Source organism: Thalassospira lucentensis (assembly GCF_001613805.1).
GTDB classification, from domain to species: domain Bacteria; phylum Pseudomonadota; class Alphaproteobacteria; order Rhodospirillales; family Thalassospiraceae; genus Thalassospira; species Thalassospira lucentensis_A.
On record NZ_LPVY01000005.1, the window covers coordinates 403,700 to 461,370 of the forward strand.

General features: G+C 54.9%; 53 protein-coding genes (2 of these 53 running past the window's edge). 25 read left to right on the forward strand and 28 right to left on the reverse strand.

Features of this window, described 5'->3' with window-relative positions; translation table 11 throughout:
• From AUP42_RS07175 to AUP42_RS07230, 12 genes are all read right to left on the reverse strand, one after another.
• On the reverse strand, window positions 1-550 hold the beginning of the coding sequence (locus tag AUP42_RS07175; RefSeq protein WP_062950262.1) for a tripartite tricarboxylate transporter permease. It extends 965 nt beyond the left edge of the window; only the first 550 of its 1,515 coding nucleotides appear in the window; its start codon is at window positions 548-550; its stop codon lies off the left edge, out of view.
• Window positions 547-1,050, reverse strand: coding sequence for a tripartite tricarboxylate transporter TctB family protein (locus AUP42_RS07180; RefSeq protein ID WP_062950264.1), 504 nt, complete (start codon window positions 1,048-1,050; stop codon window positions 547-549). The genes AUP42_RS07175 and AUP42_RS07180 overlap by 4 nt, the downstream gene beginning before the upstream one ends.
• Window positions 1,051-1,135: 85 nt before the next feature.
• A complete protein-coding gene (locus AUP42_RS07185) occupies window positions 1,136-2,116 on the reverse strand; it encodes a Bug family tripartite tricarboxylate transporter substrate binding protein (RefSeq protein ID WP_062950266.1) in 981 nt (326 codons plus the stop codon).
• Between the two features lie 480 nt (window positions 2,117-2,596).
• On the reverse strand, window positions 2,597-3,118 hold the full coding sequence (locus AUP42_RS07190) for a polysaccharide biosynthesis/export family protein (RefSeq protein WP_062950268.1): 522 nt from the start codon (window positions 3,116-3,118) through the stop codon (window positions 2,597-2,599).
• A 4-nt stretch (window positions 3,119-3,122) separates the two neighbouring features.
• Window positions 3,123-4,289 (reverse strand): outer membrane beta-barrel protein, encoded by a 1,167-nt coding sequence (locus AUP42_RS07195; RefSeq protein WP_062950270.1) that lies wholly within the window; start codon window positions 4,287-4,289, stop codon window positions 3,123-3,125.
• A 65-nt stretch (window positions 4,290-4,354) separates the two neighbouring features.
• Complete coding sequence (locus tag AUP42_RS21175; RefSeq protein WP_082824690.1) at window positions 4,355-5,020, reverse strand: sugar transferase; 666 nt, start codon at window positions 5,018-5,020, stop codon at window positions 4,355-4,357.
• 70 nt (window positions 5,021-5,090) lie between these two features.
• Window positions 5,091-6,209 (reverse strand): AbrB family transcriptional regulator, encoded by a 1,119-nt coding sequence (locus AUP42_RS07205; protein WP_062950274.1) that lies wholly within the window; start codon window positions 6,207-6,209, stop codon window positions 5,091-5,093.
• Window positions 6,209-7,891, reverse strand: a complete 1,683-nt coding sequence (locus tag AUP42_RS07210; protein ID WP_062950276.1) for a methyl-accepting chemotaxis protein — start codon at window positions 7,889-7,891, stop codon at window positions 6,209-6,211. Before AUP42_RS07210 ends, AUP42_RS07205 begins: the two co-directional genes overlap by 1 nt.
• A 35-nt stretch (window positions 7,892-7,926) precedes the next feature.
• Complete coding sequence (locus AUP42_RS07215; RefSeq protein WP_062950279.1) at window positions 7,927-9,462, reverse strand: tripartite tricarboxylate transporter permease; 1,536 nt, start codon at window positions 9,460-9,462, stop codon at window positions 7,927-7,929.
• A gap of 10 nt (window positions 9,463-9,472) precedes the next feature.
• Window positions 9,473-9,946, reverse strand: coding sequence for a tripartite tricarboxylate transporter TctB family protein (locus tag AUP42_RS07220; protein WP_062950281.1), 474 nt, complete (start codon window positions 9,944-9,946; stop codon window positions 9,473-9,475).
• A gap of 46 nt (window positions 9,947-9,992) precedes the next feature.
• A complete protein-coding gene (locus AUP42_RS07225) occupies window positions 9,993-10,991 on the reverse strand; it encodes a tripartite tricarboxylate transporter substrate binding protein (protein WP_062950283.1) in 999 nt (332 codons plus the stop codon).
• A 326-nt stretch (window positions 10,992-11,317) separates the two neighbouring features.
• Window positions 11,318-11,998, reverse strand: a complete 681-nt coding sequence (locus AUP42_RS07230; protein WP_062950285.1) for an IclR family transcriptional regulator — start codon at window positions 11,996-11,998, stop codon at window positions 11,318-11,320.
• A 119-nt stretch (window positions 11,999-12,117) separates the two neighbouring features.
• On the opposite strand from AUP42_RS07230, the gene AUP42_RS07235 reads away from it, so the two are divergent.
• Together AUP42_RS07235 and AUP42_RS07240 are read left to right on the forward strand one after the other, a co-directional pair.
• Window positions 12,118-13,335, forward strand: a complete 1,218-nt coding sequence (locus AUP42_RS07235; protein WP_062950287.1) for a CaiB/BaiF CoA transferase family protein — start codon at window positions 12,118-12,120, stop codon at window positions 13,333-13,335.
• The gene (locus AUP42_RS07240; RefSeq protein WP_062950289.1) at window positions 13,332-14,180 is read left to right on the forward strand and encodes a citryl-CoA lyase; all 849 of its coding nucleotides are present in this window, start codon (window positions 13,332-13,334) and stop codon (window positions 14,178-14,180) included. The genes AUP42_RS07235 and AUP42_RS07240 overlap by 4 nt, the downstream gene beginning before the upstream one ends.
• Here AUP42_RS07240 and AUP42_RS07245 read toward each other — a convergent pair.
• Window positions 14,167-15,288, reverse strand: coding sequence for an ABC transporter substrate-binding protein (locus AUP42_RS07245; RefSeq protein WP_062950291.1), 1,122 nt, complete (start codon window positions 15,286-15,288; stop codon window positions 14,167-14,169). The two genes, AUP42_RS07240 and AUP42_RS07245, sit on opposite strands and share 14 nt — an antisense overlap.
• A 154-nt stretch (window positions 15,289-15,442) precedes the next feature.
• Here AUP42_RS07245 and AUP42_RS07250 point away from each other — a divergent pair, with 154 nt between their 5' ends.
• The gene (locus AUP42_RS07250) at window positions 15,443-16,108 is read left to right on the forward strand and encodes a response regulator transcription factor (protein ID WP_062950293.1); all 666 of its coding nucleotides are present in this window, start codon (window positions 15,443-15,445) and stop codon (window positions 16,106-16,108) included.
• Entirely contained in the window at window positions 16,105-17,523 is a 1,419-nt protein-coding gene (locus AUP42_RS07255; protein WP_062950294.1) for a sensor histidine kinase, read from the forward strand. Before AUP42_RS07250 ends, AUP42_RS07255 begins: the two co-directional genes overlap by 4 nt.
• Here the strand turns inward: AUP42_RS07255 and AUP42_RS07260 are convergent.
• Window positions 17,520-18,497, reverse strand: coding sequence for a DNA-binding response regulator (locus tag AUP42_RS07260; protein WP_231858188.1), 978 nt, complete (start codon window positions 18,495-18,497; stop codon window positions 17,520-17,522). The genes AUP42_RS07255 and AUP42_RS07260 overlap by 4 nt on opposite strands.
• A 134-nt stretch (window positions 18,498-18,631) precedes the next feature.
• Between AUP42_RS07260 and AUP42_RS07265 the strand changes: the two genes are divergently transcribed.
• The 3 genes from AUP42_RS07265 to AUP42_RS07275 all read left to right on the forward strand — a co-directional run bounded on the left by AUP42_RS07265 (window position 18,632) and on the right by AUP42_RS07275 (window position 21,889).
• Window positions 18,632-19,798 carry an EAL domain-containing protein gene (locus AUP42_RS07265; RefSeq protein WP_062950295.1) on the forward strand — a complete coding sequence of 389 codons (1,167 nt, stop codon included), beginning with the start codon at window positions 18,632-18,634 and terminating at the stop codon, window positions 19,796-19,798.
• Between the two features lie 104 nt (window positions 19,799-19,902).
• Window positions 19,903-20,382: a hypothetical protein gene (locus tag AUP42_RS07270; RefSeq protein WP_062950296.1), complete on the forward strand. Its 480-nt coding sequence runs from the start codon at window positions 19,903-19,905 to the stop codon at window positions 20,380-20,382.
• On the forward strand, window positions 20,369-21,889 hold the full coding sequence (locus tag AUP42_RS07275; RefSeq protein WP_062950297.1) for a sensor histidine kinase: 1,521 nt from the start codon (window positions 20,369-20,371) through the stop codon (window positions 21,887-21,889). Before AUP42_RS07270 ends, AUP42_RS07275 begins: the two co-directional genes overlap by 14 nt.
• A gap of 77 nt (window positions 21,890-21,966) precedes the next feature.
• Here the strand turns inward: AUP42_RS07275 and AUP42_RS07280 are convergent, their stop codons facing one another.
• The 3 genes from AUP42_RS07280 to AUP42_RS07290 form a co-directional block, all read right to left on the reverse strand.
• Window positions 21,967-23,190, reverse strand: a complete 1,224-nt coding sequence (locus AUP42_RS07280) for a response regulator (RefSeq protein ID WP_062950298.1) — start codon at window positions 23,188-23,190, stop codon at window positions 21,967-21,969.
• Window positions 23,191-23,441: 251 nt separating this feature from the next.
• A complete protein-coding gene (locus AUP42_RS07285; protein ID WP_062950300.1) occupies window positions 23,442-23,912 on the reverse strand; it encodes a DoxX family protein in 471 nt (156 codons plus the stop codon).
• A 38-nt stretch (window positions 23,913-23,950) separates the two neighbouring features.
• Window positions 23,951-24,652, reverse strand: a complete 702-nt coding sequence (locus AUP42_RS07290) for a pirin family protein (protein WP_062950302.1) — start codon at window positions 24,650-24,652, stop codon at window positions 23,951-23,953.
• A gap of 138 nt (window positions 24,653-24,790) precedes the next feature.
• On the opposite strand from AUP42_RS07290, the gene AUP42_RS07295 reads away from it, so the two are divergent.
• Complete coding sequence (locus AUP42_RS07295; protein ID WP_062950304.1) at window positions 24,791-25,702, forward strand: LysR family transcriptional regulator; 912 nt, start codon at window positions 24,791-24,793, stop codon at window positions 25,700-25,702.
• 79 nt (window positions 25,703-25,781) lie between these two features.
• Window positions 25,782-26,582 (forward strand): CbiX/SirB N-terminal domain-containing protein, encoded by an 801-nt coding sequence (locus tag AUP42_RS07300; protein WP_082824700.1) that lies wholly within the window; start codon window positions 25,782-25,784, stop codon window positions 26,580-26,582.
• 15 nt (window positions 26,583-26,597) lie between these two features.
• Here the strand turns inward: AUP42_RS07300 and AUP42_RS07305 are convergent, their stop codons facing one another.
• Window positions 26,598-27,530: a LysR family transcriptional regulator gene (locus tag AUP42_RS07305; RefSeq protein ID WP_062950306.1), complete on the reverse strand. Its 933-nt coding sequence runs from the start codon at window positions 27,528-27,530 to the stop codon at window positions 26,598-26,600.
• 100 nt (window positions 27,531-27,630) lie between these two features.
• Entirely contained in the window at window positions 27,631-27,807 is a 177-nt protein-coding gene (locus tag AUP42_RS21350) for a hypothetical protein (protein ID WP_156484574.1), read from the reverse strand.
• Between the two features lie 232 nt (window positions 27,808-28,039).
• Here AUP42_RS21350 and AUP42_RS07310 point away from each other — a divergent pair, with 232 nt between their 5' ends.
• From AUP42_RS07310 to chrA, 3 genes are all read left to right on the forward strand, one after another.
• Window positions 28,040-28,489, forward strand: coding sequence for a PaaI family thioesterase (locus tag AUP42_RS07310; RefSeq protein ID WP_062950308.1), 450 nt, complete (start codon window positions 28,040-28,042; stop codon window positions 28,487-28,489).
• Between the two features lie 716 nt (window positions 28,490-29,205).
• Window positions 29,206-30,024 (forward strand): chromate resistance protein ChrB domain-containing protein, encoded by an 819-nt coding sequence (locus AUP42_RS07320; RefSeq protein WP_062950312.1) that lies wholly within the window; start codon window positions 29,206-29,208, stop codon window positions 30,022-30,024.
• A 1-nt stretch (window position 30,025) separates the two neighbouring features.
• Window positions 30,026-31,393, forward strand: coding sequence for a chromate efflux transporter (chrA, locus tag AUP42_RS07325; protein ID WP_062950314.1), 1,368 nt, complete (start codon window positions 30,026-30,028; stop codon window positions 31,391-31,393).
• A 101-nt stretch (window positions 31,394-31,494) separates the two neighbouring features.
• Here the strand turns inward: chrA and AUP42_RS07330 are convergent, their stop codons facing one another.
• Window positions 31,495-33,072, reverse strand: coding sequence for an aldehyde dehydrogenase (NADP(+)) (locus AUP42_RS07330; protein WP_062950316.1), 1,578 nt, complete (start codon window positions 33,070-33,072; stop codon window positions 31,495-31,497).
• Window positions 33,073-33,632: 560 nt separating this feature from the next.
• Window positions 33,633-34,364, reverse strand: coding sequence for a GntR family transcriptional regulator (locus tag AUP42_RS07335; RefSeq protein WP_062950318.1), 732 nt, complete (start codon window positions 34,362-34,364; stop codon window positions 33,633-33,635).
• A 315-nt stretch (window positions 34,365-34,679) separates the two neighbouring features.
• Between AUP42_RS07335 and AUP42_RS07345 the strand changes: the two genes are divergently transcribed.
• The 5 genes from AUP42_RS07345 (at window position 34,680) to AUP42_RS07365 (ending at window position 39,633) form a co-directional block, all read left to right on the forward strand.
• A complete protein-coding gene (locus AUP42_RS07345) occupies window positions 34,680-35,765 on the forward strand; it encodes an ABC transporter ATP-binding protein (protein WP_037988293.1) in 1,086 nt (361 codons plus the stop codon).
• 27 nt (window positions 35,766-35,792) lie between these two features.
• Window positions 35,793-37,109 (forward strand): ABC transporter substrate-binding protein, encoded by a 1,317-nt coding sequence (locus AUP42_RS07350; RefSeq protein WP_062950322.1) that lies wholly within the window; start codon window positions 35,793-35,795, stop codon window positions 37,107-37,109.
• A 97-nt stretch (window positions 37,110-37,206) separates the two neighbouring features.
• Window positions 37,207-38,052, forward strand: a complete 846-nt coding sequence (locus AUP42_RS07355; protein ID WP_223304904.1) for an ABC transporter permease — start codon at window positions 37,207-37,209, stop codon at window positions 38,050-38,052.
• 1 nt (window position 38,053) lies between these two features.
• Complete coding sequence (locus AUP42_RS07360; RefSeq protein WP_062950324.1) at window positions 38,054-38,881, forward strand: ABC transporter permease; 828 nt, start codon at window positions 38,054-38,056, stop codon at window positions 38,879-38,881.
• On the forward strand, window positions 38,878-39,633 hold the full coding sequence (locus AUP42_RS07365) for an aspartate/glutamate racemase family protein (protein ID WP_062950326.1): 756 nt from the start codon (window positions 38,878-38,880) through the stop codon (window positions 39,631-39,633). Before AUP42_RS07360 ends, AUP42_RS07365 begins: the two co-directional genes overlap by 4 nt.
• Before the next feature lie 34 nt (window positions 39,634-39,667).
• Here the strand turns inward: AUP42_RS07365 and AUP42_RS07370 are convergent, their stop codons facing one another.
• Window positions 39,668-40,339 carry a FadR/GntR family transcriptional regulator gene (locus AUP42_RS07370; protein WP_062950332.1) on the reverse strand — a complete coding sequence of 224 codons (672 nt, stop codon included), beginning with the start codon at window positions 40,337-40,339 and terminating at the stop codon, window positions 39,668-39,670.
• Between the two features lie 113 nt (window positions 40,340-40,452).
• Window positions 40,453-41,286, reverse strand: coding sequence for a sulfite exporter TauE/SafE family protein (locus AUP42_RS07375; RefSeq protein ID WP_062950334.1), 834 nt, complete (start codon window positions 41,284-41,286; stop codon window positions 40,453-40,455).
• A gap of 238 nt (window positions 41,287-41,524) precedes the next feature.
• On the opposite strand from AUP42_RS07375, the gene AUP42_RS07380 reads away from it, so the two are divergent.
• The 8 genes from AUP42_RS07380 to AUP42_RS07410 all read left to right on the forward strand — a co-directional run bounded on the left by AUP42_RS07380 (window position 41,525) and on the right by AUP42_RS07410 (window position 51,179).
• The gene (locus tag AUP42_RS07380; protein ID WP_062950336.1) at window positions 41,525-42,469 is read left to right on the forward strand and encodes a tripartite tricarboxylate transporter substrate binding protein; all 945 of its coding nucleotides are present in this window, start codon (window positions 41,525-41,527) and stop codon (window positions 42,467-42,469) included.
• On the forward strand, window positions 42,466-43,017 hold the full coding sequence (locus tag AUP42_RS07385) for a tripartite tricarboxylate transporter TctB family protein (protein WP_062950338.1): 552 nt from the start codon (window positions 42,466-42,468) through the stop codon (window positions 43,015-43,017). The genes AUP42_RS07380 and AUP42_RS07385 overlap by 4 nt, the downstream gene beginning before the upstream one ends.
• A 17-nt stretch (window positions 43,018-43,034) precedes the next feature.
• Window positions 43,035-44,555: a tripartite tricarboxylate transporter permease gene (locus AUP42_RS07390; RefSeq protein WP_062950340.1), complete on the forward strand. Its 1,521-nt coding sequence runs from the start codon at window positions 43,035-43,037 to the stop codon at window positions 44,553-44,555.
• 18 nt (window positions 44,556-44,573) lie between these two features.
• Window positions 44,574-46,172: a gamma-glutamyltransferase family protein gene (locus tag AUP42_RS07395; RefSeq protein WP_062950342.1), complete on the forward strand. Its 1,599-nt coding sequence runs from the start codon at window positions 44,574-44,576 to the stop codon at window positions 46,170-46,172.
• Between the two features lie 129 nt (window positions 46,173-46,301).
• Window positions 46,302-46,544, forward strand: a complete 243-nt coding sequence (locus tag AUP42_RS21355) for a hypothetical protein (RefSeq protein WP_156484575.1) — start codon at window positions 46,302-46,304, stop codon at window positions 46,542-46,544.
• Window positions 46,545-46,605: 61 nt separating this feature from the next.
• A complete protein-coding gene (locus tag AUP42_RS07400; RefSeq protein WP_231858189.1) occupies window positions 46,606-48,351 on the forward strand; it encodes a glucan biosynthesis protein in 1,746 nt (581 codons plus the stop codon).
• A gap of 112 nt (window positions 48,352-48,463) precedes the next feature.
• The gene (gene mdoH, locus AUP42_RS07405) at window positions 48,464-50,557 is read left to right on the forward strand and encodes a glucans biosynthesis glucosyltransferase MdoH (protein ID WP_231858190.1); all 2,094 of its coding nucleotides are present in this window, start codon (window positions 48,464-48,466) and stop codon (window positions 50,555-50,557) included.
• A gap of 139 nt (window positions 50,558-50,696) precedes the next feature.
• Window positions 50,697-51,179 (forward strand): hypothetical protein, encoded by a 483-nt coding sequence (locus AUP42_RS07410; RefSeq protein ID WP_062950347.1) that lies wholly within the window; start codon window positions 50,697-50,699, stop codon window positions 51,177-51,179.
• A gap of 226 nt (window positions 51,180-51,405) precedes the next feature.
• Here the strand turns inward: AUP42_RS07410 and AUP42_RS07415 are convergent, their stop codons facing one another.
• The 5 genes in view from AUP42_RS07415 to AUP42_RS07435 are tightly spaced (at most 55 nt apart) and all read right to left on the reverse strand, a layout consistent with a single transcriptional unit that may run on beyond the window.
• Window positions 51,406-52,299, reverse strand: a complete 894-nt coding sequence (locus AUP42_RS07415) for an SDR family oxidoreductase (protein WP_062950351.1) — start codon at window positions 52,297-52,299, stop codon at window positions 51,406-51,408.
• A 25-nt stretch (window positions 52,300-52,324) separates the two neighbouring features.
• The gene (locus AUP42_RS07420; protein ID WP_062950354.1) at window positions 52,325-53,131 is read right to left on the reverse strand and encodes an enoyl-CoA hydratase; all 807 of its coding nucleotides are present in this window, start codon (window positions 53,129-53,131) and stop codon (window positions 52,325-52,327) included.
• Between the two features lie 38 nt (window positions 53,132-53,169).
• Window positions 53,170-53,700 carry a thioesterase family protein gene (locus tag AUP42_RS07425; RefSeq protein ID WP_062950356.1) on the reverse strand — a complete coding sequence of 177 codons (531 nt, stop codon included), beginning with the start codon at window positions 53,698-53,700 and terminating at the stop codon, window positions 53,170-53,172.
• A gap of 55 nt (window positions 53,701-53,755) precedes the next feature.
• Window positions 53,756-55,540, reverse strand: a complete 1,785-nt coding sequence (locus AUP42_RS07430; RefSeq protein ID WP_062950359.1) for an acyl-CoA dehydrogenase C-terminal domain-containing protein — start codon at window positions 55,538-55,540, stop codon at window positions 53,756-53,758.
• 18 nt (window positions 55,541-55,558) lie between these two features.
• Window positions 55,559-57,671: the 3' portion of a 3-hydroxyacyl-CoA dehydrogenase/enoyl-CoA hydratase family protein gene (locus AUP42_RS07435; protein WP_062950361.1), read on the reverse strand. 212 nt of this gene lie beyond the right edge of the window; only the last 2,113 of its 2,325 coding nucleotides appear in the window; its start codon lies off the right edge, out of view — the gene reads right to left on this strand; it ends in the stop codon at window positions 55,559-55,561.

Genomic DNA, 57,671 nt, shown 5'->3' on the forward strand with positions numbered 1-57,671 from the left:
TGCCGATCGTGGCGATCATAATGCCCAGCAGGGTGGCAATCGTTCCTTTGGCAATTGCATCGCGCTGGGAAATCACGATCACAACCAAGGCAAACAGGATAAGAGAAAACTTGCCCGGGGTTTGGATCAGAAGCGAAACCTTGGCAGCAACCGGTGTCAGCGCAATCAAAAGCAATGCACCAACAACACCGCCGATCATTGATCCAAGAGCGGCATGACCAAGTGCATTTGCACCTTGGCCCTTTTTCATCAAGGCATAACCCTCGATCGAGGTCATCATCGATGATGGTGCGCCAGGGATGTTGATCGTCGTTGCCGTGATCGAGCCTGCATACATGCCCGACATGAAGATCGACGCGCACATGACAAGTGCGGGAACAACATCAAGGCTGTAGGTGATCGGTAATAGCAGGGCGATGGCAAGAACCGATGTCAGACCGGGTACAGCGCCAAAGAACGTCCCGATCAAAAAGCCGATGACCATATAGGCCAATACTTCGGGCGAGGCGAGGGCGCTAAATCCGCCCAGAATTTCCAGAATGAAATTCATGGCAATAGGCCCTCCAGCATGGGCAATCGTACCTGGAAAATCACGGCAAACAGAACATAGAACACAGCAGTGATGATTGCCGAATATGCGATACGGCGGATTTGGCCGGTATTCTCTAGCTTGAAGAAAAACAGCAACGCATAGACGTAAAGAAAGGTCGACAGCGGGTAGCCCAGCGTTTTGAAAACCGCGATATAGATCGCGGTGGCAAGGACGATTTTGATGGCGGCCGCAAGGGATGGTTTGTCTTCTTCTGTCACTTCATCGCCTGCTGCGTCATCGGTTGGGGCTGGTGCGCGCAGGATGTCGCGAAAAACAAAGCCAAGTGCAACATACATCAGGATCGATGCAAGAACCGGAACGAACGACGGACCGACAAGCCCCTCATCAAATTGAGGGGTGATTTGTAGTGCCGTTGCAAGATAGACGGTCGTGATGATCAGAAGGAAAAGAGGCAGAACAAGGTTGCCTTTTTTCGCAGCAAAACTGGAAGATGACATTCAGGTGATCTCCGTTCCGGCGGTGGGCGACCAAAAATGACCGGGTGGCACCGGTTATTGGATGCCACTCGGCCGGTTTTGGGAGTTACTTCTTGATGACGCCTTGGTCGACCAGTGCCTGCATCTGATCAAACAGGGTTTTCTGGGTTTCCTCGGCCCATGCGGTTACTTCGTCTGTACCCAACCAGTTCGGTGAAACGCCGACTTTTGAAACCCATTCCTGGAATTCGTCACTTTCAAGGGCGGCCTTGTAGTTCGCTTCGACCTTTGCAATGACGTCATCCGGCGTATCTGCCGGTGCTGCCAGAACAATGAAGCTGCCGATCTGAAGATCGACACCCTCTTCCTTGGCAGTCGGCACATCCGGGAAGGTCGGGTTGCGGTTGTCCGAGAATTCAACAAGCCCGCGAACATCGCCACCTTCGATCAAGGCCGAAAAGTCACCCATGCTGGTCGCGACAACGTCGACTTCATCAGATAGAATGGCTTCTTTCTGGGGGGCGGCACCACCCGGATAGGCGATCAGTTTGAATTCCGTACCGGTCAGCTGCTGGAATTGCAGCATCGCCAGATGCAGTCGCGATCCCGTATTCTGGATGCCGATTTTGATCTGTCCCGGATTTTCCTTCGCCGCGGCAACAAGGTCATCAACGGATTTATAGGGCGAGTCCGCATCGACGATGATCGCATCAGGTTCGCTGGTGACGCGCGCAATCAGCTTCAGCTTATCAAGTTTGTAGGTCGGCAGAAGTCCCTGCCAGGGAACGGTGACGACGCTGTCATAGGTCAGTGCACCAAGGGTGTAGCCGTCCGGGCGCGCTTTCATGACCTGCATGATGCCGGTTGCACTGATGCCGCCTTCTATATTTTCGGCATAGATTGATTGACCGATATCCTTCTCGGCAATTGTGCCAAGTTTGCGGACAATGCCATCCGTTCCTCCGCCGGCACCCCATGGGATGATCATCCGGATATCCTTGGTGGGGTAATCAGCGGCGAATGACTGGCTTGCAAAGCCGATGGACAGAGCAAGAGTCGCACCGGCGACTTTAAGAAATGATTTCATGTGTTTCCTCCGTGATCGTTTTTTGCCCTTACAGAAGGGCAATTGATTTGTGTCGGGCGGCGGCGGTTATTGCTTCTTCTTGCCGGCGTGATGGCGATTTTTAATTCGTCATATTTATTATTATTTTTAAATCAATCATCATATATATGGTTGTCAGACAAATATAAGGTTGTGGTAACTTTTATTTTGATGAGATGCCTTGTTTAGGGCGATTTTATCTAGATTTTATCGAGCGCAAAAAAACATGTGCTCGATGATTGAACTCTAGAAAATAGGAGCTGTAATGTAAATAACATAATATGAATTTTTAGGGTCGGTGATTTTTGAGGTCTTTCGCTGTCTCTGATAGTCAATCCGTCACGAACTCATCATATGAAATCTGGAAGGTGTTTTCAGGTATTGAAAAGCCCGAGCGCGAAAATGTCTGCCACGGCTCCATGCCTGCTGATCACACATCACAAAGGCCGGACGAGCCTTCCGCTAAAAATACCGTTCAGTGATGTGAATAATATCACCAGGCAATACAATGCTTTGCTCGCTGGCCTGAATCTCGACACGATTATCGTCGCGGCCACGCATGATAATGATGTCATCCTGATCGGCGCGATAAGTGTAACCGCCACCAAGCGCGACGGCATTCAATACGTTCATTCCTGAAGCATATCCGTACTCACCGGGCTCATTGACTTCGCCAATAATATAGACTGGGCGGAAATGAATAACATCAATAGATACAACGGGATGGCGTAGATAATCGTCTGCTAGGGCATTGGCGATGGTTTTCTGTGCGGCTTGTGGCGTGAGGTCGCGCAACTTAACTGTCCCGATCAAGGGCAGCGTGACAGATCCGTCCGCACCAACCGAGAAATCACCTGAAAGAGATTCCTCGTCGAAAACCGTGATGCGCAGCTTATCGCCGCTATCAATCGTGTAGATGGTCTGGGCATGAACGCCACTTGAAGCCGCGAAAAAAAGGATTGCAGTCAGAATTATGCTTTTCATGACATCACATTTTCAGCCGAAGCGTCAGCAAAGCACGATTACGGCGGTAATCGTGGCCCGTTTCGTTTGATCGGCGCTGGTCATATCGCCAAGAACCATCAATATCCGTAGAACGGTTCAGTTCATAACGCACCCCCGCGCCAAACCGCGTTATTCTGTCAGTACGTCCTGCACCCTCAAACCGATCCCGCTGATAACCGCCGTTAACCCGGAAATGTAACCATCGGCGCAGTTCGTGTTCGATACCAGCATCGAAGCTTTCGCCGATAATCCCGCTGGCACCGGTAACGGTGGTTTCATCAATTTCGCGTTTGGCGCGGAAATCCAACGCAGTCATGCGTGTAATATTCCATGTTGCTGCAGCCCGAAGTGAAAATCCCTCGTTGTTTTGTAAACGGTAATCCTCATAAATTTGCGACATCCATCCAGCCCCGATATCAGCTTTAATCAGGTCGGTCAGGTCAAATGTCATGCCACCCAGCAACCGGTAACCGTTTGAATTGCGAAAAATACCCTGATCGTCGGGGGTACTTTCATATTCTCGTTGGTTCAAGGTGGTTTCGCCATAAGCTTCGCGGCCTAGTCCCAGTTGATACGAAGCCCGCATGACCAGCCGCAATTCAAGCCGATCCCGATCATCATTATTGGCAATGTCACCATTGGTGAGTGGTATATCGTCAAAATCAAGCTGTCGAACGGCCATAGCGGCACGGTAGTGGACATCGCCGGCAAAATAGCGAACGGCAATCTCGGTATTTTTCTCGTCATAGGTGACGGGTTCGCTGGCACCGGTCGGAATATCGTCACCGCCGCGATCTTCGTGACCCTTGGCGATACGGAAATCGCCATCAACGGCAAATGCCGGGCCGATATCAAATCCGGCGGAAACACCAACTTCCCCATCCAGATAATCATCTTCGTCTGATTTGGTATAAAATCCCGCATTACCAAGAGCTTCAAGTCGCAAGCGGGCCCGTTGCCAATTTGACTGCAAGGTTAAAGCAGGTGCGACACGGCTGATGGTGTCGGACTTCTGGTAGCTATCGGACAGAAAAATATTATCGTTGAATTCCTCGGTCACCGATAGCGCCGGCATCAAATCAAAAAGGCCAAGCTGAATTGCCGCATCACGTCTGCCCTTTTGTGCCGGTTCGGACTTGGCGAAAGCCATAGGACTGAAACTGCTGACTAACAGAAGGCTGCAACACAGTGAAACAGTCTTAAAGCCGACTTTTTTCATCCGGCACGACATGAAGACAGCGTTTCAATGGACGTACGCTTAGGGCCATTCACCCAGCACCATGGACGCGAGACTGTGTAGATCAGAATAACTATGTCGGATGCCACAGATTGTTGGCTGATATAGAGCAGATCACAGTCAAGGCGACTTTTCAGATCAGAACTGGAGCGGATTGGGCCACGCCAACCATTAATCTGCGCGAGACCTGTGATGCCGGGTTGCACCTGATGGCGTGCATCATAAAGCGTAAAGTGACTGGCGAAATTTTGATTGTCAGCCGGTGTGTGCGGGCGCGGGCCGACAAGCGACATATCACCGCGGATGATGTTGAAAAGTTGTGGTAGCTCGTCCAGGCCCCAGCGCCGAAGGAAATTTCGAAATTTTGTTGGTGGCAAAGGTGTGTCGTCAGGGGACACCGAGCCGCAAAGAGTGCAGAACTTATATATGTTAAATGGCCTGCCCATATGGCCGGTGCGGACCTGCTTGAAAAATATGGGGCCGCGGTGATCCCATTTCAGGGCGATGGAAATCACAAGTAGTACAGGCAAAGCTGCGATCAGCAAAGTTGCGGCAACTGAAAGATCAAAGAGCCGTTTCTGTATCGGAGTTTGGCCGTTTAAGCCGGATGTTCGCGAGTTCCACCCTGAAAGCCTCGTTTGCATTTTCTGTTCCCCGCCCGGAATGTGCAGGAAAAGATTAGCGAATTAATCGTAAGGCGCCAACGCTTTATAACTAAAGGTTGTTTAAGCGATTTTGACGATATCGCTCGAACCATTTTGCCATAATCGGTGCCAGCAATACGATTTCGAAAATGCGGACGATATGATGGAATGCAACAAAGCTTGGTTCGACATTCAACGCCAGCGCGATCAGGGACATTTCCGCAACGCCGCCCGGTGCAAAGGCAAGCAGGACTGCGATATAATCCAGATCCAGCCAGTCTGAAACAAACCACGCCACACCACCAGTAAAGGCAAGAATCAGTACTGTGGCGAAAATCGAATAACCTGCAAGGCGCGCGAGGAAGGAAAGTTTGACACCGGCAAAGCGGCTGCCGATGGCGGAACCAAGGATCAGAAGGCTTCCGGCCAGAAGCCATGCCGGCAGATTGCCTTCGACAACACCGGTCACATGCAAAGCCATGCTTGCCATCATGGCTCCGGTCATTTCGGCCGCAGGAACGCCAATTTTGCGGAAGATCAGTACTGTTGTGATTGCACAAAACGCAGTGATCAATCCTTCGGACAATGTCATCTGGATGGCATTGCTGTCGCCATGTCCGTTGGCGACGACACCCGTGATCAGAAGCACGATTGCGGGGGCCGACATCACCAGAAGCAAAACACGCAAACCCTGTGTCAGGGCAATTTCCTGTTCATTGCCGCCTGCTGCAGCGCCCAGAACCACCATCGGCGTCAAACCGCCCGGGGTTGCTGAAAACAGGGCCGTTGCGGGATCAAGTTTTGCGACTTTGCTGTAAAACCATGTGACAACAAGGGTGATGATGGGAACATAAAGCAGAACGGCGATCATACTGATTGGCCATCGTGCGGCCTGATCAAGGGTATCGGGGGTGAACGATGCGCCCAGAAATACACCGATCACACCCAGAATAACGGAGCGAAATCGCATCGGGATACCCATGCGGACACGCAGCAGGCTGGCGACAAATGTCGCCAGCATTGGCCCCATCATCCAGGCCAGGGGCATATTGATGCTGTGTGCGATCAACCCGCCAACAAGCCCGATGCCAAGCGCAACAAACAGGTTTTTGAAAAATTTCGGGGTGAGGCTGCCGGAAAGGCGGTTGATCCAACTGTCGTTTGCGGGCCTTTCCGGCGGGCTGCTCATTATGCGTCGGCCTTATTCTTGTTAATCTGATCAAGGAAGCCGTCAATCGCGTCACGCAGCCGGGCAGCTTCCGTGTTCAGGGTGTTTGTTGCCCGCGACACATTTTCCGATCCACTGTGAACGCGGGCGGTTTCCGTATCCAGTGCGCCAACGGCATCGGCGACGGTTCGCATGCCACCATTGGCATCATGAATGCTGGCTGAAATGCCGTTGGTTGATGCCTGCTGTTCTTCTACCGCCGCCGCAATGGCCGCGGCCGACTGGTCAACCTCGCCGATAACGTTGGCAACCGATTCAAGGGCGCTGACCACATTGTCCGTCAGACCGCGGATTTCTTCGACCTGTGCCGAAATATCCTCGGTCGCGCGGGCAGTTTGCGAAGCAAGGTTTTTAACCTCGCCTGCGACAACGGCAAAGCCTTTGCCTGCGTCACCGGCACGTGCCGCCTCGATCGTGGCATTAAGTGCCAGAAGGTTGGTCTGATTGGCAATGTCTTCGATCAGGGTAACGATATCGCCAATTCGCTGAGTGGCTTCGGTCAGTTGCTCGAAAAGGGCGCGGGAATGTTCGCTTTCATTGCGGGCGCGTCCGGCAACCTCGGCTGATCGCTGGGCCTGTTGGCCAATTTCACCGATGGCTTCTGACAGGCTGGCGGTGGTTTGTGAAACGGCTTCGATATGGTGGAGCACGGTTTCGGAATGGTGGTTGGCATCGGCGGCACGTGCTGTCGCTGATGTCGCGATTTGCTCCATATCGTTTGCGGACCCGTTAAGCGACCCGAATTCACGGTCAAAGCCGCCAAGGGCCTCCTGCACGGCGCGCTGGAAATTATCGGTTGCCGTAACCAGTTCAAGCTGGCGTTCGCGTTCGATCTTACGGACCCGTTCGCGTTCGTGGCGCAGGGTTTCGGCTTCTTTTGACTGGTCGCGCAGCACTGTTACCGACCGTGCCACGACACCAATTTCATCGCGGCGTTGAACACCGCGGATTTCGATATCAAGATCGCCCTTGGAAATCTGTTCGATCAATTGTGCAAGATCCGTCATCGGGCGCGAAATACGCCGCGAAACAAATACCGATACGATTGCCGCGATAAGGATCACGACAATTGCGACAATCACGAAAACCTTCTGAAGTGTCTCGGCCTGTGCCTGGGCATTGCCAAATGATGTCGTGGCAACCTCCTGAGACTGCACGAGAATTTTTTGCAACGGTATTTGCAAAGCACGGAATGATTCATCGGCACGCGCAATAACCTCAAGCGCGCCATAGACATTCATCTCGCTTTCGATCAGAAACTGATCGACTTCTGCCATATAGGTGTCATAGGCGGTGGTGAATTCATCACCGCCTACTTCTGCCAGACGTTCGGCAAGCGGGGCCAGTTCAGTAGACAGATTACCGGCCTTTTCGCGAAGTTCGGGAACGGCTGCGGCGTTAATGCCGTTTGAGTCCCACGTTAGAATTCGAAACAGCGTCCCGTGTGCCTCATTTAATGCATCACTGAGTGTCAGCGCATCGGAACGACGTTCATAAGCTTCGACGCGAAGGTTGTTCAGCGTTTCCTTCTCGCTTTCCAAGGTTAGAACCGTTGCGATACCCATCGCAATGATCACGGCCATAAGAAAAACAGGAACCAAAAGTGTTTTGGGACCGATTGCCAGATTATCAAGAAAACGCATCGCTTCTGGATCCTTCGCGTCGAAGATTCTTGGTCTTACATTTCGCCGTCATTCGGAACGGCTTTGCGTTTGCGCAGCCATTGACGTGTGTTTCCGACAAGCGGAGCAAGCAGGAAGGCAATGCTGATCAGCAGGATAACCAGTGTGATCGGACGTTCCCAAAGGAAGGAAATCGAACCGTCGCTGATCATCAATGCGCGACGCAGGTTTTCTTCCATCATCTCGCCAAGGATGAAGCCCAGCAGCATTGGTGCCATCGGATAGTTCAAAAGACGCAGACCAATTGCGATTGCCGCGGCCAGAACCATCAGGTGAATATCCATGGTGTTAAACGTCACCAGATAAACACCGATCAGCGAAAAGAACAGGACGAACGGAACCAGCAACTGCTGGGGCAGTGCCAGCAAACGCGAGATGTAAGGGATCAGCGGCAGGTTCAGGACCAGAAGGACGATGTTGCCGATATACATCGAAATGATGACCGACCAGAACACGTCAGGCTGTTCGACAAACAGACGGGGACCCGGCTGAACACCATAGGAAATCAGTGCACCCATCATGACAGCAGTGGTACCCGAACCCGGGATACCAAGCGTCAGAAGCGGCACGAACGAGCCCGAGCAAGCTGCGTTGTTTGCGGTTTCTGGTGCCGTCAGGCCACGGATCGAACCCTTGCCGAACTGAAGTTTTTCCTTGGCACTTGCAAGGTTCCGTTCAAGACCATAGGCGAGGAACGATGCAATCGTTGCGCCTGCACCTGGCAGAACGCCGGTAAAGAATCCAAGTACCGAGGAACGCGCAATGACAGGGGTCATTGTTTTGACCTCGTCTTTCGAGAGCTTCATCGATCCGAGATTCTTCAGTGCTTTCTGTTCGTCACTGCGTGTGTCTTTGGTAGGGCGCAGAATCTGCAAAAGGGCTTCGGACAGGGCAAATGTCGACATGGCGAGTAACAGGAAGCTGATACCGTCAACAAGATCCATGCTGCCAAAGGTAAAGCGCGCAACGCCGGCAGCCGGGTCGGTCCCGATTGTCGACAGCATGATGCCAAACAGCGTCATGGTGATCGCCTTAAGAACCTGTCCCTTTCCGGCAAAGGCCGAGACGGCAGTCAGGCCCAGAACCATCAGTGCAAAGTAATCAGCCGACTGGAAGGACAGCGAAACCGAAGCCAGTGCCGGTGCGGCAACCAGAAGGAAGATGGCAGCGATCGTCCCGCCCGAGAAAGAGGAATAAGCGGCAATGGCAAGTGCTTTACCAGCCTTTCCTTGCTGTGCCATCGGATAGCCGTCAAAAGCTGTGGCGACAGTTCCGGCAACACCCGGTGCGTTAATCAGGATCGATGAGGTCGAGCCACCAAAGATTGCACCGTAATACACACCGGCCATCAGAATCAGGCCGGTCGACGGATCAAATCCGTAGGTGATCGGGATCATCAGCGCAATGGCCGTGATCGGACCGAGGCCGGGCAACATACCGATAAACGTACCGGCAAAGCAGCCGACAACAACCATCAGAAGGTTGATCGGCATAATAGCGGTCGTCAGACCGGAGAAAATTCCTTCAAGCATTTCTTTCGCCCTAGCCCAGCATTTCGAAGATGTCGCCCGGCGCCAGATAAATCCCCATCAACTGGGACAGCAGGAACCAGAATACGAAGACGACAGGTACGGCTGCACCGATCAGAACCTTGATGCGGCGTTCGCCAAGAACGGCAAACCCGCCCATCAGGAAGATGGTGGTCGAGATCAGGAAGCCGAGATAGCGAATGGTCAGGCCATAGAAGATCATCAGTGCGGCAAGCATGATGACCGGTTTCCATTTCATGCCACGGAACGCGGCAAGGAGGCTGCCGGCCTCTCGATTGGCCGGCAGTACCAGTTGTGCGAAGGAAACCACGCCCATCACCCATGCTATGGCATTTGGGAGGGTCCGGGCATTGAACGGGGCATCTTCGTCACCGAACAAAAGCGGGATATCGCCGACATAATAGCCATAGATCAGCGCGAGACACAGAAAGAGCATTGCGCCGAATTTGTCACGATTGATGGACATGGCGTGGTTTCCTTTAGAGATCTTTTTTATTGCTGTTCGGAAAGGCTTATTTCAGGAAGCCAAGTTCACGCATCAGGTCGCCGACCATTTTCTCCTGGTTTTCCATGAAGGAGGAGAATTCAGCGCGCGGCTTGTAGAACTTTTCCCAGCCGTTACGTTTACGAACAGTTTCCCATTCTTCGGTCGCCTGCAGGTCCTTCAGCAGTTTGGCATAGGCATCTGCCTTTTCAGCCGAAAGAGCCGGGGAACCGAAATAGCCGCGCCAGTTGACGAATTCTGCGTCAATGCCGAGCTCACCCAGTGACGGGACGTCCGGAGCAGCTTCGATACGGTCGGTCGAGGTGACGGCGAGGATACGAATCTGACCTGCTTTGTGCAGTTCAAGCAGTTCGCCAAGGCCGGTTGAAATGACTTCGGTTTCACCCGACAGAAGACCGGCAATCGCTTTCCCGCCCGCATCGTAGGGAATGTATTTTACCTGTTTGGCATCGCCGCCGCCTTTCTGGACAGCATATGCAGCAACGATATGGTCCATACCACCACGAACCGAGCCGCCACCGAATTTCACTGAGTTCGGATCAGCTTTGATCGCTTCGACAACATCGGTGAAGGATTTGTAGGGGCTGTCGGCTGGAACACCGAAGGCAGCGTATTCCGCGACAACACCGGCAATCGGGGTCAGGTCACGGAAAGACTGCGGGAATACGCCGGTCAGTGAACGGACGATAATCGGGGTCGAGTTGACCATCAGGGTGTTGTCGAGGCGATCAGCTGCTTCGATCATGTATGCAATGGCTTTACCGCCGCCGCCGCCCGAAAGGTTTTCGTAGGACGCGGTGCCAACCAGACCAGCTTTGGTCAGGGCTTCACCGGTACCGCGTGCGGTGCTGTCCCAGCCACCGCCGGCACCACCCGGAACGATGAAGTGAATATCGTTAAATTCCTGTGCTTTGGCATCAAAGGCACCAAAAGCAGCAGTTGAAACGGCAACAGCGGTGGCCGCTGCCAGGAATCCGCGACGCGAAAACATCGTCAGCTTCTTCATTGTGTTGTCTCCTCCAGACACAAAAACCTTCCTGAGCCGCCGAACGGCGGCAGGCCGATCAATTCAGGACAAGGCATCTGCAATGAAGGTCTGGCTGCGCTTGCATTCCGGCGACATGCCGGTACCCCATGACAACAAACAGCTGAAGGCCTCCCTTGCCGATGATCCTTTTTGATTATCCTTAAGCCAGACCAAACGATCTGACGGATCGGCAGCCGCAAGACGGTAACAGGCAAACCTGTCACCAACCTGTCATTGCACCAAACAGAGTGAAAAAAGTTCACAGCATTTATGATGGTAAGGCAAAGACCGCTCGCGAAAATCATTTACGCCGACAATGCCCGTCCGCAATCAAGTGCATGTTTCTTAAGGAAAAAAATGGCTTCGTCACGTTTCAATTGATTGAATCGGCTAAGCGGTCCTGACAAGGTCAATACACCAAGAAGCCGGTTTTGCCGGTCCAGTACGGGAACGGCGATTGCCGATATGTCCGGGTCACGTTCGCCTTCGCTTTGGGCAAATCCGGCATCAAGAACATCAATCGCACGATCATCAACGCCGTCCCCCCATGCGCGGATCACGTGCCCGGCCGCGCCACGGTCACAAGGAAGTATCGCGCCTTCTTCCAGGTGATGGCGCAGACTGCTAGGGGAATTTTCGCGAAACAGGCACAAACGGTTTTCGCCTTCGGGCACATAAAAAGATGCGGTTTCCCCGCTCGCCAAGACAAGGGCTGTCAGATGCGGGCGCACGACATCATCCATGCGAAATGATCGACGATAAATCGACCCCAGACGCCACAATGCAGGCCCCAGCCGATAGCGCCCACGTCCTGATATTGCCAGAAACCCCCGCGACTCTAATGTTCCGGCCAGTCGGGTGATGGTGCTTTTATACATGCCCGTGCGTTCCGAAAGGTCCTTAAGCGACAGATCGGCATCACGATCGGTAAAGGCATCAAGGATGATCAGGGCGCGTTCAACTGCGCTAACATTTTGTTCTGACATAATAAATTTAATTCCCGTGTGACTGTTCCGCCCCGGATATCGTTATTGGGCATTTTGGGATTAGTCAAAATTCTATATAATAGAACAAAATTCTACCAGACAGAATTTAAGGAAATGTCATGGCTACGACCAAACCACTTGCCGGTATTACCGTTTTGGACCTGACCAACGTTTTGGCTGGTCCGTTTTGCTGCCATCAACTGGCCCATCTGGGGGCGGATGTTATCAAGGTCGAAGCACCGGGGCGCGGCGATCTGGCGCGTCAACTTGGGGCGGATCAGGGGCTGAACGAAAAGCTGATGGGTGTTTCGTTCATGGCACAGAATGCCGGAAAGCGGTCTGTGACACTTAACCTGAAAGACCCGCGCGGGAAGGAAATCCTTAAAAAGCTGGTCGCGAATGCCGATGTGGTTGTCGAAAATTTCCGCCCCGGCGTGATGGGCCGGCTTGAGCTTGGCTATGATGTCCTTTCAAAAGTTAACCCCGCGCTGATCTATTGTGCGATTTCAGGCTTCGGGCAAACCGGCCCGATGAAAAAACTGCCAGCTTACGACCAGATTGTGCAGGGGCTTTCGGGCATTATGACGATCACTGGCGAGGAAGACCGGGAAACCTACCGTGTTGGATACCCGGTGGCGGATACCATTGGCGGTTTGACGGCTGCATACGCAATCACCGCAGCACTTGCCGGACGGGCGATGGGGAGCAACGAAGGTAAAGGCAGTTTCATCGATATTTCGATGCTGGAATCCGTGATTGCGACCATGGGCTGGGTGGTGTCGAACTTCCTCATTGCCGGGAAGCAGCCGACTGCAAACGGCAACGACAATTTCACATCCTCGCCATCGGGTACGTTCCGCACACAGGAGGGCAAGATCAATATTGCGGCCAACAAACAGGAACAGTTTGAAGCGGTTTGCGATGTTCTGGATTTGCCAGACCTGAAAGTTGACCCGCGTTTTGTAACCCGGACAGAACGCCTGTCGCATCGCCGAGAATTGAGCGATCTGCTTGAAGGTGCGCTCGTCACCCAGACGACAGATCACTGGGTATCCAAATTCAACGCTGTCGGCGTACCCGCCGGGGCGGTCTTGACCGTGCCACAAGTTCTTTCGCTGCCGCAGATTGCCGATCGCGGCATGTTGGCCGACTTTACGGACGTGCCGGGTGCGGAGCGCGATATCCGTATTCTTCGTACAGGCATCAAGATGAATGGTGATGCGCCGTCGGTTGATGCGCCGCCACCGGTTCTGGGACAGGATAACGAAACTATTCTGGCCGCCCTTGGCATGTCTGCCGAGGAGGTCGCCACCTTGAAAGCCGAGGGTGTGCTATGAGCGACAAAACTGCAAAAGACATTGAAAACGAAGTCAGCGACTGGTGGAAAACATCCATCATCGATATGGAACCGGGCAAAATCCATTATGGCGGCTACGCCATTCAGGACCTGATTGGCAATATCAGTTTTCCCGGGATGATCTGGCTTATGACGCGCGGTGAGTTGCCATCAAAGGGGCAGGCAGCCTTGCTTGAGGCGGCCCTTGTTGCGGCAGTCGATCACGGCCCGCAGGCACCAAGTATCGCAATCGCGCGCATGGCCGCGACCTGCGGGGTTGGTTTGAATAATGCCATGGCCAGTGCCGTTAACGTGCTGGGCGATGTCCATGGTGGGGCGGGTGAACAGGCTGTTGGCCTATATCATGATATCTCGGCCAGGGTGGATGCTGGCGAAAGTCTTGCCGATGCTACAGAGGCAGGGCTGGACCATCAGATTGCTGAACATGGCAAACATATTCCGGGATTTGGTCATCGTTTCCATCCGCTTGACCCGCGTGCACCGCGCTTATTGTCGCTTGTTGAAAAGGCGGCTGCCGATGGAATCGTTTCCGGGCATTTTGGACAGATTGCCAGCCAGATAGAAGAAACCCTTCTGGCCCGTAAAGGCAAACGCATCCCGATGAATATCGATGGTGCGACGGCAGTGATATATGCCGAACTTGGATTTGCTGCACCTCTTGCCCGGGGCCTGTTCTGCCTGTCACGGTCGGTTGGGATACTTGCCCATGCGTGGGAGCAAACCAATCAGGGGGGCCGCAACAAGGGACCAATTCCGCGACGTCTGATCTGGAATTATGACGGACCGGAACGCCGCCCGGTGCCATCAGACCTTAACGGCGATTAAGTAGCGCATCCTGCCAGCGGCTTAAAAACCGCTGGCGTTTTGCCTGATCCAGATAAACCAGAAGCCCGGGTCCCACGGGGAATGACCGGACCCGTTCGCCGTAACGATCAAAAATTAGCGACGAGAACGGGCTGGGCGGGACATCGGGACGGACGGGGTTGAAATTGCCTTCGTCCTGCAGGATGCTCTGGCCTTCAATCGACAGGATATAATCAAGGAACCTGCCGCCAAGTTCCGGATTGCGCGCCCCGCGCGGAATGATGGCAATCCGCGAATAAACAACTATGAAATCATCGGGCAGGATTACGCCGAGATTGGGGTTCCGGTGACTGAATGTTTCCGCGTACGATCCCAGCAAATTGTATCCCAGTACCAATTGGCCATCGGCTATTTTCTCAAGCATTGGCGACGTATTGGAATAGAGCTTTACCTTCGCCTGACCCAACGTGCGGACAAAGTCCCATATCCCGGAAAAGAACCGTTCATCGCGTGCCAGAAACAGGAAGCCAACACCGCTGCGTTCAATGTCATAGGTTGTGACCTTCTCGCTGAGCAGATCATCGTGATCGTTCAGAAGCCGAATGAAATCGTTACGTGTGCGCGGCGGTTCAAGATTATTTTCGCGAAAGTATTTGCGGTTATACGCCATCACGGCCGGTTCTTGTGTTACCGCAAATGCTTCGTTGCGCCAACGGGCCCAGTTTGGCAATGCGCGTGTCTGATCGCTTTGATGCGAAAAGGCATAACCGTCATTCGCGAGCTTCATCTGCAAATCCATTGACGAACTGATCACCAGATCGGCGTTTGGTTCTCCTGCTTCGCGTTCGGCAAGAGTCTGGTGATACATCTCCAGTGTTTGCAGCTGATGATATTCGACGCGGATTTCCGGGTTGCTTTGCTGAAATCCGTCAATGGCAGGGCGAAATGCTTCGATATCGGCCGATCCGTAAATGACGACGGTTCGACTTTCCGACAACAGAAGCTGTTCGGGGTCGCCCGGGGTGGTGTTTTGCAGCGCGGGAAAGATGAAAAGCTCGGCAGATGCCGGCAAAACGCGGAAAATTGCTGCGCAGAAAACTGCAATAATGATAGTACTGCGCAGGTTCATCGCTTACAGACCCTCACTTATTGAATTACTCGCAGACGTGTCGCCGGATAGTGATATCGAGGCTTTCCCGATCTGGCAAAATCTGGAAAATTCATGTTCTTGGGGCAATATGCACCAGACCATTCTGGTTTAACAGGGGACCTGACCCGACACAATGAGAGTCCTTGTCGTAGAAGATCACGCAGCACTTGCTGATGGCATCGCCCGCTCTTTGCAGCAGGCGGGCTATGCGGTTGATGTGATTTCTGATGGCGAAGAGGCCGATGAAATTCTGCGTACCCAGGAATACGGCCTTGTCGTGCTGGACCTTAATCTCCCTCGGATGGATGGTCTCGAAATCCTGCGTCGATTGCGCCATCGCGGATCGGAAAGTGCTGTTCTTATCCTGACGGCACGCAACGATATTGATGACCGTGTTCGAGGACTTGACCTTGGTGCAGACGATTATCTGGCAAAGCCGTTTGAACTGGTCGAGCTTGAGGCACGCGTGCGTGCCCTGATGCGCCGTCATTCGGGGACGCATAATACCCGGATCACCTGTGGACGCCTGACATATGATACTGTTGCCCGCCGCGCGATGATTGATGGCGAGGATATCGAAATTCCGCGCCGCGAACTGAATATCCTTGAAATTCTGCTTTTGCGGCTTGGGCATGTATTGTCCAAGGAACAGATCACCGACCAGCTTGCCGGGTTCGAGGACGACATCAGTGCAAATGCGGTAGAACTTTACATCAGTCGATTGCGTAAACGTGTCGAAACGGCAGATATCAAAATCCAGACTGTCCGCGGTCTTGGTTACCTGTTGAAAAAAACATGAAATGGCGCAACGCATCCCTTCGCCGGCGCTTGCTGATCTGGCTTTTGATCCCGCTACTTTTGATCAGTTCACTGATGCTGTTCGAGGTCCGCAGCAACGCAGTGCATTCTGCCAATCAGGCGTTTGACCGTGCGCTTCTGAGTTCCGCGCTTGCGATTGCGGATCGTGTGGTCCTGATAGGTGGGCAGATTGAGGTCGACGTACCTTATGTCGCGCTCGAGATGCTGACCAGTTCTGCGCAGGATCGGGTCTTCTATCAGGTCAGTACAGCACAGGGCGAATTCATTACCGGTTACGAAGAACTGCCACCGGTTCCCGAAGAGCTGATGCCGCTTCTGGAAGAGCCGGTGTTTTATGATGCGGAATATAACGGCGAACGGGTGCGGATTGGCGCGTTGTCGCGTTATGTGGCCAGCGCAAGAATGGCGACACGTTTTCACGTTTTGGTCGCCGAAACCACGGGAACACGCGAAAGCCTGAGCGAAGATATTCTGGCCCGTGCGGCAGTCCGGCAATTCGGGCTTATCCTGATTGCAGCCCTTATTGTCTGGTTCGGGATCGGGCAGGGGCTTAAACCGTTGGCGCGACTGGAAGAAGCCCTTAACCGCAGGTCACCCTCGGACCTGAGGCCCATTCTGCATGATGTCCCGACCGAAGTGCGCCATCTTGTCGGCGCGATCAACCATTTGCTGAAACGCTTGGAAAATACGCTTTCGACCATGCAGCGGTTTACCGCAGATGCCGCACATCAGCTGCGTACTCCATTGGCGGCGTTGCGTACCCAGGCAGAGTTGGGACTACGTGAAAAGGATCCGGAAAAGCTGCATGATGTCATGGAAAAGCTTGCAGCATCGACGCGTCAGACTTCTCATCTTGCCAACCAGTTGCTGACATCCGCGCGGTCCGCACCCGAAGGTTTGGCCGGACGTCCCTTTGCCCGTATTGACCTGGGCGAGATCACCCGGACGGTTACGGGCAGCAAGGTCCCCGCTGCGATAGAGCGCGGTATTGATCTTGGTTATGAGGGGCTGGACGGAGAGGCTTTGATCATGGGGGATGCGACCCTGATCGAGGAATTGCTGAAGAACCTGATCCACAATGCGCTGACCTATTGCCCCGAAGGCAGTTCCGTTACCGTGCGATTAATGCCCGAGGCTGACAATACATCATTCGTCAAACTGGTGGTCGAAGATGACGGGCCGGGTATTGCGCTTGAACATCGCAAACATGTGTTCGAACGCTTTTATCGTGTGTCGGATGGTGGGGAAGATGGGTGCGGCCTTGGCCTTTCGATCGTGCGCGAAATCGCATTGCGCCACGATACACGCATCCGGCTTGATGAACCGGAAGATCACAGTGGTGCGATTTTCTCGGTGCGTTTCCGATTGGCACCAAATCAAGCGGAATTGCGTTAACGGCGAAGAGCGGGAATTGTCGAAAGCACGGTTTTCATCAATTGTGGTTGCCGGTTCACGCCGGTCTTTGAAAATACGGTTTTCAGATACGTTCGTGCCGAGCTTAGTGAAATTCCAACCAGTTCTGCTGCCTGATCAAGAGACATGCCCTCGGCAAGCTTTTGTGTCAGCTTGGCCTCGGACCGGGTCAGACCAAAAATATCAATCAGGTCATCAATCGTTGGCGGCCCCATTCTTTCGGGTTCGACCAGTATGAAGACGAAGCTGTCCGGAAGGGTGCCACCATTGCGGACCCGGCGCAGGAAAACCGACAATGCCCCCTGTTCGTGATCAATCGAAAATCCGCGCTGCATCGGCGGAACACGACCCGCAGGGGGATGCAGAAAACGTTCGAGATCATCAGGCACCTTGTCGATCAGAAGCCGGTTATCAGGACTGACCTGTAATGACGCTGATCGGCGCAAAATTTCGGCGGCTTGCGCATTCATGTGTGAAACCGTAAGCCGGTCATCGGTTGCAATAAGCCCCAGATGGAAAAGATCGAGAAACGCTGCGGGGATTGTATCGCGGCTTTCACCGTGCCTGCGCGCGATCTCGGTTTCGATACCATCAAGAATTGTTTTTAAGGCGGTGGGTTTTGGATAGAAGCGAAAGACTCCGAACTCGTTGACGGCTGTAAGGGCTGATTGAAGGTCGGCATAACCCGTCAGCATCACAATGATCAGGTCACCCCGCAGATTTCGAAGCTTTTCTGCCAGTTCAAGACCGGTCATGACTGGCATGTGGATGTCCAGAATGGCGGCTGTTACATCCGGGGTACTGGAAATCTCGGTCAGTGCGGTTCGTGGATCACCGAAATACAGCCCCTGCCAATGCGGCGCGAGGTTTGCGAAATTTCGCCGATGCGATGACAGAAGGTTTTCATCGTCATCTACAAACGCAATGCAGACAGGACGGTCTGACGCCATTGTCATTCACACTCCACATATGGGGATGTTGGTTCGTCTATCCTGACATTATTCTTAGGTATATCAAATCCTGTATGAATTGGTGGCTGTAAAATCAGCTTTCAGGTGATGCGGATTGGTTTTTACCGGAGTTGTCCCTGATGCGTGTTGCGACAATCGACCTGCCTACCGTTATGATGGTGGATGATGACGAAAACCTTTTGGCTTCGGTATGTCGTTCCCTGTCGGGGAGCTTTAATTTAGTCAAATATATCAACGGCGAGGCTGCTCTTGAATGGTTGTCAAAAAACCGTTCCGGGGTGCAGGTCATTGTTGCCGATCTGGTAATGCCGACCATCGATGGCATTAATTTCCTGAAACGTGCATGCCATTGTGCTCCGGATGTGCCGCGGATTTTACTGACGGGAAATGTTTCGGCCGTACCACTGCGCGAAGCAAAAGAGCATGCAAAAGTCAGTCAAATTCTGACAAAGCCCATTTCGTCCATGGCCCTCAAAGAAGTCCTGGCCCGGACGATCGGAGACCGGTGTAAAGAAGGCCATGTTGAAAATGTGATGCCCGATATCGTGAATGCGGCGATTGATAGGTCTGATTTTACCACTGTGATTCAGCCCCGCGTCCGCACCAGCGATTTTATGAGAACAGGTGGCGAAGTTCTTTGCCGAATGCCTGATTTGCAAAAACGGTTTGATATCGGACAGATATTCGAAGGTTGCCGAAACCAGCCGGTAATGAACCGTCTGACGATGCATATCATGGAGACGATGATTGATCTGGCACCGCTTTATCGCGAAGCGCTGGGACCAAGTGCCAGAATATCAATGAACGTCGATCCCTGTTTGGTCAGCAACAACCGATTTGTTTGCTCGATGTCGGATTTCATCGATGAAATGCAGGAATCTGGTCTCGAGATCGAGCTTGAAATTAATGAAAAGCAGTTGAACGTGATGGACGAAAACTTTGCGAAAAATGCAAAGTTTCTGGCCCGGCGCGGGACGCGGTTATTCATTGACGGCTTTGGTGCAGATAAAGCGGCATTCGAGTTGTTGCGGAACGAATATTTTGCCGGTGTTAAACTTGATCAGGGTCTGATTGGCCGGATGATGGGTAACCGGAGTGACGACGCGTTTGTTTCATGGATTGTTCAGATATGTCGGCAGATCGGCTACTCGGTCATTGCTGTCGGTGTTGAAAACGAGGCGACAGCCCTTTGCCTGCGCGAATATGGGGTAGAAGAATTGCAGGGATATCTTTTTGGTATGCCACAACCGCTTGAAGAACTCGTGCCAGGCAAGATTGCGATATGAACAAGTGTGGCAATACAAATGGTTGACCAGTTTTTTCAAGCTCGATCATTGTTTTGTTACCACGCCGTGACCAATGTTTAAACCAGTCTCGGAGTACAATTACGATGATGAAAACGATCACTAAATTCGCCATGACCATAGGCACGATCATTGTCTTTACGGTTGGAAATGCTCATGCAGCAAGTGAATTGAGGCTTTCAACTACCGGCGGTAAAACCACGACGGTGTCATTTGAAGAACTGACCAAACTGCCCGACACCGAGTTTTATACTTCGACCCCGTGGACCGACGGTGTTCAGAAATTCCGGGGTGTTGATTTCGATGTTCTGCTCGATACCTATGGCATCACGGCCGATACAGTACGTGTGTCCGCATTGAATGATTACAGCGTGATGATTCCGGCCAGTGTGCTTCGGGATGACAACGCCATTCTGGTTTATCTGCAGAATGATGCAGAAATGTCGGTGCGCGACAAAGGCCCGTTCTGGGTTGTTTTCCCCTATGACAGTGATGTTCGTTTCCAGACTGACACCTACTGGTCTTATTCCGTCTGGCAAGTGAAGTCGATTGATGGGCAAAACTAGACATTTTCTGTCAAAAATTTCGAGTGGGGTCATTTTCTCGATACTGGTCCTGTTCATTATCCTTTACGGCGTCTTTTCGACTGCGATTGTGCGGCAGCTCGACGACGAAAAATTTGCGTATCGTGAAAATTTTGCATGGGCGGTTTTTCAGATTCAGCGCCAGTTTCTGGAAATCGAGCGATATATCGAATACGCCCGGGTACAGAATGAAATCGCCAAAGAGGATTTCGAACAGGTTCTTCTGGAATATGAAATCCTTGTAAGCCGCACTTTGCTTGTCAAACAGGGTGAGGGTTTTCAGGTTCTCCTACAAATTCCTGAAGTGACAAGTTTGCTGGCGATACTTGATGAAAAGATCGCCCGCATTGATGCGATGATCGCAAAGACATCGAACCCATCTGTTGTATTGAATTTCATTCACGACGAACTTGAAACTATCGACGATCCTTTACAGCAGGCAGTGGTTCGCACGACCAACTTTGTGTCAGTCTATAATGCCAGCAACATTGCCAGCGTGAAGACAGACATACAAATCCTGTCCTATCTGTTCTTTTCCGGCATGATCGTGATGATTGGTCTTGCGGTCTTTGTCATTCGTCACCGTCAGCGTGCCTTTGCCGCAGATGTCGATGCGCGACGTGCCCGGCAGGAACAGGAAGTCATCGAAGAAGCGGCAGATTACGCAAAAATGCATGCTTTGGGGACTTTGGCGGGCGGGGTTGCGCATGAAATCAATACGCCGGCTCAATACATTCAGAACAATCTTGAATTCCTTTCTGACAGCTTTGACGAGGTGGTTAAGGCAATCCGGACCGTTGATGCAGATGGAACCGCCCGTCTTGAACTTGATCGGAACCGCATCGACTTCATGATTGAAGAAATCCCGCTGGCAATCAGGGAAAGTATTCAGGGCCTTGACCGGATTGCGGAGATTGTTCGGGGTATACGGAAGTTTGCCCATCCGACGACGGATTCTGTCGAACGGATTTCCATTGCCGAGGAAATCGAAACGGCGATAACCCTGACGCGCAACCAGGTCAAACACGTCGCTGAACTTGAACAAAGTTATGTGACAGATGTCAGGGAAGTCGAAGGTCGGCGGAACCATCTGTCGCAGGCGTTGATCAACCTGATCGTCAATGCGTCGCAGGCAATCCGGGAATCAGGAAAACGGCCCGGCAAAATCTGGCTGGATGTTACCTCGGATACCACGGATGTCTTGATTCGTTTACGTGACAATGGCGGTGGTGTGCCCGAAGAACTGCGTGACCGTATTTTCGATTATTTCTTTACCACCAAGGAACGCGGGGTTGGCACGGGTCAAGGCCTGCCGATTTGTCGCAAGCTGATCCAAGATGATTTCAATGGCGATCTGACCCTGTCCGAAGCAAGTGGCGAAGGGGCCGAGTTTATTATCCGTATTCCGAAACCGGGCAACCGGCAGGCGGACGATGATCAACGTCGGGATCGTAGCACAATCGATGAAATCTATGACATTCGATCCTGATGGGATATTGCGACGCCGAGCCCTATGGAAATCATCTCCTGTTCCTGCCGGATCGCTGTCGCACGGCGATATGAGGATCATATTGCCAGGGGAAGGCTGTCGCGAAGTGACGCACAATGTTGTTCCCACGAGGCCCATTTCTGTTGGGCATTGCAACGGGCAATGAAACTCGCTGCGCGGTCATATTTGGATGTGCGATCATCGCTGTCCCGACCAAACTTTCGGGCAAAATGCTGTGCGGCATAGACAATCAGCAAAGATCTGGAATTCTGCGTTGGTGCAGCTTCCGGGCGATGATGAAAAGCAATGTCTTCGATAACCTCGTGCTTGAAGCCCCAAAGGGCTGCGAGGCAGGCCGAAACACCGGGATGAGAAACACCGATTGAACCGACTTCTGCTGAGATGATGTCGCAGTGATCCCGATCTGCATGATCACGACTTGCCGCAACCTTTTCCGGAATCACCTGTTCCATGATGTTTAGTCCGACATGGCAAAGGATTGCCGCGGCGCGGACAATATCGATAGTCTCGTGAGACAGGCCGTCGAGACGGGCGATCTCGGCAGACATCTGGCCAAGAACGAGGCTGCGATGAATGGCCTGTTCTATATTGTCCAAGGTGAATCCGGTCTGCTGGCCATGTACGGCCCATATGACACATAATGCCTTGATGCTTTCCGGTCCGAACAGGTCGATCAGGGCAACCATATCGGGCGTATCCGTTGGCAGGATAAGTTTTTCACGGCGTGCAAGTTCATGGGCAAGGTCGATAAAACCGGGTTTGTCGCGGCTGAATTCCAGCAACTCTTTCTCGCTGCTTTGTCCCTTGTGTTGCAGGATCGTATGCAGCCTTTGAAAAACCGGTGGCCAGAGAAGTGTGGCCGACATGCGATACAGGATATCGATCAGCAGAGGATCACGCAGATAGTTGCGCAGGATCAGACCGCGTTCAATGGCGTGGATGACATCCTGATCGCTGCACGGTTTCATCAGAAAATGATGGGTTGCCGCACTGCCGGACTGGATGGCCTTTTCATCGGAATAACCCGAAAGCAGGATGCGGGCCGTATCAGGATATTTTCGTGCTACGGTGCGCAGCAATTCAGCCCCGTCCATTTCGGGCATCCGCATGTCCGAAACAATGACATCAGCCCCTTGCAGATCAAGATTCTTGAGGGCTTCGGCGCCACTGGTGCAAAAACGCAGTTTCCAATCGGGCCGTTTTGACATGATGCGGCGACGCAATCCGCTAAGCACATTGGGATCGTCATCAACGAAGAGGACTGAAACGTTTTCTGGCATCCCGGCATCCTTTTCGGGAAAGGTCGGCTGATGGCTGCCTTCAGGCTGACAGCGTTGCAGGATTTTGACAATACAAATGCCTTACCCGCGGAGACGGATTCTGGATCACAAAGCAGGTCAATATGATCATGCGGGTGTAGGGTGCCAGAGATTCATCCGCGGGGAGGTAAACAAAAAAGGGCTGCTGATGAAGGCAGCCCAAAGTTGTTGAGAGCGAAGAGGGGAAGATCATTGCGTTGGGGTGAGCACGATCAGAATTCGACACCGATCTTGCGATCTACCGAGTATTTGCCACCGCCACGGATCAGGATCGAAAGCGCCATCAGGCCCCAGAAGACCGGCATTTCAAACCCGGCATTGTTCCATGCATACCCGTTGGGCAGATGAATGGTGACCGCAACAGCCATAAAGGCAATCACAGCGGCGGCTACCGGCCGGGTCAGAAGACCCACAGTCAGCATCAGGCCGCCCACGAATTCCAGAAGCCCGATCAGAAGGGCAAACAGGAAGCCCGGGGCAAAGCCGATGCTTTCAAGCCAGCCAGCCGTACCTTCAAGGCCATAGCCACCAAAGGCACCAAACAGTTTCTGTGCACCATGCGGGACCAGAAGAAGGCCCGTGGTGACGCGAACGATCACGGGTGACAGGGGTTCAAGTGCCGCCCAAAGATTGCCAAGGGCCGGGATGACCGTACGCGGTTTGGTATTTGCAAGAGATGACATATTCATTCTCCATCGAAAAGTCGGACCGGAAGACCGGTTCAGGCGACCATGTCAAAAACAAGGGCTTCAGCTTCGGTTGCGTCGCTGAAAATCAGTTCGTCTTCGTCCCGGATGGCGGCACCATCGCCGGCCTTCAGGGTTTCTCCATTCACGCTCAGCATGCCGCGCGCTACCTGAACCCAGGCAATCCGACCCGGTTCGATTTTATGGGATGCTGTTTCACCTTCACCCAGATGGGCAACGTAAAGGTCAACATCCTGATGAATGGTGATCGATCCATCCCGGCCGGTGCGGCTGCCGATCAGTGACAGGCCCGAACCCGTATCGGAACGTGCGATTTCCTTTTCCTCGTAACCCGGTTCCAGATTTGCGGCTTCGGGTATGACCCAGATTTGCAGGAAGTGTACCGGCTTCTCCTTGGAATGGTTGTATTCCGAATGACGGATACCCGTTCCGGCCGTCATGCGCTGCAGGCGGCCCGGGCGGATAACGGAACCGGTGCCAAGGCTGTCTTTGTGTTCAAGCGCGCCATCAAGCACATAGGAAATGATTTCCATATCCTTGTGGCCATGAGTGTCAAAACCTGCACCGGGGATAACCCGGTCTTCGTTAATCACGCGCAGCGGGCCCCAACCCATCCGTTTCGGATCGTAATAGTGACCGAAGGAAAAAGTGTGATGGGAGTCAAGCCAGCCAAACTGGGCGCGGCCACGGTCTGCGGATTTGATCTTGGTAATCATGTTGGTCTCCATCGCTGGGGTGTCGTTTGTTGGAGCCAGAATACGCTTTTCGCAAAAAGTGACAATTATCGTAATAATGTGCATACTGTCGCGTAATTAGCGACAATAAAACAGATATAGGCATGGCGGAGGCCTTGGATGGACAAGCTTGGAAGCTTGCAAACCTTTGTAAAAGTTGTCGATGAAGGCAGTTTTGCTGCGGCGGCACGTGCGATTGGTCAATCACGGTCCCAGGTTAATCGGGCGGTCATTGCGCTTGAGGAAGATTTGGGGGTGCAGCTTTTGAACCGCACGACGCGTCAGGTTGCCGTCACGCCAAGCGGCCGGGCTTTTTATGACCGGGCCAAAGCCGTGCTTGCCGATTTGCATGAAGCAGAAGAAGCCATTCGCGAAAACCGCGAAACGCCATCGGGTGATATGCGCATCAATGCGCCGATGTCATTTGGCACGCTGCATCTGGGGCCTGCACTGGTTGACTTTGCCCGGCAATATCCTGACATCCGGGTCGAACTTGCCCTATCGGACCGCTTTATCGACCCGGTCGCGGACGGGTATGACATGACAGTGCGGATCAGCCAGCCCAGTGAAACACTCGCACTGATTGATCATGAAATCATTCCGATGAACCGGGTTTTGTGTGCCTCGCCGGACTTCATCCGAAAGCACGGCGAACCGGAATCTCCGCGTGATCTTGCGACTTTGCCATGTTTGCACTATGGCAGCCTGCCAGCCGGTTCGAGCTGGAAGATGAATGGTCCGGACGGTCCGGTTTCGGTGCAGGTGAATGGCGTTTTCTGCTGCAACAATGCCGAAGTTCTGCGCGATGCAGCACTTGCTGACCTTGGCCTGGCATTATTGCCAACCTTCATTGCCGGGCCGGATTTGCAAAGTGGTAATCTGGTTAGTGTTTTGTGTGATTACAGCCCGCCGGAACTGTTTCTGTATCTGCTTTATCCGCCGAGCCGACAATTATCGGCACGTATCCGGCTTTTGGTCGATTTTATTTATGACCGTTTTGGCGGTCAGCCCCACTGGGATCTGGTGCAATAAAGAAGGGGTGGGAAATCCGAACCCTTGCAGTCCACGTACCAGTTATTAGGTTTTGATCAGGCCCTGGTGGTACATGGATATGACGAGTTTTGGCATGCCGACCCTGATGATGGTGTCACATGGTAACAGCGGCAATGGCGGCGATCCTGCGGCGGCGCTGGCGGCTGCCGTGCGCGATCTTTGGGCCGGGCCGGTACGCCATGGCTATATGCGCAGCACACCGTCGGTTCCCGATCAACTGGCAAAGCTGAAGCGCGATCACGAAGCAGACGAGCTGATCGTCTTTCCGTTGTTTTTCAGCGAAGGATATCTGGTTTTTAAGGAACTGCCGCGCAATTTGCGCGATGCAGGACTTGATCGTGCGGTTATCCTGCCGCCTGCAATCAACCTGCCGGGTTTTACGGCCATGGTTGCCCGCCATGTTCAGGCCGCCCTGTCGCGGCGTGGCTGGGATGGATCGGAAACATCGGTATTTCTGGTGCCGCATGGTCTGAAAACCCTGACCGAGCCACTGCCGGAAACCGTCAGATTTGCCAAAGAACTTGGCAGCGCCTGTGCCGAAAGCGAGATTTGCATTGGCAATATCGAAGGCGATCCGTCACTGCGGGACTGGCGAACAGTCGGGTCACGCAAGCATGCGCTGATTGTGCCGATGCTCGCAGGCGGTGGCATGCATGCCTGCACGGATTTACCGGAAATGATTGCGGCACAACCGGGCGAGACGATTGAAATACTCGACCCGATTGGCGAATGGGCGGAATTGCCTGATCTGATCCTGGCAGAGGCAGCAAGGTTTGTGCGCCATAGGCCTGATCGGTCAAAGGGGCTGCATCGCCCGATTGCCAAGAGCCGGATCGAGAACGGTGCTGGTCTGATTTAAGGTCACGCGACCCGTTCAGCCAAGGCCCGGTTTGACCTTGGTTTCGGATGCCTTTTTAAGCAGATAATCGCGGAAGATTTTGGCGGAACTGGTGAGGGTATCCTCACCGTCATGCACGATCAGCAACTGGCGTTTGGCCCAGCTATCGGCAATCGGTGCGCCGGAAATATTCATGTGATCAATGTAACCTGCGACCGAACTTTGCCGCAGAAATCCGATGCCAAGTCCGGCTGCGATCATCTGGCGCAAGGATCCGAAACGCATGACCTTGATATGCGGGTGCATGTCGTGATGCAGCTTGCCCGCCGCCTCGCTGATCAGGTCATCAATAACGCCGCCTTCATGCAGGGAAATGATGTCGTATTTTGCGGCTTCGGCAAAGGTAACCGGGGCCGGGTTGGATTGATCGGGGATCAGCGGATGGCCCTTGGGGGTCACGACCCAGATCGGGTCGTCGCAAAAGACGTGGTTCGACAAACCCTGACAGGGGCCGTTATCGGCCATGATCGCCAGATCGGCACGACCTTCGCGCACCGCATCAGATGACTCGCGCGATGTCAGTTCACGGACATCGACAGTCACATCGGGGAAATCACGTTGAAAATCGGCCAGAAATGCAGGCAGTCCGGTGAGAATTGCCGAGGTCACGGCAGCAAGATAAATCTTGCCCTTTTCGCCGCTGTTGAAATCGCGCAGCTCATTTGACAGGTGATTAAGATCACCCAGAAGCTTTTCGCCGTAGCGCGCGAAAATCGCACCTTCTTCCGTCGGTTCGACACCGCGGGGCAGACGGCGCAGCAGTTTGACGCCAAGCATGGCTTCAAGTTCGCCGATGCGGCGACTTACAGCCGATGTCGCGATATGTTCGCGCCGGGCGGCTTCATTGATGCTTCCGGCGCGCACAATGGCGACAAACAACCGGATCGTGACGATATCAAACTTTTGCATTCAACCGTTTTCGGTTGTTTGGTTGAAACCGTCAAGGGCGATGAATTGTCAGCATCTTTTGGATGCCAATCCTCAAACCCGCAGGGTCAGAGAGGGTGAATTAGCCCTCGACCTGACGCCATGCATTGTTCCACTCGGTCATCAGTTCATCATGGGTGCGTGCTTTCGACGCTTTCATGATCACGGCGACCTGAAGCGCATGAACAAGGTTGGTGAACCAGTTGACGCGAACTTCGCGTTCGATGGTGGTGGTGTCTTTAAGTGCAAGCGTTGCCATGGTTAGGTTCCTTTGCGTCTGGGGTGATTTCAGATGTACCAGAAGCCGTTTGAACCCACTATTCTCGTTTCACCGCTATCCCGTTCTTGTTTGGAGAACGATAGATATAAGTAATTGATATTGATTGATAAATTTATATCGCAATGCACAATACATTGCCAAACGCGCATGGTCCAAAATGTTGGATTTATCTGCTATAGCTTGGCAAACAGGATTTACCAGAGGTCGTGCTATGAGTGATGTGAATGACAATCTTGCCTGGGAACAGGCGCATGGTAGCGGGCTTCAGGCTTATCTGGGCTATCAGGTTGTTGAATGGGAAGAAGACCGTGCGGTGGTCGAGCTTGAAATCAGGGATCATCACCGCAATCGGGCAGGCATCCTGCATGGGGGCGTGATTGCGACCCTGATGGATACGGCGTCGGGCTGTGCTGTCTGTTACTGCGCCGTTCCGGGGAATGTCCGCAAATCGCTGACCCTGTCGCTGACGACCAATTTCATCGGGATGGCAACCGGCGGCACGGTGCGGGTTGAGGGACGCAAACAGGGCGGCGGGCGCAAGATCGTCTTTACCGAAGCCACCGCCTATAACGCGGCGGGCGAGGTGATCGCGACCGCGACCGGCACCTTCAAATACCATCGCGGTAGCGAGGACCCGAACGGGGTGCCGCGCGACGCATAGGGGTTATGGAAATACAGGACGGTCCCTGAGGGGGCGGCCTATGACGCTATGTAAGTTTTTCAAAAAGTTCTTGATTTGTTCTTTTAATTATGCCATAAGAGTCAAGTCAACGGGAGAAATGCACCCGGATCGAAACCCGCAAGGCCCTGAGCCTCGCGGGTTTTTGCGTTTGGGGCCGGATCGAAGAGGGGGTCAGGATGCAACGGCAAAGATTGAGGCAGGGCAGCGGGGCCCTCCGCAGGATATTGACCGGCGGATGGCGGAGCCATTACGGCGGCATTCTGGGCTGGGTCTAACAGGTTTCGAACACACTTATTTGTCATGACAGGAGAGGTGCGTCTTGTCGGGGAATGGACCCCGGATTTGCCGAAAGAGGAAGCAATGGTAGTAGTGGCGGCATCGGATTGCGGCCCGTCGGTGGTGGACAGGTTGGGGTCAGTATGCCCGAAGTCCGTCTGCTGGTGAAGATGGCGAACGCCCGAGGTTTGTCTGGACGCCGAGGCGGCAGAGAGCCCGATGATGGTCCGTTGGCGACGGTTGCTGGAGGCCCGAGTTTTGTCCCGCCGCCGGGCAAACCGGCGATCTGATCGATTTTGCTTTGGTCTTGACTATTTCCATGGCTTCGCGTTTTCTAGGTCTATGGGGAAACGCGAACTCCCCACGAGGCGCCAGCTAAAGATCGCGTTCCAATTCAAGCCTGCAAAGGAGGAACGCATATGCCTGCGCCCAACGCGATTTCCAGCGACAAACTTTCCAAAATCATCGGTACGCCCCGCGTGCCACTGCTTCTTGATGTTCGATCCGACGAAGACTTCAACGCCGATCCGCATCTGATACCCGGTGCGATCCGGGTGGACGATACTGCATTGTCTGAACTGGCATCACGCATCGCCGGGACAAGTTCCATTGTGATCTGTCAGGCCGGACATAAACGCAGTCAGGGAACCGCGGCATGGCTGCGTGCGGAAGGTTGTCCATCGGAATACCTGGAAGGCGGCTTTGAAGACTGGGTATCAAACGGACATCCGGTAATTCGCCCGGAGAAGCTGCCCGCGCGCGATTCTCAGGGACGGACAGTCTGGGTAACACGATCACGTCCGAAAATTGACCGCATTGCTTGTCCTTGGTTGATCCGGCGGTTTCTTGATTCGCGTGCCGTTATTCTGTTTGTCGCCCCGGCAGAAGTTCTGGGTGTGGCAGAGCGTTATCAGGCGGTACCGTTTGACATCGAAGGCGTGTTCTGGAGCCATCGTGACGAATTGTGCAGTTTCGATGTGATGCTGGCGGAATTTGGTTTGTCTATACCGGCCCTTGACCGGCTTGCCTTGATTGTGCGCGGGGCGGATACCGCCCGCCTTGATCTCGCCCCGGAATCGGCCGGGCTTCTGGCAGCGTCACTTGGATTATCTCGCATGTATTCCGACGATCTTGAGCAACTTGACGCCGGTATGCTGCTATATGATTCGTTCTATCGCTGGGCGCGTGACGCCACGCATGAAAACCACAACTGGCCAACCAACAAGCCACAGGTATGACATGCGATCATCTGATTATCCGACCCTGAGCGAAGCCTTCAAGGTCTGGGCGCGGATCGGTCTTTTGAGTTTCGGGGGGCCTGCGGGCCAGATTGCCCTGATGCATCAAATTCTGGTCGAAGAGCGCAAATGGCTTGGCGAGAAGCGGTTTCTCCATGCCCTTAACTATTGCATGCTGTTACCCGGTCCCGAGGCACAGCAGCTGGCCGTTTATATCGGCTGGCTAATGCATCGGACCCTTGGCGGTGTGATTGCCGGTGTCTTGTTCGTTCTGCCCGGTGTGGTCGCGATCATGGCGCTTAGCTGGGTCTATGCGATCTGGGGCAATGTGGGGATTGTCGAGGCATTTTTCTTTGGTCTTAAAGCAGCGGTTCTGGCAATTGTCGCCCAGGCCGTTTACCGGATCGGCAAGCGGGCGCTTAAAAACAGTGCGATGGTCTCGATTGCGGTTGCGGCCTTTGTTGCGATCTTTGCCTTCGGGGTTCCTTTTCCCGTGATCATTCTTGTCGCCGGAATGATAGGTTATGTTGCGGCACGCCGGAATATTGCGGCATTTCGCAGTGGCGGTGGACATGGGAAAATCGGTGCAGTTCAGGTTGCCGATGCCGACACCCTGCTGGGTGAAGAATCCCCGGACCATACACAGGTCAATCGGGCCTGGGCCTTTCGCGTTTCAGCGATCCTGCTTGGCCTTTGGCTGGTGCCGGTTGGGGCGCTGTTTCTTGCGTTTGGCCCGGCCCATGTCTTTAGCCAGATCGCCGGGTTCTTCAGTGTGATGGCAGTGGTGACCTTTGGCGGGGCCTATGCGGTTCTGGCCTATGTCGCACAGGAAGCGGTGCAGAATTTCGGTTGGCTGGCGGCAGGTGAAATGCTTGATGGCTTAAGCATGGCTGAAACCACACCGGGGCCGCTGATCATGGTGACACAGTTTGTCGGTTTCATGGGGGCGTTGCGCGATGCGGGCACCCTGCCGCCGCTGATGGCAGCGACTCTTGGCGGTTTGCTGACAACCTGGGTCACTTTCACGCCCTGTTTCCTGTGGATATTCCTTGGTGCACCTTTCATTGAAAGGCTGCGCAATAACCAGAACCTGACAGCTGCACTTAGTGCAATTACTGCCGCGGTGGTCGGGGTCATCCTTAACCTTGCGGTATGGTTCGGGCTTCATGTGGTGTTTGCCGAAGTCAAACCGCTTGATGCACCCGGACTGGATCTGCTGATCCCGGTTCTTTCGTCGGTAAACCTGGCAGCGGCAGCACTGACCGTGACCGCACTTCTGGCGGTTCTCTGGCGGGGAATGGGCACTATTCAGGTGCTGCTGCTATGTGCCGGACTGGGTGTTGCGGCCAGATTGACGGGTATCGCCTGATCGCGGTGGAACAGGATCGTATTTTCAAATCCGGTCCAGAAACAGATAAGGGCGCGACCAGTACATGGTCGCGCCCTTTTATTCTTCTGTAAGTGCGATCTTTATTTCGGCATCTGCCATTTGCCGTTTACAAGGCGCGGGATGTTGAGCGGGTTTGCGTCCTTGAGGGCTTCGGGCAGCAACGCATCCGGGAAGGCCTGATAGGAGACCGGGCGGATGAAACGCTTGATCGCGAGCGACCCAACCGATGTTGCACGGGAATCCGTGCTGGCCGGATAGGGGCCGCCATGGACCATGGAATGGCAGACCTCGACCCCGGTCGGCCAGCCATTGATCAGGATGCGGCCGGCACATTTTTCAAGGGCGGGGCGCAGTTTCCCGGCCAGTTCGGCATCGGCGTCAATCATGTGGATGGTTGCGGTCAACTGCCCGATCAGGGTTGCCGACAGGGCAACCATTTCCTCGGGCGTGTCACATTCGACAATGATGCCGGCCGGGCCGAACATTTCCTCGGCCAGTTCCGGGTTGGCCTGCCAGTCGGCAGCGGTGGTGCGGAAGATCGCCGGGCTGCCTTCGAACGGGCCGTCGCTGTCGCGGCGTTTAAGTGCGCAGGTTACCTTGGCGTGACCGGCCATCGCATCGGTGACATGATGATAGGCGCTTGAAACGCGATCCGTCAGCATGGCGGCACCGCCAACCTGGCCGAGTTCGGCCGCGGCGGTTTCAACAAAGGCATCAAGATCGGCACCCTTGAGCGCGATCAAAAGACCCGGATTGGTGCAGAACTGACCAACACCCATGGTCAGCGATCCGACCCAGCCCTTGGCGATTTCAGCCGCCTTGGCACCCATTGCTTTGGGCATCAGGAAGACCGGGTTGTTGCTGCCGAGTTCGCCATAGAACGGGATCGGTTCCGGGCGGGAAACGGCAATATCAAACAGCGCACGACCACCACCGGTCGAACCGGTGAAGCCAACCGCCTTGATCAGCGGATGGGCGACCAGCGCCTGACCGACCTTGCGGGTGCCACCATGGATCAGGCTGAACACGCCTTTGGGCATGCCGGTTTTTTTAATTGCGGCTTCGATGGCCTTGGCAACGACTTCGGACGTGCCGGGATGGGCCGCGTGACCCTTGAACACGACCGGGCAACCCGCAGCCAGTGCCGATGCGGTGTCACCGCCCGCGGTCGAAAATGCCAGCGGGAAGTTTGACGCGCCGAAAACCCCAACCGGGCCAAGGGCCTTGTGCATCACGCGGATGTCGGGCTTTGGCAGGGGCTGACGATCTGGCTGGGCGGTTTCAATGCGGGCTTCGAACCATGATCCTTCTTCGATCCAGTCGGCAAAGAAGCGCAACTGGCCTACGGTGCGGCCGCGCTCGCCAGTCAGGCGTGCAGCGGGCAGGGCAGATTCGAGATTGCCGATTTCGGTGATTTCATCGCCGCGTGCATCAATTTCATCGGCAATCGCGCGCAGGAAGGCCGCGCGTTTGGCCGGCAGCATCGCCGCAAATTCTTCGGCACAGGCATTTGCCGCCTGAACCGCCTGATCCACCAGTTCCTCGGTGCCGTGCTGGAACTTTGTTGGCAGTTTTTCGCCGGTCGACGGGTTATCGGCCTGAAACACATCCGGACCGTTCAGCCATTCGCCTGCAATATAGTGCTGTCCATTCAGCATGGAGCCTCCTGTGGGGTTGGCGTGTTTGTATGATGATACCGTGCAAAGGGTTGGACGGTGGATATCGGTAATCCTGCAACGCCCGATTTACGCGGTTTTATTCGGCGGCAGCTTAAGAAATCGGGGATGGGATGTAAATATCATATTATATGACAAAAATGCCGTCAGCAGCCGCAAGCAGAGATTCAAACAGTTAAGCATTATTGGATAATTTATACAATTATAATTGATCAGAGAAAGCCACGGGCGTGTGTGCCCGCCAGAATTCAGATTATTGACAAAGCCCGGAATGGATCAAAATCGTCATTCCGGGCGAAGCGGCGCGCAGACCCGAAATTCATATCCCATTGAAAGAGACTGGATTCCCGCCGTCGCGGGAATGACGATCTGGTTGGGAATGCTGTGTCAGTAGCCTGCGGGCGTGTATGCCCGTGCCGTGCCGCGCATTGCGGCCACGGATTGCGATCGTGTCCGGGCGGAAGCTGCGCGGCCCGCCTTCTGCTTCACGGAAGCCGATGGCGGGTGCTGATATTTGAAAAATCCCGGCGGATGATGCCGGATTAGCTGGCGACCGATTTGGGATTTCGGCCAAAGATGCTGGCGAAATCGGTTTTGGCTGGTTTGGGGCGTTGAAGCTGTAACCGGTCGCGGATGGCATCAAGATGTTTGGCCATTTCGGCGGCTGCTGCGTCCGGGTCGCCGCCCAGAAGGGCGTTTAACAGCGTTTCATGTTCCGAGTGAGAGCAATCCACCGGTTGCGGGCTTTCATACATCGCAATGATCAGGGAGCTGCGCAGGATCAGGCGTTCCAGGAATTCCTCGATCACCAGATTGCCGGCAAGGCGGGCCAGCAAAAGGTGGAATTCCCCGGAAAGGATGATGGCGGCGCGATGGTCGCCTGCGTGGTGGGCCTGATGTTCGCGTTCCAGATGCTCGCGGATCTGGTTTGCGCGGTCGGGCGTCATCTTGGCGGCGATTTTACGCACCACGCCGTCTTCGATCATGCGGCGGGCGGAAAAGACCTCGATCGCCTCGTCTATGGTGGGTTCGGCGATGAAGGCCCCGCGATTGGGGACCAGATTGATCAGCTTGTCATGGGCGAGCTGTAAGAAGGTGGCCCGGATGCGGGCCCGGCTGACCGAGAATGTTTTGGCAAGATCTTCTTCGATCAGTTTCATGCCCGGTTCCAGCCGCCGGTCAAGAATGGCGCCAAGCATTTCCTGATAGATCAATTCTTCCGGGCGAAGTTTACCGCTGCCTTTATAGGGGGTGGGCTGTGCGGGGTTGGCCATCGCGGCGCATCTTTCCGGTTGTTCATTCGAGGGGTCAATTCTTTTCTACAAAATTGTTGACGATCTGCAAAACAAAAAAATGCGGCAATCGTTTTGGATGAGTCGCAACGGCATTGCCCGCGGTTTAATCAAAAGAATGTTGCTGTGCAAAAATTGCGCACAAGTTGCGTATGAATCGGGCATTGGCCGGTTTCGTCGCCCTATGGTTTCGGGTGAACGTCCCGCAAAACTGCCGATCCTGAAAGTGGCATGCAATTTGCCTACAATCAAAAATATGGATTGTTAACAATTTTGCATGCAGTAACGGGTGGGCGCATGAAGGGTAACGGGGCCATTGAGTTGATCGCTGTCAGTAAGCATTACGGCAGTACCATCGCAGTCAAATCGATCGACCTCAAAATACCGGCAGGGGCCTATTGCTGCCTGATTGGTCCATCCGGCTGCGGCAAAACCACGACATTGCGCATGATTGCCGGGCATGAGGTGATCAGCGAAGGTGATCTTCTGATCGGGGATCGCAATGTGACCGAGCTTCCGCCGGTCAAGCGTGGCACGGCCATGATGTTCCAGAATTATGCGTTGTTCCCGCATATGACCTGCATGGAAAATGTCGCGTTCGGCCTGCGGATGCAGGGCATTTCCCCGGCTGAGCGCAATGAACGGGCCAAGGAAATGCTGGCGCGCGTCCATATGGAAAAGTTTGCGGATCGCAAGCCCGATCAGCTCTCGGGTGGGCAGCAGCAGCGCATTGCGCTTGCGCGTGCCTTGATCACGCAGCCCTCCGTCCTGTTGCTGGACGAGCCGCTTTCGGCCCTTGATCCGTTCCTGCGGGCGCGGATGCGCGATGAATTGCGCCGCCTTCAGCAGGAGCTTGGCATCACGTTTGTCCATGTCACCCATGCCCAGGACGAGGCGCTTGCGCTTTCGGACATGGTTGTTGTCATGGAAGACGGTGTCATTCGCCAGAAAGGCACGCCCGAGGAAATATTCAACAAGCCGCGTTCGCGCTTCATCGCCAATTTCATGGGCGGTCAGAATATCTTCAAGGGAACGGTTTCGGAAAGCAGCCCGGCGGGCACGCTTCTGACCCGGGGTCCCGATAGTTTCTTCCTGCCCGGATATGGTGATGGCGCCACGGGCGAGGATCTTGAATTCACAATTCGTACCGACCTGATCGGGCTGGGTGAAACAGCACCCGGTGATGCCGAAAATGGTCAGATTCCCGTCGAAATCACAACGGTCGAGTATCTCGGCCTTTGGGTGCGGATTGTGGCGACGACCAATGACGGCAAGGAAATCACCCTGATGAAGACCGAAAGCGAATTTCGGCAGGCGCCCGTGCGCCGGAAGGAAAAGTTCATCGCCTACTGGAAACCCGAACACGCGCATGTTCTGGCCTAAAAAAACATCATTTATCAGGAGCTTCACATGACGACCGACAATTCCAAAACGACGAAAAACCTGCTTTCCACCAAGGAAGTCACCCGCCGCGGTTTTGTTAAAGGGGCGGCTGCGACTGCCGGTGTCGCGATTGGTTCAGGTGCGATCACCGGTTTCCCGACCATCTGGGCGCAGAACATCAAGGATGTGACGTTGCGCCAGTTCGGCACGGGTGTTTCAAACATCAACGCGGTGGCCGACAAGGTTAAGGAAGACCTTGGCTTCACGCTTCAGATGACGGCCCTTGATTCCGATGCGGTTGCGCAGCGTGCGGTCACCCAGCCGAAATCGTTTGATATTGCCGATATCGAATACTGGATCTGTAAGAAGGTTTTCCCGGCGGGCACCATGCAGCCGATGGATACCACCAAGCTTAAAAACTATCAGTATATCTCCAAGCTGTTCATCGACGGCAAACTGACCCCGGATTCCGAGATCGCACAGGGCACGGCACCGCACACGGTTGGCTTCGTCGAAGGTGCCGACAGCGTTGAATTTGCATCTGCACCGACCCAGTGGATGACCCTTGTTCCGACGATTTACAATGCCGATACGCTGGGCATTCGCCCGGACCTGATCGAACGCCCGATCAATAGCTGGGCCGATTTGCTTGATCCGGCATTCAAGGGCAAGGCATCGATCCTGAATATTCCGTCCATCGGGATCATGGATGCGGCCATGGTTTGCGAAGCCATGGGCGAGGTTACCTATGGTGACAAGGGCAACATGACCCAGGAAGAAATCGACAAGACGATTGCGATCATGATCGATGCCAAGAAAGCCGGTCAGTTCCGCGCCTTCTGGAAGAGCTTCGATGAGTCGGTCAACCTGATGGCATCGGGCGAAGTCGTGATCCAGTCGATGTGGTCACCGGCGGTTGCCGCCGTTCGGTCCAAGGGCATTGCGTGCAAATACCAGCCGCTTAAGGAAGGGTATCGTGCATGGGGTGGCGGCATTGGTTTGGCCAAGCACCTTACCGGCCTCGAACTTGAGGCGGCGTATGAATATATCGACTGGTACCTGTCGGGCTGGGTCGGGGCGTATCTTAACCGTCAGGGTTATTACAGCGCCGCCCCGGCAACCGCACAGAAATTCATGTCCGAAGACGAATGGGGCTTCTGGATGGAAGGCAAGGAAGCCCAGGGCGATATCCTTAGCCCGGATGGCAAGGTCATGGAAAAGGCCGGTGCGGTTCGCGATGGCGGCTCGTACGAGGAACGCATGGGATCGGTTGCGTGCTGGAACTCTGTCATGGACGAGAACAAGCACATGGTCCGCAAGTGGAACGAATTCATCGCCGCATAAGGCGTTTCAATTCGGTCGGGCGCAGCTTCGGTTGCGCCCGATATCCTGATTTCCCTGATGATTTTTCCGGTTCAAAGGGCAGACAATGGCGTTTGATATGTCCAAGCGATCGTCGTATTTCCTGATCTCGCCGATGGCGCTGATCTTTGCGATCTTTCTGGTCGTGCCGTTGCTGACGATTATTGTCGTCAGTTTCTGGGACTATGACGAATACCGCATTCTGCCCGACTTCATTTTTGAAAATTACAAATACCTGCTGGGGTCTTCAGTAACCTGGCAGATTTACCTTAATACATTCAAATATGCCGCGTTGACCTGGGGCTTTACCCTTCTGATCGGGTTTACGGTTGCCTATTTCCTGGCGTTCCATGTGCGCAGCCTGACATGGCAGATTGTTCTGTTCATGTTGTGCACGATCCCGTTCTGGACATCGAACATCATTCGCATGATTTCGTGGATTCCGTTTTTGGGGCGCAACGGGCTTTTGAATTCGGCCCTGATGGGGCTGGGTATTGTGGATGAACCGCTTGAATTCCTGCTGTTTTCGGATTTTGCGGTCGTTCTGGCGGATGTGCATCTTTACACCCTGTTTATGGTCGTGCCGATTTTCAATTCGATGATGCGCATTGACCGTTCCCTGATCGAGGCCGCCCGTGATGCCGGGGCATCGGGGTTTGAAACCCTGCGCCACGTGATTGTGCCGTTATCGAAGCCCGGAATTGCAATCGGTTCGATCTTTGTCATCACGGTCGTGATGGGTGATTTCATCACGGTGCGTTTGATGAGCGGCGGGCAGAGTGCGTCGGTCGGGCTTCAGATTTCCAATGAGATCGGGTTGCTGCAATATCCGGCGGCGGCGGCCAGTGCGGTGGTTCTTCTGGTGACCGTGCTTTTGATTGTGACGGCGTTGCTGCGCATGGTCGATATCAGGAAGGAGCTTTGAGATGGCGAAGACCCGTGAAAAGCGCCCGACAAGTTTCTATTTTCTGGCGGCTTTCTTTGCGCTGTTTGTGCTGTTCCTGTATGGGCCGATGCTGACGATCTTTATCCTGTCATTTCAGGGTGAAAATGGCGGTCTGACCTTCCCGATGAATGGATTTTCGGTCCATTGGTTCGGCAATCTGTTTGAACAGCAGGCGGTCGGGGATTTTGGCGGGTCGTTCCTGCGATCCCTTAAACTTGGCCTGATTGTCATGGTGGTGACGGTTCTGGTGTCCTTTATGGCGGGGCTTGCGTTTCGCAAGCGGTTCAAGGGGGACAGCGTGATTTTCTATCTGGCGATTGCCAGCCTGATCGTGCCGTCGATCCTGATTTCGCTTGGCATCGGATTGCTGTTCAATATCGTGAGCTGGCAACCGCAATGGTTTACATCGGCCCTTGGCGCGCATCTGACATGGACCTTCCCGTTCGGGCTTCTGATCATGTTTGCGGTGTTTAACCGGTTTGATCCGTCTTATGAGGAAGCGGCACGCGATCTGGGTGCGAGCAGTTGGCAGACCATCTGGCATATTGTTCTGCCGATGGTGGCCCCCAGCCTGATTGGGGTCGCGATGTTTTCCTTTACCCTGTCCTATGACGAGTTTGCCCGGACCCTGATGACGGCGGGCGCACTTAATACCCTGCCGCTTGAGATTTACGGGATGACGACCAACGTGACGACGCCAGTGCTTTATGCGCTGGGCACGGTGACGACGGGCTTTTCGTTTGTGGTGATTGCCATTGCGCTCGGTTCGGTCCTGATCCTGCGGCATCGCAAGGGGCAAAAGGCATGACCCGGATCGCGGTTATCAATCCCAATATGTCGGTAGGGTTTACCGAGAAGGTTGGTTTGCAGGCGCGCCGTATTGTGGCACCCGGAACCGAGGTTTTGGCGCTTAACCCCAAATTCGGCCCGGCCAGTATCGAGGGTTACTATGACGAGGCGTTTGCCAGTGTCGGGTTGCTTGCGGCGATGCGCGGGCTTGAGGCGGACGGGGCATCGGGCGGGAAGATCAGCGGATATGTCGTGGCGTGTTTTGATGACACCGGTGTTGATGCCGCGCGTTGCCTGACCAAGGCACCGGTGATGGGGTTATGCGAGGCGGCCCTTCGGTTTGCGGCCATCGTTGCATCGCGCTTTGCCATCGTCACCCCGATGGCGGTATCGGTGCGTCCGCTTGAACATCTGGTGTCGAAATATGGGGCATCTTCGCAATGTGTGGTGCGGGCGGCGGGTGTCCGGACACTGGATTTCGAGGGCGAGAATGCGGATATGGCCTATCTGGCGCTGAAAACCTCGGCGGAAAACTGCCTTGCCGAAGATGGTGCCGAGGCGATTGTGCTGGGCTGTGCCGGGATGACCGATATTGCCGACCGATTGCAGGCCGAGCTTGGCGTGCCGGTGATTGACGGGGTCAGTGCGGCGGTCAAGCTGATCGAGGCGATGGGGATGCTTGGGCTTCAGACCAGCAAGGCGGGGGCCTATGCCAGCCCGCCGGTCAAATCCTATGATGGGATATTTGCCGAGTTTGCCCCGGTGGCGTGATCGGTCGCGTGAGAGAGTCGGGGCCGGATTTCGGTCAGATTTGCTTTAACGCCTGTTCGACCTGAACCAGATGGCGCCGCATGGCGTCTTCTGCGCGTTTGGGGTCGCGCTGTTCTATGGCATCGACGATTTCGCGATGCTGGGCGCTTAGGTCATTGATCAGGCGATCGGAATGGCTGCTTTCGCGCATGCGCGCCCATGCGGCTTCGCGCCGGACGGCGCTTACGGCTTCGAACACTGCCAGAAACAGCGTGTTGCGGACACTTTCGGCCAGTTTCTGATGAAAGGCCGCATCCCATTTTTCATATTCGCCCTGATTTTGGGCCTTGGCAGCGTTTTCGATCATGGTGCGCATGGTGTCGATATCGGCCTGCGAGGCGCGAAGGGCGGCAAACCGGGCCATGGATGGCTCGATCTCCTGCCTGACTTCCATGATTTCAAACGGGCTTGTTCGGGTGGCCAGTCCTTCGAGTTTGCGAAGGCGCGGTGTGGGCGGGGTGCCGACAAAGGTGCCCTGACCCTGACGACGCCAGATCAGGCCGTCAGATTCAAGCTGATCCAGTGCCTTGCGCAGCGCACGACGCCCGACATCAAGCTGTTCGGCCAATTCGCGTTCGGCGATGACGCGCCCGTTCTTGACGAATTCTCCCGCGGCGAAGCTTGTTCTCAGCTTTTCTGCCAACCCCTGGGTTGCTATGTCATTCATGGCTTTTTTTATCGTTATCTGGACGTTTAAATCTTATCTGTTCTGGCCCGTTGCCCGCGTTTTGCACCCTTGCGGTTTCATCGGTCCGGAGCAGCATCAATCCCAATCAGATATCAGGAAATCAGATCATAGAACATGCGCAATGATGTGATGGCCAGAAACAGGCCAAAACAGATGCGAAGGGCCCGCCGGGGGATGGAATGTGCGATGCGTGCGCCAACCGGTGCGAAAAGAACCGTCATCGGGATCAGAAGGGCTGCGGCCAGCACGTTCACATAGCCCAGCGAGAAGGGCGGGCGTCCGTCGACACCAATGCCGGACATGGCATAACCAATGGTGCCGGGCAGGGCGATGATCAGGCCGATTGCGGCTGATGTGCCGACCGCACGGCGGATGTCATATCCAAGGAAGCTTAATACCGGCACGCATATCGTGCCGCCGCCGATGCCCATCATGGCCGACAGGCTGCCTGCGATCACACCCAGTATCGCCCAGACGGATTTGGGCGGGTTTTTCTGGGTATCGGTTTCGCGATCCCGGACCAGAATCATATTGGCCGCAACCAGCAGGGCCACGACGGCAAACACGATGGTCAGAACCCGGCCATCGGCAAAACCGCCAATCGCGGTGCCAATCAGGACACCGACGACAATTGCCGGTCCCCAGTGTTTGAGCAGGGCGATATCGACCGAGCCCTTTTTATAGTGGCTTCGGGTGGATGAAACTGCGGTGGCGATAATTGTCGTTAACGAGGTGGCAACCGCGACCTGCATGCGCAGGCTTTCATCCACACCCATGGTGGTCAGGAAATGATACAGCACCGGCACAATGACGATGCCGCCGCCGACGCCCAGAAGCCCGGCCATGATGCCGCCAACGATGCCGGCAAACAGCATTGCTGCACCCCACAGCAGGTACAGGCTCATGGTGCCTTCGATTTCAATCATGATGAACCAATCCAAACCAATAATGACTATCTAGGTGTATTGGTACTAACTCTGATTGGTCGTAGTTGGCAAATGTTTTGCGCTGTTAATCAGCTTAATCTGGCAATTAATCAGCATTAACCAGATTTAATAGTTGCGAACCAAATGCAAGAATGCCAACAATATGGCGACAAAATGAACAAACCAAATATAAATTGGTTCAGACTCAGGTATCAAATCTCATCAGGAGGCAGAACAGATGTTCCGCAAGATTGCCGTAGCCGCCGGTTTGATGGCCGCTGCCTTTGCCGCACCCGCGCAGGCGCAGAGCTATCCCGAAAAACCGATTGAATTTATCGTGCCGTGGGGCCCGGGTGGTGGCAGTGACACGCTGATGCGTATCGTTGCCCAGGGCCTTACCGAAGAAACCGGTCAGGCCGTACCGGTTATCAACATGCCCGGCGTGGGCGGCAATGTCGGCCTTGCCGAATTCGCCAAACGCCCGGCAGATGGTTATACCATTTCGCAGATTCACGAAGGTCTTCTGGTATCGAACCAGACCGGGATCACCGAGCTGAATTGGGACAGCTTTATCCCGGTCGCGCTGGTGGCGTCATCGCCGCAGTATCTGACGCTTTCGAAGAACGACAATTTCTCGAACTTTGAAGAACTGGTTGCTTACGCCAAAGCACACCCGGGTGCCGTTCGTGCCGGCGTGACACTGGGCGGGATCCCGCATGTTCATATCGCGATGATCGAAGAAGCCATGGGGCTTCAGTTTTCCTATGTCGGGTATACCGACACGGGTGAGCGTATCCGTGCGTTGATGGGTGGCAACATCGATATTGCGATTGGCGATATTTCGTCTGCCAAGCAGTTCGTCGACAATGGTGATCTGATTTATGCAGCCGTTGGTACCGAGGAACGTACCGATGATGCACCGGATGTTCCGACCCTTAAGGAACTTGGCATGGATGCCGAGCTGGTGATCACGCGTGGTGTGGTTCTTCCGAAAGGTACGCCGCAGGAAACCGTTGATGCGCTTGAAGCCCATATCGAAAAGGTCATGCAGCGCGAAGACGTGATCAAGCTGATGAAAAATGCCGGTGCCGATCCGGTGTTTTATGGTCAGGAAAAATACAGCGCCTATCTTGATAAGCTGAACGCGACCATCGCGAAGCTTGTAGGCAAGCTCGAAGGATGACCGTCAAGGTGACGGAGGCAGCAGCAGCGGATACAGGTGTATCCGCTGCTTCGCGCGCCCGCACCGAATTGGCGCGGCTGATCTCCTATATCGTTTTTGGTGGCGTTTCTGTTGTTCTGTCCTCGATGGCGGCAGGTTTGCCGACGTCACGCTGGGAACCGCTGGGGGCGGGCACATTCCCCAAGCTTGTTTTTGCCCTGCTGGCGGTGCTTTGCCTGATTGCGGCTGTTCGCTCGATCATTGAAATCGTGCGGGCGGGGGGCCTTGCGGGTGTGGGTGCTGCCTTTACCCAGTGGCTTTATGTGCGGCGGGTATCGATTGGTCTGTTTGTCCTGTTCGCGGTTTATCTTGGTGTCATGCCCTGGACCGGGTTCTCGCTTGCGAGCTTTGTCTTTCTGCTGATTGCGCAGTTGATGATTGCGGGTGTTTCGCGACGAACCGTCATTCAGTCCATCATCGCCGCCCTGATTTTTTCGGTCGGGTTGAACCTGCTGTTTGCAGAAGTTTTCAATGTGTTCTTACCGCGCGGCGTTCTGTTCGCGGGTTAGGCGGGAAAGTTTAAATTATGCTGGATGCGTTTCTTGCCGGGGCCCATCAGGTATTTGCCTTTGATACCCTGACATACATGCTGATCGGGTCGGTTGCCGGGATTATTGCCGCGGCGATCCCCGGTTTTACCGTGACAATGGCAATCATTCTGACCCTGCCGCTGACCTTTGCGATGGAACCGTTGCAGGGTGTTTCGGTGATGCTGTCGGTTTATGTCGGGGGTTATACCGGTGGCCTGATCAGTGCCGCCCTTCTGGGGATTCCCGGAACACCGAGTTCGGTTGCGACCACCTTTGATGCCTTTCCGATGGCGCGCAAGGGGGAACCGGGCCGGGCCCTTTCACTGGGTGTGTGGGCGTCGTTCTTCGGGACGGTGATTTCGACCATCGTTCTGATCGTTGCCGCCCCGCCGCTGGCACTGATTGCGGTCAAGCTTGGCCCGTGGGAATATTTCGCGCTGATCGTCTTTGCGCTGACGATTGTTGCCAGCCTTGTCGGGAATTCGTTAATCCGTGGTTTGATCGCGGGCGTCATTGGCCTTGGCATCGCGACCATCGGCCCGGACCCGATGATGGGTAAATCGCGCCTGACCTTTGACACCGATCTTTTGATGCCGGGTTTGCCGTTCCTTGTGGTTCTGATTGGTATTTTCGCGATCAGCCAGCTTCTGAGCGAAGTCGAAATTCATGGCAAGAAGACCAATCAGGCCCTGATCCCCGATGTGATCGACTTCAAGACATGGAAAGTCATGCGCGAAGTCCTGATGGCGCCGGTCAATCTGTTCCGGTCTTCGATGATCGGGGTTCTGATTGGGGCGTTGCCGGGTGCGGGTGGATCCATCGCCAACCTGCTGGCCTATGATCAGGCCAAACGCAGTTCCAAAAACCCGGAAAAATTCGGCGAAGGCTGTGCCGATGGTGTGGTCGCGTCCGAGGCGGGTAACTCTGCCACGGCGGGTGGCGGTCTGATCCCGATGATTGCATTGGGCATTCCGGGGTCCGCGGTTGATGCCATTCTGATGGCGTCATTGATGGTGCATGGCATTTCGGTTGGTCCGCGCCTGATCATGGATCATGCCGATCTGGCCTATGGCATGTTCATTGCCATGATCGTTTCCAGCCTGATGATGCTGGTGGTATGTGTCGCATCCATGCGCCTGTTCCTGCGGGTGACGGACATCCCCAAACAGTTCATCGTGCCGACGGTCATCATTTGCTGCGTTATTGGGGCGTTCGCGCTTAATAACCGGGTGACGGACCTGTATCTTCTGGGGATTATCGGTCTGGTTGGTTATGGCCTGAAAAGCCTTGATTATCCGCTGGCACCGCTGGTGCTGGGCGTGATCCTGGGGCCGATTGCCGAAACCAATCTGCGCCGCGCATTGATGAGCGATCCGGACTGGACAACCTTCTTTACCCGGCCGATTTCAGCCATCCTTCTGGCGGCGGCGTTGCTGTCGGTTATCTTCAGCGTCCGGTCCATCCTTAAAATGCGTAAAAAGAACCGTCCCGCCACCGATGAACAGGACGGCGATTAAGCCGATTAGGAGACTCCAATGAAACTTCGTCATGACGCGCTTTATGCCTCACGCCGGTCGCCGGTGCTTGCGCGCAATGTTGTCTCGACTTCCCAGCCATTGGCCGCACAGGCCGGTTTGCGCATGTTGCTGGCGGGCGGGAATGCCGCCGATGCTGCGCTGGCGTCTGCCATCGCATTGACGGTGGTTGAGCCGACCGGCAACGGGCTTGGTTCGGATGCCTATGCGATCATCTGGGATGGCAAGGAACTGCATGGCCTGAATGCATCGGGACGTGCGCCTGCGGCATGGTCGCCGGAACGCTTTGCCGGGGCGGATGCCATGCCGCAACGCGGCTGGGAATCGGTGACCGTGCCGGGGGCGGTTTCGGCCTGGCGCGAGATTTCCGACAAGTTTGGCAAACTGCCGTTTGAAAAACTGTTTGAACCGGCCATCGAATATGCCAGCCGTGGTTTTGCCGTGTCGCCGATCATCGCAACGCTTTGGGAAAAGGGTGGCAATGTATTGGGCAAGCAGCCGGGCTTTGCCGAGGCATTCCTGCCCGGTGGCAAGGCACCGAAGGCGGGTGAATTGTTCATCAACCGTGCGATTGCGGAAAGCCTGACGGATATTGCCGAGACCGGTGGCGAGAGTTTCTATCGCGGTCGGCTGGCGGCCAAAATTGCGGCTTTTGCCAAGGAAAACGGCGCGGTGCTTACCGAGGAAGACCTTGGCAATCATAAAACCGACTGGGTCGGAACGATTTCGCAAAGCTTTGGCAAGGTCAAGCTGCATGAAATCCCGCCAAACGGGCAGGGGATTTCGGCCCTGATTGCGCTGGGCATTTTGCGTCATACCAACATTGCCGATTATGCACCGGACTCGGTTGAGGCCCTGCATCTTGAGATCGAGGCGATGAAACTCGCCTTTGCGGATATGCATGAATATGTCGCCGATCTGGATCACATGCGTGATGTGACGGTCGAACATCTGCTGTCGGATGATTATCTGAAATCCCGTGCGGCATTGATTGATGCCAACAAGGCGCAGGATTTCAAGGCGGGTGCGCCAAAGCATGGTGGCACGGTCTATGTCACGGCGGCGGATGAAAGCGGCATGATGGTGTCGTTCATCCAGTCGAACTATATGGGGTTCGGGTCTGGTGTTGTGGTTCCGGGCACATCAATCAGCCTGCAGAACCGCGGTTTCGGTTTCACCCTGAAAGACGGTCATCCCAATCAGGTGGCCGGTGGCAAACGCCCGTTCCAGACAATCATTCCGGGCTTCCTGATGGGGGACGACGGCAATCCGGTCATGAGCTTTGGTGTCATGGGCGGCCCGATGCAGTCACAGGGCCATTTGCAGATGACACTGCGGACCCAGCTTTGGGGGCAGGACCCGCAAACGGCGGTGGATGCGCCGCGCTGGCAGGCGCTTTCCGGGCTTGAGGTTGCTGTTGAGTCCTCGGTCGGGGCGGATGTGATTGATGCCCTGAAAGCCAAGGGGCACGCGATCAAGGTTGAAGCACCCGACAGCACCAATTTCGGTTTTGGTGGTGCGCAGCTTATTGCGAAAACCGATGCCGGTTATGTCGCGGGTTCTGATCCGCGCAAGGATGGATGTGCGGTCGGGTATTAATCCCGCGTATCGCCAATTCAGATGAGCTCCCCTTAATTCATCTGAGGGAAAGGCCGGTCATTAATTTGACCGGCCTTTTCTTATGAAAATTCGATATTTTGAACCGCTAATATTTTTCGGTTCGTCAAGATGGAAATCACCGCATTTCAGGGGGATACCCCATGCAAAAATGCCGCTTTGAGTCTGGTCAGGACAGGCGTAAAGACGCAGAATACGGAATTTGAAATGCTGGCAGAACCGGATTCTTATCAATATGCTGTCACATTGCTGCCCCGTTCTTTAAGCAAAAACATCTTTAGCGGGAAATTCGCTGATCAGTCGGGAAACTCAGACGGGAAATATGTACAGATTTCAAAAGCGTGTCACCAGTAGCTCGGTTCATGCTCTGCTTGCGGTTGCGCTTGCAGGGTTTTTAACGTTTGGGGCGAGTGGCTTGGTACACGCCCAGGACAGCAGCACCACAACCGAAACGTCGTCAGGCACGCAGCAGCCTGCTGTACCGGTACAGGCCGGGACCGGGGCGACCAGTCCGGCAGCCGAAAGCCCGGTAGTAGAAAGCACTGAGCCGGCGGTAGCCCCGTCGTCGAATGCACCGGAACAGACCGCGCCAGTTGAACCGGTCGCGGCCGGTAATGGCGAAACCGCTGCTGATAATCCTGTACAACCCGTTGAAGGTGATGCGGCTGCTTCACCCGAAACGGCTGAAAAACCGGCGGTTTCCGTGCCGGTGGCCTTTGATCCGGCACAGGTGATCGAACGGGCGCGCAATCTTGCAAAGCAGCCGTTTGAAAATCCGCATCGTGATTTACCGGAAGCACTGGCCAATCTGAGCCCGGAAAGTTACGCGAAAATCCGTTTCAAATCCCAGCGGGCATTTTTCAGTCAGGCAAATTCGGGTTTTGCACTCGACCTTTATCATCCGGGCAACATGTATGATGTGCCGGTTGCCATAAACCTTGTGCGTGATGGTCAGGTGCAGGCGGTTCCGTATTCGGCGGGATTGTTTGATTTTGGTGAAACCGGCCTGTCGGGCAATGATTTTTCAACACAGGGATATGCCGGTTTCCGCCTGCGTTATCCGTTGGGGAATGTTGCAGGCAGCGATGAACTGGCGACCTTCCTTGGTGCATCCTATTTCCGCATTCAGGGGCGTGATCAGGTTGCCGGGCAGATGGCGCGCGGACTGACCGTTGATCTTGCGGGGCCGTCGGGTGAGGAGATTCCGGTATTCCGTGAATTCTGGATCGTTGCTCCGAAAGAGGGCGAACGCAAAATCACCGTTTTTGCGCTGCTTGATAGCGTGCGGTTGACCGGTGCCTATCGTTTTGACATTCGCCCCGGTAACAACAGCAAGGTCGATGTCAGCAGCACGCTGTTTTTCCGCGACCGTGTTGAAAAAATCGGTCTGGCCCCCCTGAATAGCATGTTCCTTTATGGGGAACAGAAACGGCGCCGGTTCGAAGATTATCGCGGAGAAGTTCATTCCAGCGACGGGCTTCTGATCAATAATGGCAAGGGCGAATGGCTTTGGCGGCCGCTTGATAACCCGGCCAACTTGCAGATCAGTTCGTTCCTGGATGAAAATCCGCGTGGTTTCGGGCTTCTGCAACGTGACCGGAACTTCGATCATTATCAGGACCTTGATACCCGTTTTGACCAGCAGCCCGGTTATTGGGTGACGCCAAAGGGCGCTTGGGGCAAAGGCCATGTCGAACTGGTCGAAATTCCAAGCCCGAGCGAAAGCAACGACAATATCGTTGCGTTCTGGGTGCCGCAGAACAAGCCGGAAGCCGGAAGCGAGTTGACCGTTGAATATCAGATTGCGGCAACACAGGATGGCAGCGATCTGCACAAGCTTTCACAGGCAACAGATACGCGTATCATGCATATTCCGTCCGGTGGTGATGATGCGCAGGCGGCAACCCGTTTCATCCTGAATTTTGCGGGTGAAGAGCTTGAATATTATCTGTCCGATCTTGATAACCTTCAGGCCAATATCAGTGCATCGAATGCTGAAATCCGTAATATCCGCCTTATGAAGGACCCGGAAAACGGTGGTGTTCGCGTGATGTTTGACCTGATTGGAACTGGCGAAGCCCAAAGTTCAAATCTGCGCGCCTTCCTGCAATATGATGACAGGGTGCTGAGCGAGACATGGACCATGCCGTGGGTATTTTGATGCCTGCGGCAATTCCGGTTGGGCACATTTGGCCGCGTATTGCGTTTCGCTTGGAATATCGCAAGTTGCATTCAGGGAAAACTAGAACCTTATGAACCGGATTTCCGATCCCATGTCCGATAGTGCGGCCAAAAATGGCGTTGATGATGAGAACCTTGATCCGACAGTAAAGCTGCGCGGTCCCGGTGTCGGGTCGCGGCGCATTTTCCTGTTTGGCGCGTCGATTTTTGCAACCGCCTATGCCGCGTGGCTGATGGCGGACGTGTTGGGTGCGGATCAGCTTACCGTCATGGAAATGGTGGTCATTGCGTTCTTCACGATCAACTTTGCATGGATTTCGCTGTCCTTCTTTACGGGGATTGTCGGGATTTTCCTGCGTGGGTTCGGGTTGGATGCCATTACGCTGAAACGGTTGAAGCCGATTACGCGCAAAGGGTCGCTGAAATCCAAGAACGTGATTGTCATCCCGGTCTATAACGAAGACCCGGACCGGGTGTTTGCCGGGCTGCGGGCGAGTTATGAAAGCCTTGCCGCGACGGGCGAAATTGATGCGTTTGATTTCTTCGTTCTGTCCGATACCCGCGACCCGGACATCTGGATCGCCGAGGAAGTTGCATGGGCCAAGGCCTGTGCGGATCTGAAAGCGCGCGGCAAGATATTCTTCCGTCGTCGTGCGGAAAATACCGAACGCAAATCCGGGAACCTCAAGGAATTCTGCGAGACCTATGCGACGCATTACGATCACATGATCGTTTTTGACGCCGATAGTGTGATGTCGGGCGAGGCCATGGTGAATATGGCTTATCTGATGGAAAACAATCCCGATGCCGGGATCATCCAGAGCCCGCCGCAGCCGACCGGCCGTCAGACCCTGTTTGCCCGTATCCTGCAATTCATTTCGCGCGTTCATGGCCCGACCATGTCGGCGGGTCTGTCATTCTGGTGCATGGGTAGTTCCAACTATTGGGGGCACAACGCGATCATTCGCGTGCAGGCGTTCATTGATTGCTGCGGGTTGCCGGTTCTGTCGGGCAAGCCGCCGATGGGCGGGCATATCCTGAGCCACGATTTCGTCGAGGCCGCCTTTATGCGCAAGGCGGGCTGGCGTTGCTGGCTGATCCCGCAGCTTGAAGGTAGCTGGGAAGAATTGCCGCCGAACCTGATTGATTATGCAATCCGTGATCGCCGCTGGTGCCAGGGTAATATGCAGCATGCACGGCTTCTGTTTGCGCCGGGATTCCGGCCGCTTAGCCGTTTGCATTTCTTCATGGGGGTCATGAGCTTTGGCTCCTCGCCGCTGTGGCTTTTGCTGTTGCTGTCTTCGACGATTGCGACGCTGCAGAACACGCAACTGACCTATAGCTTCTTCCCCAGCCAGTTCACGATGTTCCCGCAATGGCCGGTTGACCGGTCGTTCGAGATGCTGGTGCTGCTGGTCTTTACCATCGGCATGCTGGTGGTGCCCAAAATCATCTCGATCCTGATGGTTTGCCTTGGCCGTGATCGCAAGAAATACGGTGGGGTCATGGTGCTGGCGAGCGGTATTCTTGAAACGCTTTATTCCGCCCTTCAGGCACCGATCATGATGATGCTGCATGCGCAGTTCGTGTTTTCGGTTCTGACCGGCAATCAGGTGGGCTGGGACGCGCAGGAGCGCGATGATACCGGTGTGCCGTTTAAGGCGGCACTGAAAACCCATCGGACGATCATCGTGATCGGCCTTATCTGGGGGGCGGTGGCGCTGTTTGTGGATACGGCGTTCTTCTGGTGGCTGTCGCCAATTCTGGCGGGGCTTGTTCTGGCACCGTGGCTGACGCATTGGTCAAGCAGCCTTGCCATAGGGCGTGCCGCGCGCCGGATGAAGCTTTTTGTGACACCGGAAGAAACCGAATCCCCCGAAGAACTTGCGACATTGGCGCGCCTGACGGCGGAAGCGCCCGATGAGGATGTCAAAGACGGGTTGCTGCGCCTGATCGAGGACCCGTTTGCCAACGCATTGCATTCGGCCCTTTTGCCCGCGCGCAAACCCGACCGTCGGACCCAGATCGAGATCGGGATCATCTATGAAAAGCTGGCCCGGTTGGGGGTCGAAAGCCTGACGAAGGATGAGAAGCTCAAGATCCTGTCGTGGCCGGTCAAGCCGCTTGACCAGATCATGGCGGGGAAAAAGGACGAAAATGCAAAGCTGCCTGCTAATTCGTCATAGTGCATTGATTTTCTTGCATGGGTCGCGCCACAAAAACGCCCCGATTTGATCAAAATATGCCGCGGTTTTTCGGTGATCATAATCCTTACCAAAGAGTTAATCGCCGATTGTCGCCATTTAGCCCGAAGGGGCCGCAAACATGACTGACCTGACCATCGCATCCAAAGGTTACGCCTACGCTGCTTTTGAATCTGCCGCAGTGACCCGTCTGATCGACGAGACCGCGCGTGCATGGTTGCGCTCGTTTAGCGTTGATAATCCGCAGGCTCATCAGCGTCTGGTGAACGAGCTGCGTACCGCGTTGCAGCAGGACTCCGTTGCGACGACCGAAAAAGAAAGCATGCAGGACATCCTTGATCAGGCGGCCCACGATGCCATCGCAAGCTGGTTTGCCGATCTGAGCGGCCAGAACAACTGTTTTGGTTCGTCCGGCTTTGCCATGATGCGCTGTGCTTTCCTGTCGGCCAACTGCGACAAGGCATGGTCCGAACGTTTTCTGGATCGTGAACACAGCAACAATGATCTGGCCCTTGCCCTGTCGGTACAGATGATGTGCCCGACTCCGGCGGTTAAAAGCTGTGTGATGCCGCGCCAGTCGCTGGATCGTCGCGCCGCGTCCTAAAAGAATTTAAAGATTTGCGCTGACTTGTCTTACCCTCAACGTCACTTGCGCATTACCAACGAAGCACTGCCATAAAGGCGGTGCTTTGTTGTTTGTGCATATGGCCAAAAAAGAACCCGCCCAAAAGGGCGGGTCGAGTTCAGCGGGCGAGTGGGACCTGATCCCGATTGAAATCAGATCCCGATGACGTCAGGGCACACACTCCCCAACGCCGACGAAAAAAGGTTCAGGCGGCCTTGCGTGCGGCGGACAGTTTTTCAAGAAGCCGGGCGACGGTCGGATCGTTTTTGCCATTCCGGTCCAGTTCAAGGAAGAAGTCCGGATAGGGGGCCTTGCCCGGTGTCAGGTTGTAGGGTTCGAAATCCGTGATCCCGATGGCCTCCAGCACGCTTTCATCGGTGAAGAAACCACCGGTAACGTCGCGTGCGGGGGATGTCAGGATGGCGTGCGCGGCATCGGCAAGGATTTCGGGGCTACGCGCACGGCCCTGTTCAAGGCCGGGGATCATGTTAAGGGCGGCGGTTTCGATCACGGTGACGGGCCAAAGCGAGTTGACAGCAACACCTTCGTCTTCGAATTCCGCAGCAAGGCCAAGCGTCACGAGGCTCATACCGTATTTTGAAATCGTATAGGCCGTGTGATTGGCAAACCATTGTGCCGACAGGTTGGGCGGGGGTGACATGGTCAGGATATGCGGGTTATCGGATTTCATCAGGTGCGGCAGGCAGGCCTGCGCACAGGCGAAACTGGCCCGCGTGTTGACCTGATACATCAGGTCAAACCGTTTCATCGGTGTTTGCAGGGTCGGCGTCAGATTGATCGCACTGGCATTGTTGATCAGGATGTCGATCCCGCCAAAGGCATCCACGGTTCTGGCGACGGCATCGGCGATCTGGTCTTCTTCGCGAATATCGGTTTTAAGGGCCAATGCCCTGCCACCGGCTTCCTCGATCTCGGCGGCGGCAGTATGAATGGTGCCGGGCAGTTTGGGATGGGGTTCATCGGTTTTGGCGATGATCGCGACATTTGCCCCGTCGCGTGCCGCACGCAGCGCGATTGCCTTGCCGATGCCGCGTGATGCGCCGGTGATGAACAGTGTTTTGCCTGCTAAACTTGCCATGATTTTCTTCCCTGAATTTTCTTATTTATGATTTGCCAAATTGCGGGCTGCGTTTTTCGACAAAGGCGCGGACACCTTCGCGGAAATCGTGGCTTCCGGCGCAATCGGCGAAGGCGGTGGCTTCGCGCGCCAATTGTTTTGCCAGATCATGTTCAAGCGCGGTGTTGAGCAACGCCTTGGTGCGGGCAAGGGCATCGCGCGGACCGGCGGCAAGGCGGGCGGCATATTTGGCCGTCGCCGATGCCAGTTGATCGGCGGGGACGACCTTGTTGATCAGGCCGCATTCGTGGGCGTCGGTCGCGGTGAACCGATCCCCAAGAAAGGCGATTTCCTTGGCTTTCTTCATGCCGACAAGGCGGGGCAGCGAATGGGTTGATCCGCCGTCTGGTGACGTGCCGATATGGATATAGGCCAGTGTGAAAACGGTTTCCTCGGCCGCAACCGCAAGATCGCATGCATTCATCAGGCTGATGCCAAAACCGGCAACCGCCCCTTCGAGCTTTGCAATAACAGGACGGGGCAGGGCGGTTAGGCGGATGATGATGTCATGGACCCGGTTGATCATGGTTTCGATCTGGGGGCGGGATTCTTCGGCCGGGTTTTGCGACAATTCATAAAAGAACTTAACATCGCCACCGGCCATGAACGTGCCGCCTGATCCCTCGATAATGACCGCGCCGATATGGGCAATGTCCGCCTCGATCCGGTCAAGCGCGGTGCCAAGCCCTTCGATCATGGACTGATCAAGCGCATTCATCCGGTCGGGCCGGTTCAGGGTGATCGTTGCGATCTGATCGGTGATCGACAGCAAGACGGCATCAGTTGAAGTCATAAGAATTCCTCCCGCGGGCTTGTGCCCGGTTATTCTTGTCAGGCGGCAAGCCGTGCTTCGATGGCGGTTTCCATGGCCGGCCAGCCTGAAAGCCAGTCGGGCATGACCGGTGATGTTTCGTCCGCCCCCACCAGCCTGCAAATCTGTTCGGGCGGGACGATGCCATCGGGGCCGACAAACACGGCCTTCACAACGCCAAGTGCCAGAGTTTTGCCCTTCGCGGTAAAGCGCTGTTCCAGATAGAAACCCTTTTCGTCCCAATAAAGGGCCTGGGTTTCGAGTTTGAAGCGCTGAAACGGTTTGATCGCGCGCTTGAACCGCATGGTCGATCCGGATACGACGGGCTGCCATTTGCGTTTAAGCATCTGTCTGGCAATGCCGTTACGCAGGATCAGTTCGGTTCGCCCGAGATCCATCAGCGCGAAGTAGCGCGAATTGGTCATATGAACATTGATATCCAGATCCAGTGGCCAGGCCCGGAATGACAGAACAGACGGATCAAGCGGATGCAGACCGGGCCGCAACCAGGACAAGACCAGCACACGGATCAGTCGGAAAATCAGATTCACGACAGGCTCCTTGTGCCGATATATGCCGGTTGAGGGATGCGGCCCGTTTGCATGATCAGAACAGATCCTCGTCCAGTTCCATCATGGTGCCGGAGCCTGCCATCATCGCGCTGAACAGTGCGCCGGACTGCGGCAGGATGCGTTCCATATAGAATTTGGCGGTGATCAGTTTCGCCTTATAGAAACCGTCCGGATCGTCGTCCTGTTTCGCCAACGCGATTTCCGCCATGCGGGCCCACATATAGCCAACCGCGACCAGACCAAACAGGCGCAGGAATTCGGTGGCCGCGGCCCCGGCTTCGTTCGGGTTTTTCATGCCGCGTTGGGCCAGTTCACCGGTTGCTTGCTGCAAACGCATGAACGCCTTTGCCAGCGGCTGGATGAAATCGCCAAGCCCGTCCTTCGAGACATTGGCTTCGATATATTCCTGCACCGGGTGGAAGAAACGCCGAAGGTAACGACCGGCCTTTGCCGGCATTTTACGCCCGACAAGGTCAAGCGCCTGAATGCCGTTGGTGCCTTCGTAAATCTGGGCGATGCGGGCATCACGAACATATTGTTCCATACCCCATTCCCGGATGTAACCGTGGCCGCCAAAGACCTGAACGCCAAGATTGGTGTTATCAAAGCCCCAATCGGTGAACAGGGCTTTGACGATTGGCGTCATCAGCTGGACGAACTCGTCGGCTTCTTCGCGTTTGACCGGATCGGCATGGTGTTTGGCGGTATCAAGCGCGCGCGCCACCCATATGCCCATTGCCCGGCATCCTTCGTTGGTCGCGCGTGCGGTCAGAAGCATCCGGCGGACATCGGGATGTACCAGCAGGGAGTCGGCGGGTTTGTCCGGGCTTTTGGGGCCGGTCAATGCCCGGCCCTGCAGGCGGTCACGGGCATAGGCAGCCGCCCCCTGATAGGCGGCTTCGCCAAGTCCAAGACCCTGAATGCCAACCGAAAGGCGTTCCTGGTTCATCATGGTGAACATGGCGGGCATGCCCTGATGGGGTTCACCGACCAGATAGCCGATTGCGCCATCAAAGTTCATGACACAGGTGGCGGATGCCTTGATCCCCATCTTGTGTTCGATCGACCCGCATTTGACCGCGTTGCGATCGCCAAGCGATCCGTCGTCGCCAACCATGAATTTCGGGACAAGGAACAGGGAAATGCCCTTGGTCCCCTTGGGCGCATCGGGCAGTTTCGCCAGAACCAGATGGATGATGTTTTCCGTCAGGTCATGTTCCCCGGCCGAGATGAAAATCTTGGTGCCGGAAATGGCATAGGACCCGTCTTCACGCGGTTCGGCCTTGGTCTTGATGATGCCAAGATCGGTACCGCAATGCGGTTCGGTCAGGCACATGGTGCCGGCCCACGTGCCGTCGACCATTTTCGGAAGATATTTGTCCTTCAGTTCGTCCGAGGCGTGGCTGTGAAGGGCGGCATAGGCCCCAAAAGACAGGCCCGGATACATCCCGAAGGACAGATTGGTCGAACAGATCATTTCCTCGACCAGGGCATTGATCGTTTTCGGCGCACCCTGACCACCATAGACGGGATCGCAGGCAATGCCTGTCCATCCGCCTTCGGCAAAGGTCTGATAGGCTTCCTTGAAGCCCTTGGGCGTGGTGACGACACCATCATCCCAATGACAGCCTTCCTCGTCACCGGTGCGGTTGATCGGGAACAGGAGTTCCTCGCAGACCTTGGCGGCTTCTTCGAGAACGGCATCGACGACATCCGGTGTGAAATCCTCGCATCCGGGCATCTGGTTGATGTCGTTATAGTCAAACAGTTCGGTCAGGACGAAGCGCATGTCGCGCAGCGGTGCTTTATATTGGGCCATTTTTCTGTCCTCCTCGTCCTAGTTTCGCAACGGCTTGCCGGTCAGGAGCATATGCTCGACCCGGGCCATCGTGCCTTCGTTGCGGACCAGACGCATGAAGCCTTCGCGCTCCAGTTCCAGAATGTCGTCTTCGGAAAGTTCTTCGGTGACGTCGGTGTCACCACCGGCCAGAACCCTGGCAAGTTCACCTGCGACGACACGGTCGTAATCGGTGGCCTTGCCCAGACGATAGAAACCATCAACCGCCATCTCGAAGGCAACCCGTGCGCTTTCGCCGGGCAGGCGATAGGCGAATTCTTCGGGGGCTTCGTAACCTTCGACCATTGAAAGCGCGCGCGCCTTGGCATCGGCCAGCAGACGGTTGCGGTTCATGGTGATGCCGTCATCCTCGCGGAAGAACAGGTTTTCCTTGGCTTCCATTGCGGATTTGGCAACGGTTGCCACCGAAATGATTTCAAACGCCTTGGCACTTGGTGCCATCGGGCCCTTGGGGAATTTCGGGTTTTCGGACCAGCGACGGATCATTTCCTTGCAGCCGCCCCAGGCCGGAATCAGACCAACACCGGGTTCGACCAGACCGATATAGGTTTCCCCGTGGGCCTGTACGGCGTCACAATGCAAAAGGACCTCGCAGCCACCACCCAGTGCCATGCCGCTGGGTGCGCCAACAACCGGGAAGGGCGAATATTTCAGGGCCTTGTAGGTTTCCTGACCGGTTTCAACGAGGTTTTCGATTTCCGGCCACGCGGCGATATTGGCGGCAAACAGCGCCAGACCAAGATTGGCCCCGGCGGAGAAATTGCTGCCTTCATTATAGATCACCATTGCCTTGAACTGCTTTTTGACAGTCCGGATGGATGTCTTGACCATGCCAAGAACGTCAGCATCAAGCGCATTCATCTTGGTATGGAATTCAAGGCAGGCAACGCCGTCACCGATATCCCAAAGCGATGCGGCACGGTTGCCGACAACCGGTTCGGATTTGCGTTTGATGTCTTCAAGCAGAAGAACACCGTCCGGGCGGACGACCTTGGCGTATTTGCCATCAAAACCAAGGAAGAACAGCGTGCCGTCTTCGACCTTGTAAAACGATTTCCCGGCGGCCTTTTTGAGTAATGCCGGGACCTCGATACCATCGGTTTCAAGCATGGCAATCAGGGTATCGACCCCGATGGCATCCATCAGTTCGAACGGGCCGGTTTTCCACGCATAGCCAAGTTTCATCGCGTCATCGACATCGACAATCGAATTGGCGGCTTCTTCGGCGATGAAGGCGGCATAGGCAAGGGTTTTGGCCATCACGGCACGGCCATAAAGGCCACCCTTGTCCTTTGCTTCCATCATTTTGCGCGGGTCTTTACCGGCAGAACGGACGCTTTCAAGGCGGGCTTTTTCCGATCTGGCGAATTTGCCGGTCTGAAGATTGACGGATTCCTTGACCTTTTCGCCGCCTTCGCGGTTCAGACGGTAAAAACCGCCTTTGCCCTTGCGACCGGTATAGCCATCCGCGATCAGTTTTCCGACCAGATCGCTTTCGCGGTAAATCGCGTGGAACGGATCGGATTTATCAAGGCTACCTGCCATGCTTGATTGCACATGCGGCATCAGATCCAGACCCACCAGATCCATCAGGCCAAAGACACCGGTTTTGGGAATACCGAACGGGCGACCGATGACGCTATCGGCTTCTTCGACAGTCAATCCCCGGTCCATGGCTTCGACCATGGCGGCCTGAATCCAGTAGACACCAAGGCGGTTGGCGATAAAGCCCGGCTTGTCATGGCAGATGACACAGGTCTTGCCCAGTTTATGATCGGCAAATTCGGCGACCATGTCGATAACGCCGTTTCGGGTGACGTCTGATCCGACCAGTTCCAGCAGACGCATATAGCGCGGTGGGTTGAAGAAATGCGTGATGATGAAATCCTGCGCAAACCCGTCGCCCATGCCATCGATCAATGTGGCAAGCGGAATGGTCGAGGTGTTTGACGAGACAACCGACCCCTTGGCGCGAACGGCATCAATTTTGCGATACAGATCCTGCTTGATATCAAGGCGTTCGATGACGGCCTCGACGATCCAGTCACATTTGGCGAGTTTATCAAGATCGTCCTCGATATTGCCGCACGTG

Coding starts and splice junctions, on each gene's coding strand:
- AUP42_RS21350 (WP_156484574.1), bottom strand. CDS start 27,807: ATGGCAACGCTTGCACTTAAAGACACCACCACCATCGAACGCGAAGTT.
- AUP42_RS07305 (WP_062950306.1), bottom strand. CDS start 27,530: ATGCAAAAGTTTGATATCGTCACGATCCGGTTGTTTGTCGCCATTGTG.
- AUP42_RS07290 (WP_062950302.1), bottom strand. CDS start 24,652: ATGATTACCAAGATCAAATCCGCAGACCGTGGCCGCGCCCAGTTTGGC.
- AUP42_RS07250 (WP_062950293.1), top strand. CDS start 15,443: ATGAGAGTCCTTGTCGTAGAAGATCACGCAGCACTTGCTGATGGCATC.
- AUP42_RS07285 (WP_062950300.1), bottom strand. CDS start 23,912: ATGTCATCTCTTGCAAATACCAAACCGCGTACGGTCATCCCGGCCCTT.
- AUP42_RS07210 (WP_062950276.1), bottom strand. CDS start 7,891: ATGCGTTTTCTTGATAATCTGGCAATCGGTCCCAAAACACTTTTGGTT.
- AUP42_RS07230 (WP_062950285.1), bottom strand. CDS start 11,998: ATGTCAGAACAAAATGTTAGCGCAGTTGAACGCGCCCTGATCATCCTT.
- AUP42_RS07355 (WP_223304904.1), top strand. CDS start 37,207: ATGTCCAAGCGATCGTCGTATTTCCTGATCTCGCCGATGGCGCTGATC.
- AUP42_RS07275 (WP_062950297.1), top strand. CDS start 20,369: ATGGGCAAAACTAGACATTTTCTGTCAAAAATTTCGAGTGGGGTCATT.
- AUP42_RS07255 (WP_062950294.1), top strand. CDS start 16,105: ATGAAATGGCGCAACGCATCCCTTCGCCGGCGCTTGCTGATCTGGCTT.
- AUP42_RS21175 (WP_082824690.1), bottom strand. CDS start 5,020: ATGCAAACGAGGCTTTCAGGGTGGAACTCGCGAACATCCGGCTTAAAC.
- AUP42_RS07380 (WP_062950336.1), top strand. CDS start 41,525: ATGTTCCGCAAGATTGCCGTAGCCGCCGGTTTGATGGCCGCTGCCTTT.
- AUP42_RS07220 (WP_062950281.1), bottom strand. CDS start 9,946: ATGTCCATCAATCGTGACAAATTCGGCGCAATGCTCTTTCTGTGTCTC.
- AUP42_RS07335 (WP_062950318.1), bottom strand. CDS start 34,364: ATGGCCAACCCCGCACAGCCCACCCCCTATAAAGGCAGCGGTAAACTT.
- AUP42_RS07225 (WP_062950283.1), bottom strand. CDS start 10,991: ATGAAGAAGCTGACGATGTTTTCGCGTCGCGGATTCCTGGCAGCGGCC.
- AUP42_RS07215 (WP_062950279.1), bottom strand. CDS start 9,462: ATGCTTGAAGGAATTTTCTCCGGTCTGACGACCGCTATTATGCCGATC.
- AUP42_RS07270 (WP_062950296.1), top strand. CDS start 19,903: ATGATGAAAACGATCACTAAATTCGCCATGACCATAGGCACGATCATT.
- AUP42_RS07415 (WP_062950351.1), bottom strand. CDS start 52,299: ATGGCAAGTTTAGCAGGCAAAACACTGTTCATCACCGGCGCATCACGC.
- AUP42_RS07235 (WP_062950287.1), top strand. CDS start 12,118: ATGGCTACGACCAAACCACTTGCCGGTATTACCGTTTTGGACCTGACC.
- AUP42_RS07395 (WP_062950342.1), top strand. CDS start 44,574: ATGAAACTTCGTCATGACGCGCTTTATGCCTCACGCCGGTCGCCGGTG.
- AUP42_RS07265 (WP_062950295.1), top strand. CDS start 18,632: ATGCGTGTTGCGACAATCGACCTGCCTACCGTTATGATGGTGGATGAT.
- AUP42_RS07410 (WP_062950347.1), top strand. CDS start 50,697: ATGACTGACCTGACCATCGCATCCAAAGGTTACGCCTACGCTGCTTTT.
- AUP42_RS07320 (WP_062950312.1), top strand. CDS start 29,206: ATGCCTGCGCCCAACGCGATTTCCAGCGACAAACTTTCCAAAATCATC.
- AUP42_RS07375 (WP_062950334.1), bottom strand. CDS start 41,286: ATGATTGAAATCGAAGGCACCATGAGCCTGTACCTGCTGTGGGGTGCA.
- AUP42_RS07280 (WP_062950298.1), bottom strand. CDS start 23,190: ATGCCAGAAAACGTTTCAGTCCTCTTCGTTGATGACGATCCCAATGTG.
- AUP42_RS07245 (WP_062950291.1), bottom strand. CDS start 15,288: ATGAACCTGCGCAGTACTATCATTATTGCAGTTTTCTGCGCAGCAATT.
- AUP42_RS07180 (WP_062950264.1), bottom strand. CDS start 1,050: ATGTCATCTTCCAGTTTTGCTGCGAAAAAAGGCAACCTTGTTCTGCCT.
- AUP42_RS07300 (WP_082824700.1), top strand. CDS start 25,782: ATGACGAGTTTTGGCATGCCGACCCTGATGATGGTGTCACATGGTAAC.
- chrA (WP_062950314.1), top strand. CDS start 30,026: ATGCGATCATCTGATTATCCGACCCTGAGCGAAGCCTTCAAGGTCTGG.
- AUP42_RS07205 (WP_062950274.1), bottom strand. CDS start 6,209: ATGAGCAGCCCGCCGGAAAGGCCCGCAAACGACAGTTGGATCAACCGC.
- AUP42_RS07350 (WP_062950322.1), top strand. CDS start 35,793: ATGACGACCGACAATTCCAAAACGACGAAAAACCTGCTTTCCACCAAG.
- AUP42_RS07185 (WP_062950266.1), bottom strand. CDS start 2,116: ATGAAATCATTTCTTAAAGTCGCCGGTGCGACTCTTGCTCTGTCCATC.
- AUP42_RS07240 (WP_062950289.1), top strand. CDS start 13,332: ATGAGCGACAAAACTGCAAAAGACATTGAAAACGAAGTCAGCGACTGG.
- AUP42_RS07260 (WP_231858188.1), bottom strand. CDS start 18,497: ATGACAATGGCGTCAGACCGTCCTGTCTGCATTGCGTTTGTAGATGAC.
- AUP42_RS07370 (WP_062950332.1), bottom strand. CDS start 40,339: ATGAATGACATAGCAACCCAGGGGTTGGCAGAAAAGCTGAGAACAAGC.
- AUP42_RS07390 (WP_062950340.1), top strand. CDS start 43,035: ATGCTGGATGCGTTTCTTGCCGGGGCCCATCAGGTATTTGCCTTTGAT.
- AUP42_RS07385 (WP_062950338.1), top strand. CDS start 42,466: ATGACCGTCAAGGTGACGGAGGCAGCAGCAGCGGATACAGGTGTATCC.
- mdoH (WP_231858190.1), top strand. CDS start 48,464: ATGTCCGATAGTGCGGCCAAAAATGGCGTTGATGATGAGAACCTTGAT.
- AUP42_RS07295 (WP_062950304.1), top strand. CDS start 24,791: ATGGACAAGCTTGGAAGCTTGCAAACCTTTGTAAAAGTTGTCGATGAA.
- AUP42_RS07420 (WP_062950354.1), bottom strand. CDS start 53,131: ATGACTTCAACTGATGCCGTCTTGCTGTCGATCACCGATCAGATCGCA.
- AUP42_RS07345 (WP_037988293.1), top strand. CDS start 34,680: ATGAAGGGTAACGGGGCCATTGAGTTGATCGCTGTCAGTAAGCATTAC.
- AUP42_RS07360 (WP_062950324.1), top strand. CDS start 38,054: ATGGCGAAGACCCGTGAAAAGCGCCCGACAAGTTTCTATTTTCTGGCG.
- AUP42_RS07430 (WP_062950359.1), bottom strand. CDS start 55,540: ATGGCCCAATATAAAGCACCGCTGCGCGACATGCGCTTCGTCCTGACC.
- AUP42_RS21355 (WP_156484575.1), top strand. CDS start 46,302: ATGGAAATCACCGCATTTCAGGGGGATACCCCATGCAAAAATGCCGCT.
- AUP42_RS07365 (WP_062950326.1), top strand. CDS start 38,878: ATGACCCGGATCGCGGTTATCAATCCCAATATGTCGGTAGGGTTTACC.
- AUP42_RS07330 (WP_062950316.1), bottom strand. CDS start 33,072: ATGCTGAATGGACAGCACTATATTGCAGGCGAATGGCTGAACGGTCCG.
- AUP42_RS07310 (WP_062950308.1), top strand. CDS start 28,040: ATGAGTGATGTGAATGACAATCTTGCCTGGGAACAGGCGCATGGTAGC.
- AUP42_RS07190 (WP_062950268.1), bottom strand. CDS start 3,118: ATGAAAAGCATAATTCTGACTGCAATCCTTTTTTTCGCGGCTTCAAGT.
- AUP42_RS07195 (WP_062950270.1), bottom strand. CDS start 4,289: ATGGCTTTCGCCAAGTCCGAACCGGCACAAAAGGGCAGACGTGATGCG.